The sequence below is a fragment of the Serratia sp. HMSC15F11 genome (genome assembly GCF_001808215.1).
Classification (GTDB): domain Bacteria; phylum Pseudomonadota; class Gammaproteobacteria; order Enterobacterales; family Enterobacteriaceae; genus Serratia; species Serratia nevei.
Window position 1 is genome coordinate 1 of record NZ_KV792449.1, and the last position, 43993, is coordinate 43993.

41 protein-coding genes and 6 pseudogenes are annotated in these 43993 nt (G+C 45.8%); 21 read left to right on the forward strand and 26 right to left on the reverse strand.

What is annotated here, in order from left to right:
• Window positions 1–276 precede the first annotated feature (276 nt).
• From HMPREF3138_RS10290 to HMPREF3138_RS27470, 6 genes are all read left to right on the forward strand, one after another.
• A complete protein-coding gene (locus tag HMPREF3138_RS10290) occupies window positions 277–1803 on the forward strand; it encodes a flavin-containing monooxygenase (RefSeq protein ID WP_038875127.1) in 1527 nt (508 codons plus the stop codon).
• A complete protein-coding gene (locus HMPREF3138_RS10295) occupies window positions 1800–2675 on the forward strand; it encodes an alpha/beta fold hydrolase (RefSeq protein ID WP_038875124.1) in 876 nt (291 codons plus the stop codon). Before HMPREF3138_RS10290 ends, HMPREF3138_RS10295 begins: the two co-directional genes overlap by 4 nt.
• A 236-nt stretch (window positions 2676–2911) precedes the next feature.
• Entirely contained in the window at window positions 2912–3121 is a 210-nt protein-coding gene (locus tag HMPREF3138_RS26300; RefSeq protein ID WP_134267094.1) for a hypothetical protein, read from the forward strand.
• 73 nt (window positions 3122–3194) lie between these two features.
• The gene (locus HMPREF3138_RS10300) at window positions 3195–4268 is read left to right on the forward strand and encodes a GTP pyrophosphokinase (protein ID WP_050572060.1); all 1074 of its coding nucleotides are present in this window, start codon (window positions 3195–3197) and stop codon (window positions 4266–4268) included.
• 404 nt (window positions 4269–4672) lie between these two features.
• Complete coding sequence (locus tag HMPREF3138_RS27465) at window positions 4673–4978, forward strand: response regulator (RefSeq protein ID WP_354632483.1); 306 nt, start codon at window positions 4673–4675, stop codon at window positions 4976–4978.
• A gap of 12 nt (window positions 4979–4990) precedes the next feature.
• A complete protein-coding gene (locus HMPREF3138_RS27470; RefSeq protein ID WP_168166341.1) occupies window positions 4991–5161 on the forward strand; it encodes a winged helix-turn-helix domain-containing protein in 171 nt (56 codons plus the stop codon).
• 567 nt (window positions 5162–5728) lie between these two features.
• Here HMPREF3138_RS27470 and HMPREF3138_RS10305 read toward each other — a convergent pair.
• Window positions 5729–7426, reverse strand: coding sequence for an LTA synthase family protein (locus HMPREF3138_RS10305; RefSeq protein WP_038875122.1), 1698 nt, complete (start codon window positions 7424–7426; stop codon window positions 5729–5731).
• Between the two features lie 611 nt (window positions 7427–8037).
• Here HMPREF3138_RS10305 and HMPREF3138_RS10315 point away from each other — a divergent pair.
• From HMPREF3138_RS10315 to HMPREF3138_RS10335, 5 genes are all read left to right on the forward strand, one after another.
• On the forward strand, window positions 8038–8733 hold the full coding sequence (locus HMPREF3138_RS10315; protein WP_071605337.1) for a response regulator: 696 nt from the start codon (window positions 8038–8040) through the stop codon (window positions 8731–8733).
• Window positions 8642–9793, forward strand: coding sequence for an ATP-binding protein (locus tag HMPREF3138_RS10320; RefSeq protein WP_223294869.1), 1152 nt, complete (start codon window positions 8642–8644; stop codon window positions 9791–9793). Before HMPREF3138_RS10315 ends, HMPREF3138_RS10320 begins: the two co-directional genes overlap by 92 nt.
• Before the next feature lie 308 nt (window positions 9794–10101).
• Entirely contained in the window at window positions 10102–11478 is a 1377-nt protein-coding gene (locus tag HMPREF3138_RS10325) for an aspartate aminotransferase family protein (protein ID WP_038875116.1), read from the forward strand.
• On the forward strand, window positions 11478–12542 hold the full coding sequence (locus tag HMPREF3138_RS10330) for a peptidogalycan biosysnthesis protein (RefSeq protein ID WP_038875113.1): 1065 nt from the start codon (window positions 11478–11480) through the stop codon (window positions 12540–12542). The genes HMPREF3138_RS10325 and HMPREF3138_RS10330 overlap by 1 nt, the downstream gene beginning before the upstream one ends.
• A gap of 1 nt (window position 12543) precedes the next feature.
• Window positions 12544–13434 (forward strand): arginase family protein, encoded by an 891-nt coding sequence (locus HMPREF3138_RS10335; protein WP_050572059.1) that lies wholly within the window; start codon window positions 12544–12546, stop codon window positions 13432–13434.
• A 140-nt stretch (window positions 13435–13574) separates the two neighbouring features.
• Here the strand turns inward: HMPREF3138_RS10335 and HMPREF3138_RS10340 are convergent, their stop codons facing one another.
• From HMPREF3138_RS10340 to HMPREF3138_RS10370, 8 genes are read right to left on the reverse strand one after another with little or no spacing between them, the layout of a single operon-like run.
• Window positions 13575–14000 (reverse strand): EamA family transporter, encoded by a 426-nt coding sequence (locus HMPREF3138_RS10340; RefSeq protein ID WP_047728598.1) that lies wholly within the window; start codon window positions 13998–14000, stop codon window positions 13575–13577.
• Between the two features lie 2 nt (window positions 14001–14002).
• The gene (locus tag HMPREF3138_RS10345) at window positions 14003–14362 is read right to left on the reverse strand and encodes an EamA family transporter (protein ID WP_038875109.1); all 360 of its coding nucleotides are present in this window, start codon (window positions 14360–14362) and stop codon (window positions 14003–14005) included.
• Window positions 14359–15249 (reverse strand): alpha/beta hydrolase, encoded by an 891-nt coding sequence (locus HMPREF3138_RS10350; protein ID WP_065768495.1) that lies wholly within the window; start codon window positions 15247–15249, stop codon window positions 14359–14361. Before HMPREF3138_RS10350 ends, HMPREF3138_RS10345 begins: the two co-directional genes overlap by 4 nt.
• Window positions 15246–15947, reverse strand: a complete 702-nt coding sequence (locus tag HMPREF3138_RS10355; protein ID WP_047728600.1) for an MtnX-like HAD-IB family phosphatase — start codon at window positions 15945–15947, stop codon at window positions 15246–15248. Before HMPREF3138_RS10355 ends, HMPREF3138_RS10350 begins: the two co-directional genes overlap by 4 nt.
• A 31-nt stretch (window positions 15948–15978) precedes the next feature.
• The gene (locus tag HMPREF3138_RS10360) at window positions 15979–16887 is read right to left on the reverse strand and encodes an HlyD family secretion protein (protein ID WP_048233783.1); all 909 of its coding nucleotides are present in this window, start codon (window positions 16885–16887) and stop codon (window positions 15979–15981) included.
• 10 nt (window positions 16888–16897) lie between these two features.
• Window positions 16898–17623, reverse strand: a complete 726-nt coding sequence (locus HMPREF3138_RS25420) for an ABC transporter ATP-binding protein (protein WP_055312582.1) — start codon at window positions 17621–17623, stop codon at window positions 16898–16900.
• A 17-nt stretch (window positions 17624–17640) separates the two neighbouring features.
• Window positions 17641–18777 carry an ABC transporter permease gene (locus tag HMPREF3138_RS10365; protein ID WP_038875107.1) on the reverse strand — a complete coding sequence of 379 codons (1137 nt, stop codon included), beginning with the start codon at window positions 18775–18777 and terminating at the stop codon, window positions 17641–17643.
• Window positions 18777–20192 carry a TolC family protein gene (locus HMPREF3138_RS10370; protein ID WP_038875105.1) on the reverse strand — a complete coding sequence of 472 codons (1416 nt, stop codon included), beginning with the start codon at window positions 20190–20192 and terminating at the stop codon, window positions 18777–18779. Before HMPREF3138_RS10370 ends, HMPREF3138_RS10365 begins: the two co-directional genes overlap by 1 nt.
• Before the next feature lie 1239 nt (window positions 20193–21431).
• On the opposite strand from HMPREF3138_RS10370, the gene HMPREF3138_RS26700 reads away from it, so the two are divergent.
• From HMPREF3138_RS26700 to HMPREF3138_RS10380, 3 genes and pseudogenes are all read left to right on the forward strand, one after another.
• Window positions 21432–21686 carry a hypothetical protein gene (locus HMPREF3138_RS26700; RefSeq protein ID WP_155523183.1) on the forward strand — a complete coding sequence of 85 codons (255 nt, stop codon included), beginning with the start codon at window positions 21432–21434 and terminating at the stop codon, window positions 21684–21686.
• A 489-nt stretch (window positions 21687–22175) separates the two neighbouring features.
• A pseudogene (locus HMPREF3138_RS10375) lies at window positions 22176–22708 on the forward strand (phage N-6-adenine-methyltransferase).
• A 114-nt stretch (window positions 22709–22822) separates the two neighbouring features.
• Window positions 22823–23113, forward strand: a pseudogene (locus HMPREF3138_RS10380) (tyrosine-type recombinase/integrase); the annotation flags it as partial.
• A 269-nt stretch (window positions 23114–23382) separates the two neighbouring features.
• On the opposite strand, the pseudogene HMPREF3138_RS25430 reads toward HMPREF3138_RS10380, so the two are convergent.
• The 12 genes and pseudogenes from HMPREF3138_RS25430 to HMPREF3138_RS10440 all read right to left on the reverse strand — a co-directional run.
• A pseudogene (locus HMPREF3138_RS25430) lies at window positions 23383–23484 on the reverse strand (restriction endonuclease subunit M); the annotation flags it as partial.
• Window positions 23485–23583: 99 nt separating this feature from the next.
• Entirely contained in the window at window positions 23584–23913 is a 330-nt protein-coding gene (locus HMPREF3138_RS10385; RefSeq protein WP_050597275.1) for a DUF5983 family protein, read from the reverse strand.
• The gene (locus tag HMPREF3138_RS10390; RefSeq protein WP_032729493.1) at window positions 23910–24278 is read right to left on the reverse strand and encodes a TA system toxin CbtA family protein; all 369 of its coding nucleotides are present in this window, start codon (window positions 24276–24278) and stop codon (window positions 23910–23912) included. The genes HMPREF3138_RS10385 and HMPREF3138_RS10390 overlap by 4 nt, the downstream gene beginning before the upstream one ends.
• A gap of 40 nt (window positions 24279–24318) precedes the next feature.
• The gene (locus HMPREF3138_RS25435) at window positions 24319–24675 is read right to left on the reverse strand and encodes a type IV toxin-antitoxin system YeeU family antitoxin (protein WP_032729492.1); all 357 of its coding nucleotides are present in this window, start codon (window positions 24673–24675) and stop codon (window positions 24319–24321) included.
• A gap of 28 nt (window positions 24676–24703) precedes the next feature.
• A complete protein-coding gene (gene radC / locus HMPREF3138_RS10400; RefSeq protein ID WP_032730964.1) occupies window positions 24704–25183 on the reverse strand; it encodes a RadC family protein in 480 nt (159 codons plus the stop codon).
• Window positions 25184–25210: 27 nt separating this feature from the next.
• A complete protein-coding gene (locus HMPREF3138_RS10405; protein WP_050597274.1) occupies window positions 25211–25669 on the reverse strand; it encodes an antirestriction protein in 459 nt (152 codons plus the stop codon).
• Window positions 25670–25865: 196 nt separating this feature from the next.
• A complete protein-coding gene (locus HMPREF3138_RS10410; protein ID WP_032729491.1) occupies window positions 25866–26222 on the reverse strand; it encodes a hypothetical protein in 357 nt (118 codons plus the stop codon).
• Between the two features lie 82 nt (window positions 26223–26304).
• Complete coding sequence (locus tag HMPREF3138_RS10415) at window positions 26305–26616, reverse strand: hypothetical protein (RefSeq protein WP_032729490.1); 312 nt, start codon at window positions 26614–26616, stop codon at window positions 26305–26307.
• Window positions 26617–26628: 12 nt separating this feature from the next.
• Window positions 26629–26916 (reverse strand): hypothetical protein, encoded by a 288-nt coding sequence (locus HMPREF3138_RS10420; protein WP_226881291.1) that lies wholly within the window; start codon window positions 26914–26916, stop codon window positions 26629–26631.
• A gap of 34 nt (window positions 26917–26950) precedes the next feature.
• Entirely contained in the window at window positions 26951–27454 is a 504-nt protein-coding gene (locus tag HMPREF3138_RS27110; RefSeq protein WP_226881293.1) for a hypothetical protein, read from the reverse strand.
• Window positions 27451–28179 (reverse strand): helix-turn-helix transcriptional regulator, encoded by a 729-nt coding sequence (locus tag HMPREF3138_RS10430; RefSeq protein ID WP_032729489.1) that lies wholly within the window; start codon window positions 28177–28179, stop codon window positions 27451–27453. The genes HMPREF3138_RS27110 and HMPREF3138_RS10430 overlap by 4 nt, the downstream gene beginning before the upstream one ends.
• A 449-nt stretch (window positions 28180–28628) precedes the next feature.
• Window positions 28629–29513, reverse strand: coding sequence for a GTPase family protein (locus tag HMPREF3138_RS10440; protein ID WP_032729486.1), 885 nt, complete (start codon window positions 29511–29513; stop codon window positions 28629–28631).
• 578 nt (window positions 29514–30091) lie between these two features.
• Between HMPREF3138_RS10440 and HMPREF3138_RS10445 the strand changes: the two genes are divergently transcribed.
• Window positions 30092–30721, forward strand: a complete 630-nt coding sequence (locus tag HMPREF3138_RS10445) for an inovirus Gp2 family protein (RefSeq protein ID WP_032729484.1) — start codon at window positions 30092–30094, stop codon at window positions 30719–30721.
• A 121-nt stretch (window positions 30722–30842) separates the two neighbouring features.
• Window positions 30843–31052 carry a helix-turn-helix transcriptional regulator gene (locus HMPREF3138_RS10450; RefSeq protein ID WP_032729483.1) on the forward strand — a complete coding sequence of 70 codons (210 nt, stop codon included), beginning with the start codon at window positions 30843–30845 and terminating at the stop codon, window positions 31050–31052.
• 612 nt (window positions 31053–31664) lie between these two features.
• Here the strand turns inward: HMPREF3138_RS10450 and HMPREF3138_RS10455 are convergent.
• Complete coding sequence (locus HMPREF3138_RS10455) at window positions 31665–33257, reverse strand: YfjI family protein (RefSeq protein ID WP_032729482.1); 1593 nt, start codon at window positions 33255–33257, stop codon at window positions 31665–31667.
• Window positions 33258–33368: 111 nt separating this feature from the next.
• On the opposite strand from HMPREF3138_RS10455, the pseudogene HMPREF3138_RS25440 reads away from it, so the two are divergent.
• Window positions 33369–33865: pseudogene (locus HMPREF3138_RS25440) on the forward strand (IS481 family transposase); the annotation flags it as partial.
• Between the two features lie 34 nt (window positions 33866–33899).
• Here the strand turns inward: HMPREF3138_RS25440 and HMPREF3138_RS10465 are convergent.
• The 3 genes and pseudogenes from HMPREF3138_RS10465 to HMPREF3138_RS25445 form a co-directional block, all read right to left on the reverse strand.
• Window positions 33900–35168 (reverse strand): annotated as a pseudogene (locus HMPREF3138_RS10465) (amino acid permease).
• 437 nt (window positions 35169–35605) lie between these two features.
• Complete coding sequence (locus HMPREF3138_RS10470) at window positions 35606–37276, reverse strand: LTA synthase family protein (RefSeq protein ID WP_004856877.1); 1671 nt, start codon at window positions 37274–37276, stop codon at window positions 35606–35608.
• Between the two features lie 500 nt (window positions 37277–37776).
• Window positions 37777–39792 carry an LTA synthase family protein gene (locus HMPREF3138_RS25445; RefSeq protein WP_004856879.1) on the reverse strand — a complete coding sequence of 672 codons (2016 nt, stop codon included), beginning with the start codon at window positions 39790–39792 and terminating at the stop codon, window positions 37777–37779.
• A gap of 779 nt (window positions 39793–40571) precedes the next feature.
• Between HMPREF3138_RS25445 and HMPREF3138_RS10480 the strand changes: the two genes are divergently transcribed.
• From HMPREF3138_RS10480 to HMPREF3138_RS10490, 3 genes and pseudogenes are all read left to right on the forward strand, one after another.
• Complete coding sequence (locus HMPREF3138_RS10480; RefSeq protein ID WP_004856883.1) at window positions 40572–41267, forward strand: response regulator; 696 nt, start codon at window positions 40572–40574, stop codon at window positions 41265–41267.
• Between the two features lie 342 nt (window positions 41268–41609).
• Window positions 41610–41995: pseudogene (locus HMPREF3138_RS10485) on the forward strand (IS3 family transposase); the annotation flags it as partial.
• A 216-nt stretch (window positions 41996–42211) separates the two neighbouring features.
• Window positions 42212–42436 carry a hypothetical protein gene (locus HMPREF3138_RS10490; protein ID WP_004856888.1) on the forward strand — a complete coding sequence of 75 codons (225 nt, stop codon included), beginning with the start codon at window positions 42212–42214 and terminating at the stop codon, window positions 42434–42436.
• Between the two features lie 603 nt (window positions 42437–43039).
• Here HMPREF3138_RS10490 and HMPREF3138_RS25455 read toward each other — a convergent pair.
• A complete protein-coding gene (locus tag HMPREF3138_RS25455) occupies window positions 43040–43456 on the reverse strand; it encodes a helix-turn-helix transcriptional regulator (RefSeq protein WP_050482927.1) in 417 nt (138 codons plus the stop codon).
• A 301-nt stretch (window positions 43457–43757) separates the two neighbouring features.
• On the opposite strand from HMPREF3138_RS25455, the gene HMPREF3138_RS27115 reads away from it, so the two are divergent.
• The coding region (locus HMPREF3138_RS27115) for a response regulator (RefSeq protein ID WP_246828719.1) at window positions 43758–43993 on the forward strand (236 nt) is incomplete at its 3' end.

Here is a 43993-nt window from a genome sequence, read left to right on the forward strand (position 1 = left end):
AACGGTTGTATCTAATACTGGGGGCAGGTCAATACTTCACTGCAACGCTCTGCACGCTCTCCCCATCAAGATACCGATCTGTTCTTCTCTCCATCATCCAACACTCGGTTGAAGGCAGTGCTTCAATCAGACCAATATCGGTTGTAGTGCAAATCCCCCTAAAATGGCAGCGAAGCGGTGCATTTTGCACCTTGCCCCCCCCAATTGTCAGCACTAACATGTTCACTTGATCAAGTCAAAAAATCATTTTCTACAGCACTCTATCAGGAGCTCGACATGCCCTCTCATACTGATCTTCCTCTTGAGCCACTTGACGTATTGATCATGGGAGCTGGCGTGTCTGGCATAGGTGCGGCAGCCTATCTGCGACGCGATCAGCCGCACAAAGTCATTGCGATTCTCGAATCCCGTGAACAAATGGGCGGCACCTGGGATCTGTTCCGTTATCCGGGTATTCGTTCGGACTCGGATCTGTATACCTTTGGTTTTGACTTTAAACCCTGGACGAAAGCCAAATCTCTGGCCGATGCGTCGGACATTCTCGAGTATCTGCACGAAACCATTGATGAATATGCGCTAGCTCCCTTCATTCATTATAAGCAGCAGGTGATCTCCGCGAACTGGCAAACGGACAAAGGTTTATGGGCTGTACAAGTCGAGGACGGTTATACGGCTAAGATCCGTGTGATCGAATGCCGCTGGTTGTTCAGTGCAGGCGGTTACTATCGTTACGATCAGGGGTTCAGTCCTCGTTTTGAAGGCAGTGAGCATTTCAAAGGGCAAATCATTCACCCACAACACTGGCCAGAACAGTTGGATTACACCGGCAAGCGAGTCGTCGTCATTGGCAGTGGTGCAACGGCGGTGACCTTGATTCCCGCCATGGCGGACAAAGCTGCCAGTGTAACCATGCTACAGCGCACTCCCTCCTACATCATCAATCAGCCTGCGAATGATTCCGTTGCAGCTTTTCTACGCAAGATTCTACCGGAACAAACAGCTTACTCACTGACACGCTATAAAAATGCCAAGATTACTTTGGCTTTCTGGGGATTTTGCCAACGCTTCCCTAAGCTCTCGCGAAAACTGCTTCTTTGGTTGACCCGTAAGGAATTGCCGAAAGACTACCCGGTCGATGTGCATTTTAATCCGCCCTACAACCCATGGGATCAACGTCTTTGTTCAGTTCCCGAAGGCGATTTGTTCAAAACTATCAGCGCAGGGAAAGCCGACGTCGTGACCGATCATGTCGAACGGTTCACCGAACACGGTGTATTGCTCAAATCGGGCAAGATGCTTAAGGCTGACATTATCATTACTGCCACGGGGCTTAACGTACAACTGTTTGGCGGCATCACCCTATACAAGGACGGCAAACCGGTCGTGCTGAGTGAAACCATCGCCTACAAAGGCATGATGCTCTCCGGCGTACCCAATTTTGCGTTTGCGGTGGGTTACACCAATTCATCCTGGACCTTGAAAGTTTGCCTGCTGTGCGACCATTTTTGCCGCTTGCTGGGTTTCATGGAACGCAAAGATTATAACGTTTGCGAGCCTAAAGCACCGGATGGTATCAAGACTCGCCCCTTGTTGGACTTCGGAGCCGGCTACGTGCAGCGCGTACTGGACAGCATGCCACGACAGGGACCACGCGAACCTTGGGTGATGTCGATGGATTATTTTCGCGATATCAAGTTATTGCGCCGTGGAAAAGTGGATGATAAGCATCTCTCGTTCATGACAGTAAGCCATTCCCCCTTACATGCCGACATCGAACTGCAGCAGCAAGGTAGCCACCCATGAGCACCGACCACTTCTGTGAGTTAGCGATGCAACGCAAGCTCTGCTATCGTAGCCACGGCTCAGAAGACGCTCCTGCGGTTCTTCTTATCGTCGGTTTAGGACTACAGTTGACCTATTGGCCACAAACGCTGATTGCCGGGCTGGTTGAGCGAGGTTTTCGCGTCATAACATTAGACAACCGCGATTCGGGCAAATCGTTCTTTACTGACGTGGCGCCTCCCACGATCTTGCAGCAGTTGTTCCGTAAACGGACTTCCGGTTATAACCTGGCTGATATGGCCGAAGACGTGATCGGTCTCATGAATGGCTTGAAACTAGAAATGGCGCATGTAATGGGTATGTCGATGGGGGGAATGATCGCCCAGACACTCGCTGCCCGCTATCCTGAGCGCATCAGGACGCTAACCTCCATTTTCTCGACAACCGGCTCTCTACGCGTAGGCCAGCCAGCATACAAGACTATCTTGCATCTCGTGCGCCGTCCCCCCCGGAATCAGCTGGAAAGTGTTCGGAATTATCTGGACATAATGAGGCTTATTGGTTCAACGCTCGAGTGGAACGAGAAAGCGCTGCGTGACTATGCCCTGGAAGCCTGGGACCGAGGTGGCCGTGAGGCGAGCAACGTAGGAACCGCCAGACAAGTTGGCGCCATCATTAATTCCGGTGACCGCACCGCGGAGATACGGCGAATTCGTTGCAGGTCGCTGATTATTCATGGGGAGAAAGATCTGATGGTCGCAACTAATGGTGGGTTCGCCACGGCTGCGGCGATTCGTGGCTCCAACCTGGTTCTCTTACCTGGTATGGGGCATGACTTTCCGACCTGCCTGTCGGGCACGCTGCTATCCCTGTTGGCTGGGCACATGCGCTAACACGTATTCGCTTTTTAAAAGATACTAGGATGCTTTTCTATTGCCACACCAGGGACTTCCCAAAGCAGGCTTAAAACAAAAACAAAAAAACAAAAAAACAAAAAAACAAAAAAAAGACAAAACCTTCGCTTGCACGAAACCACAAAGCCACCTATCACAGTTTTGATTTTTAAGACATTACTCCCCACCAAAATCGTGATTGAACCAGGCCCGTCCGGATGCATCATGGAACATCTATGAGCACGGCAGCGAACGTACCTTTACACCATGCTATATATATTCCTTTCATCAAAGCCAGTTCTGACAGTAGCGGCTCAGGTTCTGGACAATGCCTCCAGCGCCTGCGAGCCGATTTATTACAAGAAGAAGGCCAGATAATTGTTGATGGCGTTGTAGTCCATATCTCTTTCGCACCCTATGCACGTATCCCGTTGTGGATTGTATAACTTACGACGTAGAGTGGCATATGTACCTTTATACGAGTATAATTCGAGAATTTGAACGATTAAAGAGGTTAGTATGTTAAATGTCAGTGACAACAGTAAAAATGAAAGTATATTGCTAGAGTATAAGAAAATGGAATCGGTTTACCATAAATTTTCAGCAAAGGTTGAGGATATTTTATTACACGCAATTAAAGGCATAAAGATTATAAATGTAAACAAAAGAGTTAAGACATTAGAAAGCCTTTCGGATAAGCTCATTAAGAAACAGTCTAAATACAATGATATAAACGAAATCACAGATATCGTAGGCGTCCGAGTAATTACATTATTCTCCGATGACGTTGATGGCGTGGCGAGAATAGTTGAAAGTGAGTTTGACGTTGATATTGAAAACTCTATAGACAAACGTAAAAGTGAGTCTCCTGATAAATTTGGCTATATGTCTCTTCATTATGTAATTCAGATGAAAAAAAACAGAACCAATTTACCAGAATATAAAGAATTCGCTGGATTAAAAGCAGAAATACAAATCAGGACATCATTACAACACTCCTGGGCTGAGATGGAACATGGCCTTCAGTACAAAAATAGTGACGCGCTACCGTATAAAATTAGAAGACAACTATCAAGCTTATCCAGTTTATTAGAAACTGCTGACTCTCAGCTGGTTCTTCTCAAAGATTTTGAAAATGAACTGATCGATGAATCAACGCTATCGTTAAACAAAGAAAAACCTGAAAACGTCGCACTAAACAAAATAACGCTTCCTTTATTCTTTAAAGACAAAAACTCAATTATCTATAAAATCAGGGACGAGTTTTTGAACAATAAATCCGACAAAGAACTCAACGTCCCAGGAGTGGAAAAATTAGCAGATTTTGATCGCGAAGGAATTAGAACACTAGACTCTAACCTGTCATTTTTTGCATCATGCCTTCATGACTTTGAAATATTCAATTTCCAACAACTCTATGATTTTTGCAAAAACAGATCAGATGTCCTACTTAACCACTCGGATAAAATAAATGAGGAGATTCTACGTAAACCTAGCGCGATAAACATTAATAATTTCTTCTTTATGTTTTTGCTGGCTTGCATATATGACGAACTAATCAATGGGAATAAGATTGATGATAAATCAAACTGATCGCTAGTGGCATCTATTTACTGGCAAAGGTGAATAAAAACATTATCATCTATTTATACGCATTTATATACATAAAATAATTGTTATAGGAATATTTAATTTTTTATAGTTGCAGGCAATATGAAGAGAAATTCATAGCCATATGCTATACAGCATCAATGTCTACTACCTGCCATCAATGACCGTGACTTGAATGGCAGGAAAAGGGTAGGATATGGAAAAAAGAGAGTGCTAATCATTGAAGCTGGTATACATACGACGGAAGCCCTAGAAAAGCATCTAGAAAAAGACGACTTCGCCTTGGCCAAAGCAGGTGATGGTCCTAAAGGACTAGAGATGTTTTTTCCTGGCAATCTGACTTAATCTTACTTGATGCCCAACTGTCAGGAATCAATGGCTATGAAATACTAGCACGTATACGTAGAAAGAGTGTCGTACCTATAATAATGTTGACAGTAACAGGAGAAATACAGAATAAGAACACTTCACTAAGGCACGGTATTGATGACTATATTGCGAGGTCATATAATCTGGAAGAGGTTGTCGCACGGGTACATGCGGTACTAAGAAGAACAACTGCACCGAACATAAAATCTGTCCTCATTACTTGCGGCCAAGTACAACTTGATGAAAATGCAATTTTAGCTCAAATTTATTACGCCGATGATATTAAAACCCCTTTAAGCCTTACGCCAACAGAATTCTTGTAGCTATCAATATTAATGCGTTCACCAAGAAAATTCTACTCACAGCAGACATTGTTGAGTAAGTGCTTGCCAGAGAGTGATACTTGTGAACGTGTTGTTGACGCTCATATTTATAATTTACGGAAAAAGCCGAATTCGGCTGGGGTGCACGATGCTTTTAATTATCGTAAGAACGGCATGATATAGATATTGGAGTCAATAAAACAGAGCAACCCCGCCCCTCCCAACCCCCCCCCCTAAAATCACGGCAACTCACTTGTTATTCAGAATAATGTCATATTTTATTCTTTTTTGATTTGAACGCTAAGATCACAACTTTATATAAATATTATTACTTGTTAGATTTTTGCGATAAAACCACGCCATTCTGCCATTCATATGTATATCCCCCCTACCGAAACAACATAAATAAATCTGTTACCATCACACTAATAGTATGAAATCTACCATATAATTATATAATTCCGCCATCAACACTGTCGATTTTTCAACTGGCGCAATCGTTACAAAGAGAGCATCCCGCCACGGCTTATCTCCGCTAAGCCCGACCAGTCTCTTGGAAAATTTAGCTAGCTGAATATCAATACTTCTCAGATAAGACAGTACAGTACGAATAAGAGAAGGACGGGCATTCCGACAGGATAAATTTGGAATGTTGGCTAAATGCTTGCACCGCTCGGGGAGCAAGCATAACGCAAAAAACCCTTTAAGATAAATTTATTATTGCATTATCTCTGCACCTGTTTCAATTACTCAGTCCTGAGAAGCCACCTTAAGAATATTATAAATGTAGTGCCTATAGCTGTTAAAAAGTGATTGATCTTCGCAATCGTTCAAAGCCCCTTTGCACAAGTGTCGCATGTCGATATTAGCCTGATAGAAGGGCGACACCTTTAGTCTGGCTTGTTCAAGCAGAATCCCTCCTAAAAAGGCGATATCAGTTATCGACCCCAAGTCTGCAACAGGCTGCATATTGGCATTGTCTCGCAAACTGAACTGCGTCAAATGTGCGGCATCTGGTAGTGATGTCGAATACCCATTCTCCCAATCAATATTCGGCTGATGATCACCAAAATACATAAACATTGTGGGCTTTTGACGCTGATCGATAAACTGGAAAAATTCTGACATCGCTGCGTCGGAGGTTTGTATTTTTTCCATATAGTGGCTGAACTTAGCTGCGGAAGTTTTGTTTGTTACCACTGGCCTCAGTTGATAGTTATCTTTGTGGCTAGCGTCATAAGGCCCATGCTCATACATGGTCAACGCATAAACAAACACTGGCTTGTCAGTATGGGTATCCAGTATTTTTTTGATGTAATGCAGTATGTCGGCGGTGCTGATATGCCACAGGTTATCCTGCAAGCTACCAGGATAACCTAATTCCTGGGGTTGGATAATTTTATCGACTCCCATCATGGTATAGGCGTGGCCGGCGTTATAAGCTGACTTATTAAAGGGAGTGAGAACCACGGTATAATAACCATTAGCTTTCATCTGCTTGAAAAGACTGTCATTCACATGGTCGATAACCGAGTAAAAAACCGCATTTTTCTTGGTACCAAAATCATCGCTGCGCAACCCCGTGAGGACTGAAAACTCCGATAACCAAGTCCCCCCTCCGAAAGTTTGTACTCGCATCAGCGTATGCGCTTTCACCGCCGTCCCTTGTTCAAACATGGAAAAATGCGGCAGCAATGCCGGATCGGGAAGCTGATACAATCGAGGATCAGTGGTGGACTCCTGCAGCAGCAGTACAATATCTGGGTGCATATTATCAGATGCCTGGGATACTTTATTTAGCACAGATGTGCGGGTAGTAAAGTTCTCAGAACTGTCATCGGGAAAGGAGGGAGAGTCATAGTTCATCTGGCTGCTCGACATCACCAGATTAGACACCACGCCTGTTCCGCCCGGTAAAGTGCCGGCCCAGTCTTGTTGATAAAAGAGCACACATTGGCTCAGCACCCCACCGCTAACGGACATCATACAAAGAGCAACGACTCTCGGCGTAACCCCACGTCGACGGGGTACTGCACGCCAGCCAACGATGAGCGTAATAGCAACAATCCCTCCCAATCCGACCAAGGCCAACCCAGCTTCCGGATAATGAAACAACGTGCCGATATTTGAGAGGTCGGTCAGCATAAAGAGATCGGAGAACATCAATTTGTCTTTATAATAATGCACTTTAAGCTGATTAATAAACTGCAGCACGATAACTAGCACACTACCGGTCGATATGGCAAACAGTACCTTCGCGGAGAGTAAGTATCCTATCCCCACAACGAAAACAAATGCACTAATAGCAGTAACGAGAGGATAAATGTCATCAGGAGAATTGCCAACCAAAATAATTATGGCTGCAATAATTAGCAGAAATAGATAAGAATAAGTCTTTGGCCTAGAGATATACTGCGTTCTTATCGATGGGTGGGAGTGATGCTTCATTATGCTACTTTTCACCTATGAGAGAGGGAAATTAATTCGTTGTTAAAGAGTATTAATTAATGTGTTCTTCACGCTCAAATAGTGATAACCAGAAGCACAAATTTAGTCGACGACACTCTAACCAACATCCACCGTATAGATTTATCTGGCAAGTTTACAGTATCCACACGGGCAACATCTAGCAACCCATGCGATATAATCGCTCTGCTAAAATTCACCGCGACTAACTTGCTCCCGAACCGTACACCGTAACTCACCCGCACAATCCCAACAAGTTTTATCTCTAACTCACTCATTCCCCGGGCCTCCATTTCTGAGAGAGTAGCCAGCACGGCATCACCATTTTAGCTCTTTTTTTGAGCAACCATTATCCCATCAGACCTATTGACTCACCTACGTCATAACGCCATTATCACATACGTTCTGTTGACAGTCGCATATGAACTCCCCTTTTGGCTCGTAGAGCTGAAAATCCAAGTTTTCTAAGCGGCCATGTCGAAATATTCAGAAGACTGGATGCTTGAGCTTAGTATAAAATTCTTATAACAAGATTGTGTGGAGATAGTGTGGAGGTTTCATGTGGAAAGTAGCATTCATGCTTGGGAGATTGAATGAAAACCATTAAAATTCTTCTTGCGGAAGATGAATATGAAATTACCGAGATCCTTACTGCTTATCTTAGAAACGAAGGTTTCGAGGTCGTGCCTGCGCACAACGGACGGCAAGCCATCGCACTGTTTCAGGCCACGCTACCACAGTTCGTGATTCTGGATATCAAAATGCCGTTAATGAACGGCTGGCAGGTGCTGAATGAAATTCGCAAGACGCACGATACACCAGTCATGATGCTAACCGCATTAGATACGGATGTTGACAAAATCCATGCTCTGCGTAATGGTGCTGACGATTATATTGTCAAGCCATTTAATCCAGCAGAGGTGATTGCCAGAGTGAACATTATTTTGCGCAGGGTTTCGTTTCACCGTAACAACAAAGATCTTTCAGTTTATTCCACAAAAAACATTGAAATAAACATTGAACATCACCAAGTTACAATAAAAAACACCGGCGAAGACATCGGTGATAAGCTAACATCAACCGAGTTCAGATTATTAACACACCTTATTCGTTATCCCAAACGGGTTTTTACGCGACAAGAGTTACTAGAGAACTGCCTGCCGGAGAATGATGCTAATGAGCGCACAGTAGACAGTCATGTCAGCAAACTCAGAAAGAAATTTAGCCAAGCTGGATTATCTAATATTCCTGAAAGCATCCGTGGTTTTGGTTACCGGCTGGGGGATTGATATGGTACATCGCAGCATCAATAGTCAGCTTTTCCTCCTAACGCTAAAAGTGGTGATTTCCACATTAGTGCTCATTTCTGCCGTCTATAGCACCTACTTCATGATTTTCTACGATTGGCATTCTCCTCCGGCGTTTTCCTGGATACATGACAGCCTAATGACGATATTATCCGTTCTACTCTCTTCGGTGCTCGCCAGTTATCTATCGTTGAGTTTTGCCAAAAGACTTATTAAACCATTACAGTCAGTGGCTCACAGCGCCAGAAAAATCTCTGAAGGCCAGCTTAGCGAACGAGTGAACCACCATCACTGCCATACCATCGAAATAGTCCGGCTTATCAATGATTTTAACTCTATGGCAGGCAAGCTCGAAGCAATGTCTGATGATATGAAAAAATGGAATGCAGCTATCGCCCATGAATTACGTACCCCGGTTACAGTTATTCAGGGCCGTCTGCAAGGTCTACGGGACGGCCTATTTGCGAACGACAGTAGGCAGTTCGACATGCTGATTCGGCAAACTGAAGGACTGTCCCGTTTGATCGACGATTTACGCGTACTCAGCCTATCGGACAGCGGTCAATTATACATTTACCGTGAAACGGTACATCTGAAAGCACTGTTACACAATTGCGTAGAAACGTTTAATAGCCACCTCACCGCCAGTGGTCTTAAGCCCGTCATCGAAGCCGCGGATGTGGTGTGTTATGTCGATGAGGTACGCCTCCGCCAAATCTTTATAGCCCTGCTCAGCAACGCCTGCAAATATGCCGACCCCGGTCTGCTGCGGATGCGTTGCTCAGCAAGGCGCAGCGATATTATCATAACAGTGGAAGATGAAGGGCCCGGTATCGCAGATGAGGAATGTACTGCCATTTTCGAAGCATTTTTCCGTTCCCACACTAGCGGTAAGAAAGAAATCAACGGCAGCGGACTCGGCCTGGCGGTAGTCAACGCCATTGCTCTAGCGCACGGCGGGCAAGCCACATATCGTCACAGCGAGCTTGGTGGTACCTGTATTGAAATCTCGCTCCCTAACTGCGTCAATGCGACATTGTAGGAACGCCCTTCCTCATCTATCTTTCCACACGTCCTGCAGCAACGCCTTGTCGAGGTTCAGATCTACCTGCTTCAGGATAAAGACGAGCTGCTCTTCGGTGAATCGTGATTTTTTCATCGGCACCACCTCTGCTCAGGGAGTGTCGATCATGCCGGGATTCGGTTTCTGAATGGCGCAGGATTTTGTGTCAGGGTCAGTGCTCTTTATCAAATTTATTATCTTACATCTTTAACTCCACATAAACTCCACAGAACCCATCTATACTGTTAGCCACTAACGTTTTTTGGACCATTCGGAGTATCATTTTCATGTCCCTAGATATACAAGCGCTTCTTGCCGATGAGGAAAAATACTGTTCGCACGGTGACACCGTTCACTATGTAAACCCGCCGAAAATCTTCAAGCATTGCAACGGTAGTTATATGTTTGATGAGAATGACACTGCATATCTGGATTTGCAGATGTGGTACTCGGCAGTTAACTTTGGTTATAAAAACCCTAGATTGGAAGAAACGCTTAAAAATCAGATTGATACCTTGCCGCAAATCGCCAGCCAATACTTACACCCAACTAAAATAGAGCTGGCCAAATTCATTGCCCAAGACGCAGAACAGAAATGGGGCCATAGTGGTCGCGTGCACTTCAACGTCGGTGGCGCGCAGGCGATTGAAGATTCACTCAAAGTAGTACGTAATGCAAGCAATGGCAAAAGTTTGATGTTCGCCTTTGAAGGGGGCTATCATGGACGCACATTAGGCGCTTCTTCAATTACGTCCAGCTATCGTTATCGTCGTCGTTTCGGTCATTTCGGCGATCGAGCACAGTTTGTTCCGTTCCCTTATCCATTCCGCCGTCCTAAAGGCATGACATCAGAAGAGTATGCGGATCACATCGTGAGTGAGTTCGCCCGCAAGTTCGAAAACGAATATCACGCCATCTGGGATCCGAAAACCAATCAGTGCGAATATGCAGCATTCTATATTGAACCTATTCAGGGGACTGGTGGTTATGTCATCCCACCTGCAAACTTCTTCACAGGCCTAAAAAAAGTACTGGACACTCACGGCATCTTATTAGTGGTTGATGAAATCCAGATGGGGTTCTGGCGGACAGGTAAACTTTGGTCAGTAGAAAATTTCGGCATCAAGCCAGATGTGCTGGTTTTCGCTAAAGCATTGACTAATGGTCTGAATCCATTGTCCGGTCTGTGGGCGCGTGAAGAACTGATTAACCCAGGCGTTTTCCCACCAGGCTCAACACACTCAACCTTCGCATCTAACCCACTGGGAACTGCACTGGGTCTGGAAGTTATGAAAATGACGCATGAAGTTGATTTCGGTAAACAAGTGCGTGACAGCGGCGCTTACTTCCTTGATGGACTGCAAGAGCTGCAAAAACGGCATAAAGAAATCGGCGATGTGGATGGAATGGGTCTAGCACTGCGTGCAGAGATCTGTACCGAAGACGGCTTTACTCCAAACCGCGAACTTTTAGATAAAATGGTCGATATGGGCTTGGAAGGAAATCTGGAGTATCAAGGCCAGAAACGTGGCTTGGTCCTGGATGTTGGCGGATATTACAAGAACGTCATTACCTTTGCCCCATCATTGATGATTACCAAAGCAGAAATCGATGAAGCTCTAACCCTGTTGGATCAACTGATCAGCAGAGCTAAGAACGCTTAATGACTTGGTTGAACCAACTTGAACCCAAAGGTCTGTTACAGGCCTTTGGGGAAATGCCCCCAGACAGTTTTCGTCTTCTGGGGCATGAACAAATTTTAGCTTTTTTCATGCGCTTTCACTTGCTTACCACCATGGAAGACAAGGCAAGAGCCCGTATTCAACGTCTACCATTATATGCACGATGGGCTAAATGGTTATCGATTAACACGGCGTTTGTAGGTACAACCGTCAGCGAATATGTACCGTTTAGCGCTGATCTCCTTCCTGAGTATTTTATTGAACTCTTGCAGCAACAGATTTCCCCTTTATGTAAAATCACTATTATTAAGGATATTCCGCAAAGCTCACCATTATTATCAGAAATGGAAAATGACTATGCTGATGCAGTAATAAAAAGCGCCGTCAAGCAAGGTTATATTGTCGTAGAGGGCCAAGCTCTCGCCTATGTACCAGTGGATTTTGACTCTATTGAATCCTATCTTGCACAACTTTCCTATAGCCGACGTAAAAATCTACGTCGTAAAATAAAAAGTCGGAATGATGTTATCGTAACTGTCATTCCAACAGGAAGGTTCTATAATGAAATTGACGAGCGAGTTACCCGTGAATATTATGATCTGTACGAAGAAGTATATTCTCAGAGTGAAATACATTTTGATCACCTGACTTACGATTTCATATGTCAACTGTTGCGAGATAATAACAGCAACGGTATTGTTTTCGAATATCGTCGGCGCAGCGATAACCTCCTGATTGGCTGGAATTTGTGTTACGCGTTTAGGGGGAATCTGATCGATAAATATATTGGCTTGCGTTACCCTCATGCTCGAGAACTGAATCTCTATTTCTTAAGTTGGATAGTGAACCTAGAGTACGCGCTGCAGCATGGCTTGAAGCACTATATCGCTGGTTGGACAGATCCCGAGGTTAAAGCTAGCTTGGGAGCTAAATTTACCTTTACCCGTCATGCGGTTTATATTCGCAGTCCGCTTTTGCGCACCTTGATACGCAGGTTTTCTAATTCATTTGAAGGTGACCGCTCTAAGTTGGATGCGAGGACATGAAATGAAACTGCCGACCCTCGTACTTGATTTAGATGATTCTATCCGGCGCTTGCCCAATGAAAACCGCTTACGCCCAGCAACTCACTGGCGTGAGCAAGTCCGCTTTGGGTGTAGCATTAAGCATTTTCGCCAGTTTTGGGCTGAGACAGAAAAGACGCTTCCCCCCACAGAGCAATATGGCACTGTGTTAATAGGCAGCGGAGACTTTCATCACTTGACCCTCCCCTTGGTACAACACTGCCTTAAAAACAAAACTGGATCTATGCGCCTTATCGTATTAGATAATCATCCAGATAATATGCGATTTCCCTGGGGTATTCACTGTGGGTCTTGGGTACGCCATGCTGCCTTACTCCCACAGATCAGCCATATTCACGTGGTGGGGGTCACCTCTCAGGATATTAGCGTAAAACACGCCTGGGAAAATTATCTGGCGCCGCTTTTTCGTGGTAGGGTGACTTATTGGAGTACAGGAGTAAATGTAGGCTGGGGAAAGAACATCGGAATTGGCAAGGCATTCCAGCATTTTAACAGCAGCGAGACGCTATGTGAGGCTTTCTGTTCGATGCTGGCACAACAACCTGAGCCGACTTACCTTAGTATTGATAAAGACGTGTTTTCCCCATCCGTCGTTCGTACTAATTGGGATCAAGGGCAGATGACGATCCCCGAAGCGTTACGCATCATTAAGGCACTCAGCGGTAGTTTGGTGGGTAGCGACATTACGGGGGAAGTCTCTGAATGGCAGTACCAAACGGCTTGGAAGCGCTGGCTTAGCGCCGCCGATGGTCAGCAGCTGATATTTGGTGAAACGCTAAATGAGCTCCATAATGAGCATGCTACGCTGAACCTGCAATTGCTTGAAGCCCTTGCATTCAGCCGAAAAGTGTAATGATAAACTCATATACATGCTGGCTCACTGATAGCCACAAAGGAGGAAACAACCCTTTTCCTCCTTTATCAGTAACATGGACGAATGCTCATAAAGCAGATGTGTTTAACAAGACGTCGCTTGCTTACCCAATAAATGGGCTACATTCCTTCCGCCTTGGTTGTATAACCGTTGTTCTTGTCTTTCTTTTTTTCCGACTCAGAGGTTTCACTGATCGCGAGTAAAAGAATTCCCAGCAAGATAAGACCACAACCGACTATTTTAGCCCAACCAATATTTTCGTTAAACAGAAGGGAAGAAAGCACCAACACAGAAATGATTTCCAAGTGTGAAGCAGCAAAGGCTGGTCCTATCGGCGCACGTTTAAGCAACGTGATCCAAGTAAAGAAAGCACCAATATACCCAACTACTGCACCATAAATCCAGGGTTGACCAAAGAGTCGCCCCAACCAATTAGTTGATAATTCAAATGGCAATGCTTGGTCGCCAGCGTACTTGATACTGATTTGTGTTATAGTATCAAAAACCATTAAGACCATAAAGCCAATGAAATAGAAACGTTTCATAATTAACCCTGTAATCCAACAACGGCGACACCGAGAGACACACAAGCAATACCGAGCACTCGCATTGGAGACATAGTCTCACGGAAGATAATCCTGCCAAGCACCATAACGGCTACAATATTAATCGAGCCGAGCAAAACCCCTTCAGACAGCGGAACCAGCGACAGAAAGGCGATCCACAGCAAGAATTCGGCGACATAGCAGATTATCCCACACCAAACATAAGGCCTAAGACTCATTCGTATCCAACTCGAACGACTTTTATCTTTCAGCGAATCCACTGCAGCTGCTTTAAACGCTAACTGCCCAACACTATCAAGGATAGCATTGAGGCCCCACAAGATTAAAACAGTCATACTCATAAACACCCTCCAGAAGGTTCACTTAGCGTTCCAGGGGTAGATATTAGTTCCGCAACATTCTCGTCTGCTAAAGATCGTTCTATAGCAAAATTAATACAGAGTTCATTCACTTTACGCCGTTCACGATCGATGGTAATCATGTGATAACTGTCTTCAAGCAGTACCAATTGCACTGGTGCATGGCGGACGCCTTTGACAATATCCATCGCATTTTTTACTGAAGCAATATCATCGTGACTAGAATGCAGCACTAAACTGGGCGCTTGCACACGCGCAAGACGCTTCAACACGTAGGAGGACAGTTTCTGCATTTCCACTACAGACCAGAATGGATTGCCGGGTAATCCCGCCTCAGCACTATTACCCGCATGCATCTGCGAGACCATACGCTTGCGAAGTGCCTTATCTTTAATACCGTAAGGTGGCTTCTCGTAAAACATTTTTTGACGGCCAATACCGAGCATCCGAAGATACGGTAGAATAAATGCCAGGCGGGTATATTTTGGCATGCTCCAACCATCATGGCGAAACGTACTGGAAAGTGCCATAACCCCAGCGATCTGCTGCGGCCTCTCAGTTGCCAATGCCAATGCCAACACCGCTCCCATCGAAAGGCCACCCACGATCAGTTTCTTTACCTTTACCATGAGTTTGTCAGCCCCGGCACGCACGCTGGCCAACCATTCTTGCCAAGTCGACTCCAACAGATCGTTTAGAGTACCGCAATGTCCGGCAAGCTGAACAGCGTAGACGGTGAAGCCCGCGTTGTTCAACCCTCGGGCCAGAATGCGCATCTCATTAGGCGTTCCTGTCAGCCCATGAATCAATAGAACTCCGGTTTCAGCTCGCTCCCCTCGCCCTTCGAGCCAGTAGTCATTCATGCTCATACAGCTTTATCCCTCAAGTTCCGTGCTACGAATGAATACAGCAAATTGGTAGCATCTTTAAAGTTGTTCATTCTTAAATGAGGGATATCGTGCTGCTGGCAATAAGCGAGCAAACGTGACTTAGCCATCACTATATCCGCTTTGCCTGAGACACAAAAATCAGAACTGCCGTCACCCACGTATAGTACCTGTTGCCTGCGCTGCTTCTGTAGATTCAGCAAGTGACATTTACAATTTGCACTCCCTTTTAAGCAACTGCCACGGAACCAAGGCGTTTCCAGCCGCCATTTTCGCTCCCCCTCTTGCACTAAATGATTGGCAAAAACGGTCAAATGCCCTAAGCCATGGCGGGCCAGGATTGAGCTAATTGCATAGTCCAAACCATCACTGACGATATGAACTGCCCATCCCAAACGACTGGCTGCAGCGACAAACGCTGGAAATTGGGGATCAATTTCAATGGTATCCAGATGCGAATCAAGCTGCTCTCGAGTCATGTCCAAAAGCGCAACCTGACCACGCATACAGTCGCTGGAACCAATAATGCCGTTTTCCCACTCTTGTTCGAGGTGCTCCCAACCCGGCAAACCAAAACGCTCTAACAAAGTATCGGCGACATCATTTAAGCTGATAGTGCCATCAAAATCACACTGTACAACCCAGTCCAATTGCTGACTGGGGGGAATCACTATATTCATGAAACTCTTCTCTAAATTTTATTAAAATACATTACGGATTGTCATAAAAACTCACAACTACATTTTGCCCGACCAACGTGGATGGCTCACTATCAAATGCCAGAATGCATTCTACGACGCGCCGAGGACTCTGCTGGGCGTTTTCTTGCAATTGGCTCAGCACGAAAGTGGAACTAATGCGAATAACGTGGGCTGTGGGCAAATCCTTTCTTTCACTGTCATTATCAATTTGCACTTTGGCTTTCATACCCACTTTTACGCCTGCTAGATAGCTTTCATTCAGCTCGGCTCGGATGATGAACGGTTTGTTAGGCAAAAAGAGTATGACGGGCTGGCCGCTCGAAATAAACGCGCCTTCCTGAGCATTTAATTTCACAATAGAACCAGCAAAAGGAGCTCGCAGGTCAAGTTGCGCGCCATGTTCAACTAGTTTAGCTAAGCGTCTTTCAGCCAGATTTGCTTGAGCCTGAGCAACAGTAACGGCTGTTTTTGCCTGTTGCACAGCCTCATAAGCCTCATCGCTGAGCTGCATTTGAGCAGCTCCAGCTTGGGCAGCCATCTTCAAGCGAGTCGCTTTTTGTTTTAGCCCCGGTAGTTGTTCACCTATCCCTTGTAACTGCGCAACTGCCACAGCGATTTCACTTTCTGCTACACGTTTATCTGCGTAATATAGGCGATGATCCTGTTGCATCAGTATTTGCCCTTTCTGAACTGCCTGACCTTCAGTGACCAAGACTTTGTCGACCACGCCTTCTGATGGAAATGATAAGGCTACGATCCCCCCATCCACATCGACTTTTCCGCGAGCAATCGCCACTGGCACTACCGCTTGGGTTGGGGCAGTCGCAACAGGTTTTACCGGTTTATCATCACAACCAGACAGCATCCATAAGCTAACGATGACAGATATCCCCCCCCACTTTAATTCTTTCAAATTCATCGTTCTTGCCTCAATTCTTATGATTCGATGTCTGTGCATCTTGCTGAATAGCGCCATCTTCCATATGCAAAAGGCGATCTGCATGACTCATCAAACGCGGATCGTGACTTACACACAGCGTCGTAACGCCATATGTTCGGGCAATCCGGTGTAGAATGTTGATCACTCGCTGCCCGCTTTCCGCATCTAATGCGCTGGTTGGCTCATCTGCAAATAACAGCTTCGGTGCTTTTGCTACTGCGCGCGCAATTGCTACCCGTTGCTTCTCCCCACCGGAAAGCTGTGCCGGATACATGTGCGCCCGGTGGCTTAGCCCAACGTCCTCAAGTGCCGCCATAGCACGCTCTTCACTTGTTCGCTTGCTTACCCCTAGGTACCCCATAGGGAGTTGCACTTGCTCGATCGCTGTTAAAGAGGGGAATAGATTAAATCCTTGAAATATAAAACCAGTATGTTCAAGGCGAAACCTTTCCATTGCTGCCCTGCTAAATGTGCTGAGATCGATTCCTAGCGCAATAGCCTTACCACTATCTGGTTGTTGCAGACCAGAGAGCAAAGACAAGAGCGTGCTTTTTCCACACCCAGAAGGACCGGAAATGAGAGTTAACTCCCCAGGGTTTACCGTTAATGAAAGGTGCCTTAACACCGGTACGGTCAAACTTCCGGTCAGGAACGATTTACTGATGTCCTGAGCCTGCAAAACAGGCTGTGATGAGTGGCTGTAAAAATTAACCATGTTTCTTAACCTTTTAGTCAGCGTAACAGTAGTGAAGGATCGATATTTAACTGTTCCCTTACAGCTGACAAACTTGAAAGTAGCACCATACAAGCCACCAAGAATATACAACTCAGCATGGCAAAGGGTGTGATCTCTACCGGTACCTGATAGTGTTTGGCAATACTGAGTAACAGTGCACTTACTATAGCCGAGAAGAGAAGCCCAATGCTGCCAATCCAGCAGGATTGCTCCACCACAACCTTTGCAAGAGCGAAGCGACTTGCACCCAATGCGTTGAGCGTGGCATATTCGCGGCTGTAGCTAGTAATGACTGTTTTAAGTGACTGACTGGTAATCATGGCCCCAACCAAGCAGACCAATCCCGCCATAAATAATACGGCTACACCCGCACCTGTATCCAGCAACCAGTACAGCTGCGAACGTGAGGCAAAGTCATTGGACGACCACATTTCATATAGGCCGAAGCGTTTGTCCGGTTGTGAGAAGCGCGCTAATACACTAGAGAGCTGCCCTGGTTGCTTTAACCGCGCAAGATAATAGGTGCTACCTTCTCCTTCCTGCAGCCCAGCGATCGTTAAAGCACTTTCATGAGAGGAGAGCACATTAATACCGCCCAATCCGCGTAAACCTTTCAGTATGCCAACGATATATACAGGCTGTTTATTAATCCAAGCATGCCCCCCTACATGTGAACCCAGCGTAGCCAAATCAGCGGGATCAACGATAACAGCACCAGGCTCACGCAGCTTTTCTCGCAGTTCAACAGGAAGAAGCCGCGAAAACATCATCGCTTCAGGGCGAGTTGAAATACCAGAAAGATAAACAGACACACTACCACCGTCCGCATTCGGGGTGTACCAGTCGCCATCCACCCAGAGATAAGACTCAACCTCTGCGATCTCAGGATCCATACGCAAGTGGGTTTTAACATCCGGCCCAATCAGTCGACCATAATTAACACTTTGGGTACCGGGATATCCAATCCAAACATCAGCAGAGGAAGCGTTTATGTATATTGCCGCACTGCCAAAAATCCCAAGCACCAACGCCACCTGAACAATCAATAAAATACCGGAAAAACCAACAGAGAGTCCCACAGGGACAAAACGTCGCCATTCGTGAATCAGTGATTTCCGCGCGAGTGAAATCATTACCGGCCCTCTGCGTGTGTAGTAAATGACTCGGAGACTGCTGACAACGGCGCACCGCCCAACGCTTTGAATAAGGTGACGAAAGCAGAAGCATGCTTAAACTCTGCCTCAACTAATTCAGACTCTACTTGCAACATCGTGCTCTTCCCACTTAAACCATCATATTCACTGGATAACCCCAGTTGGTTTAGTTTCTGTTGCATAATGCGTAAATGATTTTGTTGCTCAAAAGCAGTATGCAGAGCTTGAAGGCATTGATTTTGGTAGTTCAGCGAAGATAGCGCATCCTCAGTCTCACCAACACCATCTTGCACCGCTTTGCGATATCCCAGCAGTGCTGCCTGAAGCTCGTGTTCTTTGGCATGTTTATTCGCTAAACGCATCCCCCAATCCCACAATGGAATATCAATGATAGGACCAAGGGCAGGGATACTATTACTGCCACTGCGGCGATAATTTTCTGTCTGGTTATATGCATATAATAATGAACCGCTTAACGTCAGACGAGGATAAAGCGCAGCTTGAGCCAGCCCCACATCAGCGGCAGATTGCAATACATCAGCTTCTGCTTGTCTAATATCAGGGCGCGTACGCAGCAAATCGGCGGGTATCTCTTTAATACGAATATCCGGAGTTAAATTTATTTTATCATGTAATAGTTGCACCGTCTGTGTCAGTGTCTTGTTCGTCAGTAGCGCCAGTGCCCGGGATGATTGCTCTCTAACTTGCTGTAATTCAATGATGTTGGCCTGTAAACGTGCCATACGCAAAGAAGAACTGATCTGTTCTTCCGCATCACCAATGTGAGCGGTTTTACGGATCGCCGCTAATGTATGTAAACGTTTCTCAACAGCCTCCTGAGAGGACAGTAGAGACAACTGTCGGCCAGCATATATAAAACGTAAATAATTTTGCACTACGTTTGCAACGACAGAAATACGCACCCCTTGCTCCCGGGCTTGAGCCGATAGAACAACGGCTTCCCCAGCCTGTTGCCGGTTGGCTGACTCGCCATAGAGGCTGAGCTCCCATACCATATCAATACTGCCGTGGAGGTAATTATCCCGGGCAGCGGCATCTTGCACAGGTTGAACTCCCGCTCGGAGATGAGGTAAATAGCTACTGGCGGTAGCACCATTCAGAGCTTGCGCTGTTTTCAACCACTGTTCGGCTTGGGCAATATTCAGGTTATTAGCAAGCGCATTTTCTACAAGTTCGTCTAACACCGGGTCATTAAAAGTTTGCCACCAGGAGCGTAAATCTACGAGATGCCCCCATGCAGGCATAGCCACGTCCCACTTATCAGGCACTTTTTGTGTTAAATCAGGTCTATTGGAGCCAACACAGCCACTCAATAATATCAATGCCGGAATTGCTATCGCTCCCTTTCTAAAATAGCCACCAAAAAAAATCATATAGTGTTTTCCACGATAACATTTATCCTTACTCTATCTTAGCTAAGATAGGTTGCTTTTATGTTGAGATTATGTGGAGGTTGGATGGAGTCAAGTGTCCCCACACAAATTTACGCTCCAGCCTAGTAGCGAAAACCGTATGATGTGTGCTCGTGAGAAGTCTGTCTTTCCTGCCCCCACGCTTGTCATCCCACTATTTTCGGTATCCTTCTAGGTGCAATCGTCTTTGAGCCATCTACACCAATGCTCCAGAATGTGTGAAGCGGGAGATAAGAGTTATCAGGCATATTGGTGTACAGCCTGCGAAACGCCTTAGCGTAATGCGCACCTTCTAACGGTTGTTGGAAAGCTTCTGCCGGGTATGATCAGATACTCATGTTTTATGTCATCACCAAGGGGATTCTCTTTGGCGAGCTACTTGGTTTTCTGGCGTTTATTGCGGGTGACGCCTTGCTTAGCTTCCAACCCTTTGAAATAGCCTGCCAGGCGCTCTGGAAACTATCTAGCGGGTCGATTGCGTCTGTGGGTTCTTAGCAGACTGCGGTAAATACCCGCCCGACAACGATAGCGAGCAAGCGATGATGATAAAGCAGATCTTGTCTATCGCTCTACACAGGAGATTACTCTTCACCATATCATTGATTAACTTCAATTACTGATAATTTTTGCTCATATTTCTCACTCCGCATCACATAACTCACAATCAGAGTTAACGAGCCAAACAGCATGATTACCCAGTATGCAGCGGCCACCATAGTTACCATAGCTTAATCTGCAATCTCCCCGTACCCAACACGGTCAGAAAGGCTAATGAGATAATCGAGACAATTACGCCGTTACGGCATTTATTCATCGCTTTCTCTCTTCTTCGAGTCGGTGTATCGCCAGTAGTTGGTTATTCTCCTTGCGAACATAAACAGCACGTTTAATTTGCTTGCTATTGGTTTTGTGGATTGATGCTCTGTTTTTTTCATGAATGACAGCACGATAATCCACAATAAAAATACGCGACAATTGTTAGATTTATCTCGCTGCACTAAAAAAGTAATCATCATCTTTCGCCCCTACCCCGGGGCTTTTTTTTTATTTTCCCACCGATGCGCTCCACTGGTTCAACGTAGCAACCTGGCCAGCGCAGATTGATAAAGCTGTTCGGAGCGCCAACGCATGGCTTCCGATAGCGGATTTTTTTACGCCTAAACGTCGAGGTAGCATGAGCTTTAGAGGAAAGGTTTGGTTTTGGATGTTGGTTTCATGCGCCATCTTCTGGTATGGCGTAGTTATTGGACTGATGGAGGTTATGTGATATGTGGATTTAAAGGAACGCCGTGGCCGTGGGAGCATTATGGCCCGCATGGATGTCAGCACTCAATCGGCGGTTATATTGAGTCCGGTGATGGGGAGATATATGACGTTTCAGGGTTTGATGTTGGCAGTGAAATGGCTTTTAAAAATGCAAAAATATGGCCAGTAGGTCCATCCGTCACCGACTGATGAAGCTAGAAAAAGCCGTTGAGAAAGTCCGCCGCTCTGGCATTCACTCCGCATGCTGGGCGCCAATCACCAAATAATCCACCGAAAATATGAAACCACGAATTCCGCAACGAATCAGCGTCAAAGCTGAGGGGGTTCATGCGCCTACAGGGAGGGCAAAACGAAACCCAACCGGACTACCAACACAAGCATTTAACGTTGCCAGTGGCCCGCTGCTGGCGATTGCTGTCAAAAGACAACGGCAACTCATGGGAGATTATGTCCCACGAGCGCTACAATAACCCAATCAGGATTTAAACATGACCAGTCATCATGCATACCGCAATATCGCCAGAATTGCGGCTGAATGTGAACAACGTGGATGGTATGAAAGGCCGCTGAAATTTGGGAAAAATCCCTCAAACTCGCGCGAGCAGTCGACACTCCGTGGATTAAAACCCGTATAGAGTTTTGCGTCAACGCAGCCGCGCGCTGCTGGTGAGGTGAGAATTGAGTACTGTTTTTGCCAGCAACACGCCACCAGAACACAAAGACCGATGGCAAATTTTCAACGCACTGGACGTTGAGTTTGGCTTCTTACTGGATGCAACAGCAGACGATGGTAACGCGCTATGCGCTCACTACCAGACAGAGCAGGATAACGCGCTGTCTATCGACTTGGTGAGCTACGGCTCTATCTGGTGCAATCCGCCATACAGCACATCACCCCGTGGATGCTTAAGGCTGCGGAGCAATGCCGCGTGCAGAATCAGTCGATCGTGATGTTGTTGCCGGCGGACACGTCAACGGGTTGGTTTTCATTGGCGCTGCAGTCAGTCGATGAAGTCCGCCCTATCACCGATGGCCGCCTGGCGTTTATTAATTCCACGACGGGAAAGCCGGGGAAGAACGGCAACAGTACAAGTAGCCTGCTATTCATCTGGCGACAATTTATCAAGCCGCGGTGCCAGTTCTCAACCATATCCAGGGACGAGCTCCTGAGCATAGGAAAGAGCATAATCATGGAGGCAAGCATTGCATGATATGGACTCAGCAAAGAAAAACCCTCTCCGCAGTACATCCAGAGAGCTTTTAAGAGATTTCGACTCCCCTTCCAACGATTTAACCCTCCGTCAGTTACTCGATAAACACGCAGTAAAATGCGGGTTGATGATAACTCAGCTTGGAACACCGGGAAACGGAGGACGGAAATAACTGATTTCCGCTTTCACGATCTGCGGCATACGTGGGCGAGTTGGTTGGTTCAGGCAGATGTGCCGCTTTCGTCACTCCAGGAAATGGGCGGCAGGGAGAGCATCGAAATGGTACAGCGCTATGCTCACCTATCCCCAACCCATCTAACCGAACATGCGAGAAAAATTGACGAAGTCTTGGCGGGCAATGTCACTAATCTGGCACTTTTGGAAAATCTTGCAGTGGGAGAATGAGCGTAACTCATTGATACTTAATGGCCCCTGTAGGATTCGAATACAGACCACATTTCCATTGTTATTACACCATTTTTCTCTATTCGAAAAACACCGGGGCCCCCGATTAGGCCCCCAAACGCATTTCGCTGAAAACATCAGTGATTTCGAGCCCGTTGATTGTAACGATGAACTACAACGCAGCCAACATCCCCGGATTTTACTTGGCAAAGATGCCACTCATCTTTCCTATAAGTCTCAAGTGATTGGATGTCAGAGGTGCAGTTCTCAATCTGCGCCAGCGAGGCGTTGCGCCCGGTGACGATACGTTCAATGCTGGTCGAGCAAATCACCTCTGTGTGGTCGGTTAATACTTCTGGTTCAGTCTGCATATTTCCTACCCCATAATGAAAACACCCGCCGGTTTAAGGGCGGGTGTTATGTTGTGGTACCTGTCATTGTGCTCGGGTCAGAGGGCATGCCGGGGACGTTCACCAGTCAAAGGTCTCAATCCCCGGCAGAATATCGCCTGCAGCGTCGAGGTTAAGGAGAGCGATGGGGTGATGGTTCATCAGCGTGACAACCAACCGGCGGCAGGCTTTTGACACCCCTAACCGTTTAAGATGAAGTACCGGATGTCGCCAGGCATGGAGCCTAATCAAATACCCCGTTCCGGTAAAATGGAGCCACTCACCATGGCCATACTCCTCCTGCTGATGTGAAGCGTGATACAGCAGAGAGTTATCTCCGTCGGTGATGTGGGCGGTACTGCACTGGATACCCGTGAGCAGTGCGCCGGTGGGGAGTGTGTCACTGCTCATGGTTGCTTGCTTCCCTGAATGGCACGTGTGACCTCCCGGTAGCCGGCTCGCGTCATCAGGCCACAGGCCCGGCGGGCGCGCAGGATGTCGATGACGGTCACAAGGGGCGATTGCGCCTGTCCGGTGAAGCCCCGGCGGTCAATGCGCACCAGCTCAAACTTTTCCACCATGGCATTCAGCACATCCGCGAGGGACATACCGTTATCGATGTGTGCCTGTATCACGGCATCGTCGCTGAACGCGGTATCGTTGAGCGTCAGGCCGTAGTGCTGCGCCAGCAGGTAGGTGAGCAAGGATTGCCAGACAGTTATGGGAGACGGGCATGTTTGGGCCGCCCTTGACGGTGGTGCGGGTACTGTTCGCATAAGGCGTATCTCTTTGTTGGATAATAAGAACGGTGTGAGACTAAAAATGCGGGGCGTTATACCTGGGCGTTTCAGATGTCGGATAAATCGAAATGTAGACGTAGCCGTATGAGCCGAGGCTGTCTGCTTCGCAGGTCAGGCCATGGCAATACAGTGTGACACAGTGCTGATGACGCGGATTGAGCTCACCGGAAAGCAGCATCAATTCCAAATGCTTGATGAACTGCGGAAAAGCATTCTCCAAATCATGGCGCTGTGCGTCGCTGAAAATTCCGCTGATGTCTGCCCGGTCGGCCAGAAAATGCAGTCGTTCCCTCTCCTGTACCAGACGGGCGCCAAACTGCGGCGTGACGTTGCGTTTCAGCCCCCAGGCGGGAACATTATGGGGTGATGGCATGTAGTGCCTCCTGATTGCGTCGGATAAATCATAAGAGCCCGTGTTCGGCGAATGAGTACACGGTCATGCCGCCGACAATGCAGTGGTCCAGCACCCGGACGTCAATCAGCGCCAGTGCGTCCTGTATCCGCTGGGTAATGAGTCGATCGGCCTCGCTGGGGGCGGCATGCCCGGAGGGATGGCAGTGCGCCACGATGACCGCGGCAGCGTTATGCTTCAGTGCGCCCTTCACGATTTCACGCGGATGCACCTGCGTGCTGGCGATGCTGCCGCTAAACAGGGACTCATGCGCCAGCAAGCGATGCTGGTTGTCGAGATAGAGCACCATAAAGACTTCTCGCTCCAGCCGGGCCATTTGCAGGCGCAGCCAGTCGCGCACCATGAACGGGGCGGTGAAGGCTTCACCCGGTTTGCGTAAATGCTGCTCCAGCAATGCCAGCGCTCGTTGAATGGTGCGTTGAGAGGGTAAGGGCAGACCGGCGGTTGCCGGGGATAAGGTGATATTCATCATGATGGGGTGCCGTTGTCTGAAGGGTTAGTCGATGATGCGCATAATGGGGTTGCTTTCGGGATGGCTGAGGGCGTAATCCCGCAGGCGATAGTAGTGTTCGGTCATGGCGTCGCATTCGGTGCGGCAGGCGTGGTGGCTGTAAGTGATGAGGCAAGCGATGATGCCGGCAGCCTCATGTCCCACCGTTGCGCTATTGCCATTGAGGGCGTTAAAGAGCACGTACTCGCCTTCAGTGGACGGGATAATAAAAGCCCCCCCGTTACTGAGGGTGTAAAATTCCCAATAATCTCCGTGGTAGTCCTTACACAGGAGGTTGAGCCAGGAAAATATCGGTGACTCGAGGTGAAGCCATTGCGGAATGTCACCAAAGTGCTGTAGCCAAAATGACAGGCGATCTTCGTCATTAACGAGACTCGCTGTCAGTGTTGAGTGGTTGCTTATCGGACGTGTTGATGGTGTGTTGTTGGCAATATTCTCTTTCACAGGAATTATCCTTACGTTGGTGAAGTTGACCCACCTGATAGAACGGTGGGCGAATGACATGAAGCCGTTATTTATTATTCAACGGTATAAAAGCAAACAGGCCCTGCACCCGAAGGGGCAGAGCCTGCTGATGTGCCATGTTGCTGGTGGGATAAACCAAGCCGTAAATACCGCGACACAGCAACGGTTTTTCGGGTTATTGCCAGTTAAAGGTAAAGTCGCCTTTGCTGGTTTGTACCGTCAGCTCAAGCGGGCGACACTTATTGAAGCCATTGTTACTGGGGGTGGTAAAAGAGAGAGTCTGGCCGTATCCCAGACGCTTGTTTACATTTTTCCCCCGACCCGCCATGGAAATCAGGCAGTTGCCGCGATTTAGCGTAATTGACTGAATGGTAATGTCGTTCTCCAGACTGGTCAGCGTCAGCTGCCAGACGGGATAATTGGGGTTATTGATGAGGTAAGTGGCCTGAGACTTTACAGACAACGGGGTTGTGCCGGCGAGCGCAGAAAAGCTGCCGATGAGCAGTACGGCGGTCAGTACATGTTTAAACATGAGGGGGCTTTCCTTTCTGAAAGATATTTAAGGTATTTGCCATTCTTGTATGGTATGAAGGTGGGTTTCTTCGCGGAAGGCACTACATCAGCTGTTTGCCAACCATCATCAGGCCGGCCAGCCAGCCGATACACTGAGGGCCCGCCAGCCAGAACAGTCGGGCTTTTAAAAGGCCGCCCATTCCACCGGTGGTATAGACGCTGTCCGGCATCAGCCACTGGCGCAGGAAGGCGCCGATGGTCATACCGGCTCCGGGGCCGAGCGTCATCCAGAACAGATACCCCATTCCCTGCCCGAAACTGCGAATTTCGCCCGTATTCCCGAATACGTTAAACAGGACAACCACAAGCGCGATACCGAAGGCAATTGCGAAATATTTAATAATTAGCGCCATTCTGTTCAATCCTTATTTTCTGCACTGCTGAGCGGCGCTCAGCATGTTGTCCATAAAACGCGGGGGTACATAGCCGACCTGCTGATTCATTTTCTCCAGTTCCCCGTGGGTATATTTCGTTTTCAGCTCATCCCAGATACAGCCGCAGACCGCAGTGGTTCCGCCACCGGACTTGCAGCCCCGGATAAACTCTCGTTCGTTCTTGTCACCACAACCGCTCACGGCCAGAGTAGACAATAGCGTGAAGACAAAAAATACGCCCCGGGGAGCCATCGCTAGATTTAATTTCTTTTTTATCATCGTGTTAGGTTCCGTATGTTAAGGCAGCCTCTGTTCAGAGTCTGTCAGACTCCACCACACCTTCTTCCGCAAGTGCATGGCTGATGTTGTTCACCACCGTATCCGGGGCGAGCCGGATTTCCGCCAGATGCTTACCCGCCTCAGGTGTTCCCTGGTAAACGTCCAGGGACGCAAACGGTTTGCCTTCATCGTTTGTCCCGGCAGATACCTGGTATGAGGTGTCGCCGTTCCGGACAGTGAATTCCTGCAGACTGATAACCTGATTGCTCTGGTATGCGTACGTGGCGGCGTGTGTCGGTACGGTAATGTCCATTTCCTTATGCTCTGCGCCGGTCTTCCCGAATGAGTACGATACCGACGGGGTGATGATGCAAATCTCGACCTCTTTTTTGTGGTTAGCGGTCTGCGCATAAAAGACGGGCTTTCCGCAGCGTTGGTGGTGTGCCTGTATAAGTGCGTCGGGCGTACCGGCCTTTGCTGCCGACAGCGTTGCCAGCATCATTCCGGTGCTCAGCAGCAGGGCTGTACCGTGTTTCATGTTTTAACTCCTCTTGGAATGGTGTGAGGTTCGGGAGGTAGTTCCCGGAAGGTATGAATGACGTTGCTGATAAAGTGAAAATGCGGAAGGGCGTTGATGAAGTCCTCCATGGCGATAAGTGCGTTAGTCTCGTTGCGATGTCTGAAATGCTGCTCTGAAAGCGAGACGGAGATAATCTCGTCAAGCGAGAAGACGTGAATGGCTCCCTGCCGGCTGGCCACCAGATACCAGTTTGCCTGTGAGAAAATCAGCCGGTAGGGCTCAAGGTGGTCGTGACGAATACCCTTAACCAGGAGGCTGATCATCCGGTGGTGGTAAATCCCTTCAGCAAGCCGCTGAAAGCAGTCCGGGAGGATCCCCGCTGGCTGCTGTACATGACCTATCAGACACGGCGATGTGCCGTTTTCATCCATCAGCAGCTGTATTAACTGACGGCTCTGTGAGGGAATGAGGCGGGCTATTCCGGTGTTGCGGGCAAACGCCAGTGCACCAGGAGTATGATCGCGCATTGGGCTAGTTCGTAACCGCCAGCAGCCGTTATTGCCAGTGAGATCCAGATGCAGCAAACGCTGAGAGAAATCCCGGCGCAGGGTGCGTTCAGATACGCCAAATTCACCGGACAGCGCTTTCAGTGAAAGGGATTCACCGGCAAGAAGCCGGCTGATAATCACCGACAGCCTGAGTGCCAGTCTGTCGTGTCGATGCGCAGGATCCGTGGCACGCATATGCCCTCCGTGAATGAAAAATACTTAGATAACTCATGCGGTTATTATGCAGGACGGGGTGGACAGGGTATGACCAGCGATGAGAGGGATCGCTAGAAAAGATGAAATATTTTTCTGTCTGTAACCGACTGAATTTACGTAGATAATCACGCATTTTTCAGCAAAGGGACTGCAGATGGTCATATCCTGTCAAGAATCAGGTCAGCAGTAGGCGTTGCCAGGGCGGAAGGAGGATGCAGTATGGCGTTGTATAAATCGCTCACTCAGTAAACGCAGTAAGAGGTGAAACAGAACGATGAGAGCCCAGCGGATGCTGTGGATCTCTTTCTCCGGCCAGCCTGCGCGCCGCCAGTAATCCAGGATCCGGGTTACTATCTGTCTTCGGATATAGCGCAGCAGCATGCGTAACTGGGGCCATGTCAGCTTCCTGAGTATCATTTTCTACCTCCTCAAAAAAGTAAGTGCCACAGTGCAGAAGCGGCATTCACAATGCCGTCGCGGATTGTTCCCAGCACTTCCCGGATCGGTTTTGGCAGCGGAATGGCGTCTACTATCCGGCTGAACAGCTCACCCAGTAGATCGCCAAAATCCTGCCGGGCGGTACTCTCTGCCTCCGCAGATCGGTGCTCTTCTCTGACCTGACGAAACACGCCGCTGCTGGCCTCCGGGGGCAGGGCAAATATCATGGTTTCGACCAGACGGGCCAGGTTGTAGCCGGTTTTGGCTGACACCGCATGCACCGGATAAGGACAGGAGAACTGCCGTGAGATAGCTGCGCTTCGGGCGGTCAGCGTCAGCAGCTGGCCGGTGGAGGGCTGACGTGCTGCCCTGTCCCATTCCAGTGAGGGTTCCGCCTTGTCGGCCTGGTTAATAACGAAGATAATGCTGCCCGGTGAGACACCGCATTTGAGTAGGAACCGGTGAAACGCTTCATCGGTCGCGCAGGCCCGGTCATCCGCTTTCATCACCCAGAGAATAAGATCCAGCGTCGGTAACTGCTCTTTATACAGCTGCCGGTATTCACGGTCATAGTCCAGAGATTCACCTGCACCGGGTAAATCGACCAGCGTCATGCGGCGCCCGCCGATATCAAGCGAGAAGCGAAGCGGTTCACGGGTACAGCCCTGGACATCGCTGACCGGACTAAGGGGCTGCTGAAAGAGCGCATTGCAGAGCGAACTTTTGCCACTCCCTGTTTTACCCATGATGCCGATGACTGGCTCGTAATGAATGTGCTGGCGGATGCGGTTCAGTATTGTGCGGGAGAGTGTTTCGGGCAGGAGAGACAGCTGTTTCTTCAGGGCATCAAGACCCTGTTCAGTTTTATCGGACACATTAACCTCCGGGAGTGAAATAATAAAACGGTAGCATTTCTGCTGCCGTTCTCACCAGGGTAATATAGGTCTGAAACTTTTTTGAATGTAATTTTTTAGGGGGGCGAACTGTTCCTGTTGAAAGGACAGTTTGGGGTATGACAGAACAGGTGCAACAGACCCGTTATTATGCAGGCTATTATATGTGAAAAGAGTGCTAACTTGAGAGTAAAAACAAGCGGTTATCTGATGTGAAAACACGACTTTTAAGTGTTTTCTTCTTTTATTGTATTTTCCAATAAGTATATGTTAGCACTTGTCGGGTTGGTAATATAATAATATAGATACTCTTGTTAGTGTTTGTGTTTGTGTAGTTATATTAATAAGCGTATCAGATAGATTAATGGTTATATATGTAAAGTCAGGTAATAAACTAACCTAATGAATGCAATCAATCTAAGTTATCATATCTAGCGTCATATAAATAATACATATTCATATTCTCCCACTTCCTGATATTAATCTGCATGACAGAAAGTAATTTATTACTGCCTGTGTATATCTATTGAACAAACTCACTAACACAAGGTCATTTCATAATGAGCATTAATACTTACAGCTACGGTAAACTGAACCATAACTATGTTAAGCGTATTCAGGATACTATCACTAAAGCCCTGAATGATTATCCCCGTGTAATGGTCCTGAGGGTAGACCTTCGTTTGCCGGAGATTGAGACAGGTTCGTATAACTCAGATTCAGGAATAGTCACCCGTTTCATTGTTTCCCTTAAAGCTCAGATTGAGGCTGACCTACTGAAAAAACAACATACAGGGAAGCGGGTTCACCCTTGTCGTGTTCGTCATATCTGGGCAAGGGAGTTTAATGAGTGCGGTAAAAAACATTATCACGTGGCCTTACTCTTTAATCGTGAAGCCTATGCTTATCCAGGAAGCTATACCAGTGCAGACGGAGAATACACTCACAATCTGGCCATGATGATTATGGAGGCCTGGGTACGGGCACTGGGGCTGAATACAGTGGTTAATCATCAGCAATATTATCCCCTGGTAGAGTTTCCTGCCAATTGCTACTACCACCTGAGTAAAAACCACAGTGACTATACGGCTCAGTTATCCAATGTCACTGACAGGCTTAACTATCTGGCCAAGGACTACAGCAAAGATAATTCAGACAGCCAACGTAATTTTGGCTGTAGTCAGTACTGATGAGGTCATAAGTATTTTTCTACTGGCGAGAGGAATGTTATGTCGGAGTACCAGGTGAGCGATAAATCAATCATTCCTGGCACTCCTGTCTTTCATTTCCTTAAGACAGAGAGAAATCGTCATGACAGATACAACCCGCAGCCTGCTCAGTGATAAAATGGTCGATATGGCATTCATTACGGAATTTACCGGGTGCAGCGATAAATGGTTTTACAAGTTGATTCAGGAAGGTTTATTCCCAAAGCCGATTAAGCTGGGGCGTAGTTCGCGCTGGCTTAAAAGTGAGGTTGAGGAATGGGTTCAGAAACTTATTTCCGAGTCCCGTGCATAATGCATCCTGATGTGCGAGTCGTATACCCCCCCCCATAAACTCTCCTGTGGATCTTAAATATTTATGTAACCTTGTTTGTTATCTGGGTTGTTTGAATATTACAGATAGGCATGCGCTAATTATTCTTGTGTATTTATAATGAGAGCCTGTGCGAATGTTTTATGTTCACCTTGCAGGTCTCTCGTTTACAGTTTTTAGAATAAACTAAACTGAGTTTCGAGAATAAACGACGAAGCATGTTAACTCAGCGGTGATAGTGAGTTAAATAATCACCGGTCCAATACTGTAGATAAAAAGCACTTAACTAATCAGTGGTTCCCCATGATTCCTTGTAACAATTTAATAGCAATCTTGCGTGGTATAAGAGCCACTGAAGCCAACATTGATGTAATGCGTCGAGGTTTACCATTGTATAAATTATGTGTTTTAAGTGTACGTGGCTTTTCTAATAATGCAGCTAAAGCTGCTAAAAAAAATTTTTAGCAACTTTAGCGGGGTATGGTGAAAGAATTCATCTCTTTCCTTGGCTGACTTCCGGCCATCAGCAGAATCCCATCGGACGGATGAACTCCACATACGACACCAGTGTTTCTTGGAACATTTCGATAACAATCATTGCCATTGCAGTCTGTTGGGATCGTAACCACTCAGTGGTGGAGTGGCATTATTTCTGTAGTCTACTGTGTTAAATTTATTGAAAAATGGATTGAGGGGATAAATATAACCATGTGCATCTAATTGTGCTGCCGCGATATAAATCGCACGTTGTGGTGGGTAGCATATTGTGACAACCAGACCGAGCTGAATGAGTTGGTTGAGTGCAGGTGTTAAACGTTCAATTCTTCTGAGTCTGGCGGGACCATGCGTCTCCAGTTCATTCTTTGAGAACGGCTGCCAGGGATTAATTCTTACACCAGTCACTTGCCCTGTTTGAAAATTAGTGACTTTCATTACACCTGTCGGATTAGCAAAGCGATTTTTTATCCAGTCGAACAACTGGTATACATCTTGCTGAAGTTGATACTGTGTACTTAGTTTATAAAAATACTTAGCTGCCTGATTAAGGTGCCACTCAGTAATCGTAAATGCGTTCTTTAAATATTGTTCTGATATATCACTTTCAGAATAGCAATCAAAAATTGCGGCCATGCGTATTGCCTGACTGCTTGCTTTAGACACGAATTCAGGGATGTGCTCCCAGCACTGATTTTTGGCTATATTCAATTGATACTGACTTATTTTTTCTTCAAATAATTTTTTCGCACCCTCAGTTAATGTTAGTGTCCTTTTAGATTTGCTGGTATCGTAAAAATGTTCCTTTTGCTCTTCCAGGAATTTATTTAAATGAATGAATAGATTGTCCAGTGCTTGCCTTGAGTTATCTTGGTTCAGGTTTATTCTTCTCTGACCTATAGTGCTTACTGTTTCTGTAAATAAAAAACGGGCAAGGAATCCGCTAGATACAGCTTTTTTTCCATGGCGTTCCAGATACTCCTCAAATACTTCAGGCTGAACCATAAGAAGAAATGTCAGATATGCGTTAAGACGGATAGTGCCTTCTTTTTTACGTGAGACCGAAAGAGGTTCGTTTTTCCATATTTTATTGAGCAATCCGAGGTTGTTTTTTAACTGGCCGGTAAAAAAAGTCATGGCTTCATCTGCAAATACGCCAGCATACGGATATTCACTCAGTCCCTGAATGATACCTTCTGGCGTTGCATCTTCATAAAACATTTCAAACGCTCTGGGTTTTTTCGGTTCAGCAGCCTGATGCTCGCGCAGAAGAAGTTCTTCAACCTCACCTTCCCCACCATTCTTTACTGCTTTCTGATAATTACGATTTAGTGCTTTTTCTTTTAATGACCAGATAGCATGGTCTTTTTTGTAGACATCAAGTAAATCTTCATATTCCTCATGCATCTCAGAAGCAAATTCATCGAAGGGAGTCATAAGCAATTCACGGAGGGGGCTTTTCCCCTCACCGGATTTTGCGAGCGTCAGAAAATAAAGAGAGCAGGGTTCTGGCTTTTTATTTCCGAAGGGAGAGGCCACTTCAACAAGAGGCTGCAAAGCCAGTGATAATGCCGCCAGCACCGTACTGCCAATCATTTCTATGGGGATAAGGGTGTCTTCATGTAGCGTCGTAATGACATTACGTAAAACTGAAGGAAATACATCTGTCGGATAGTTGTTAAGGTTACTCATTGTAATTACTCAATTTACGATATCAGGAACATACATATCAGGATAAAGCAAAGTGGCAATAAAAAGCGAGCGAGGAAGGTTCCCGGAGCCCTGTCATCACCCCGTAGCCTGGTGAGCATCCCGGCCCATGGGCAACACAGGACCAGTAATGAGCTGCGTAAAAAAGGCGTGTTTATCTCCGACAGCGGGGTTCGCTCCATCTGGCAACGGCACGACCTGGAGAACTTCAGTAAACGGTTGAAGGCGCTTGAGGAAAAGGTTGCCTGAGAAAGCATCGTGCTTACCGGCGCTCAAATCGCAGCTCTGGAGAAGAAGGCGCACGATGACGAACTCAGCGGCGAATGCGAGACGGCACATCCGGTGTATCTGGGCTCGCAGGACACCTTCTACGTGGGCAATCTGAAAGGTGTTGATCATTCTACCAGCAGACGTTCGTGGATACGTATTCGAGAGTGGCACACTGCAAGCTGTATACGAGTAAAACACCGATCACTGTCGCCGACCAGCTCAATGATCGTGTACTGCCGTTCTACGAGGTTCAGGGACTGCCGATGCTGATAATACTGACCGACAGGTGTACGGAGTACCGTGGTAAAGTGGAGCAGCATGTAGTGACACCGGGTTATGCCGGTGTCACCGAATTTAAAACATACCGTAAAGCAGTGCGGAAACTGTCAATAAACCGCACCCCAGCACTATCACTGCGGTTGGGCCGCGCAGCGGTTTGAGCACCGGGCGGATTAACACTAGCCAGGTAGGAATAACAAACAGGAATATGGCAATTAATGGCCCGCAGACGGTTTCAATCATATTGATCACGTCCGGGTTTAAGAACACCACAATGGAAGTGACGATAAACATCACCACCGTTGTCAGTAGCTTCACGCTTTGGAGTTAACTATTGCGCTTAAGGTTGAACAGATCACTGGCGAGCACGTTAAAAGTTTCTGCCACCGGCATCGAGATCCCCAAAAACGACTTCGTCATGCCCAGAATAGCAATCAGCGGCGCCAGATACAGCATGGCACTCATTCCGCCCTGCTCACCAATCACCGACAGTACGTTTAAATTTTGAGCCTTCGCGATCTCAAAAGTTGAACGAGGGGTACTTAAAATACAACTCAACACGAAGAAAATAATACTGATGAAAATCAGCCAATAAGCTCGACGGATAACGCGAACTGATTGTGTCTCACCACCGTGCCCCGGCTCGCGATACCAGGATGCAAGTGCAGGAATTAGCGGGGCAGAACAGAGTGAGAAAGCGATGAGCGGCAGGGTCAGCCACAGAGATTTCAGTGAGCTTGCGATGTCAGTGGTATGCGTCTGTCGCCACGCGTAGGTGATATTATGGATATCCCAGGCCGGAATTTGTGACGTTGCGACGACAATAATAGCAATCGCAAAAGGCAACGCCAACGCGCTCATAGTACTTACCACTTTGTCGCGACCTTTGCTCAATACAGGGTGCAAAATCACCAGTACAACCAGCGTCAGGGGAGCACGACTAATGCCGTTGATGTGCAGACGCTCGTTGAAAAAGTGACTCAGCGCATTTACCAATGAAACAGCATAGACCAGAGTCACCGGATAATGGGCCACGCAGAAAAACAGTTTCATCGCCTGACGGCCTTTGGAACCGAAGAAAGAGCCGAACAGGGGTAAGGTTTGATCAGTCTGGTCTTGGCCCTGCTTGTCGCGCATAAAAACGCGGCAGATAAGCACGTGCGGAACAAGCGAAAGCGGGAAAGCAAGAAGGAGTAGCGAAATAAACACCATCGGCCCATGGGTACCAATCTCAACCGGTAGAAATAGCGTTCCGGCACCGACGGTTGCGCCATAAACACCCATCATCCAGATGGTATCATTTTTTGTCCATTGCGGGCGTGTTATAGCAGTTTCTTTATTCATATTACTCACAGTGTTTCGGTATGACGATGACGTAAATAGTTATAACTGTAGGGTGTTCCAGACAGAACAAATAGAGTGTTTCTTATAGTTATCTCGACGTGAACGCTCCATACTACGGGTGGCAAGAGGCCAGCAGCAAGCGGTTTTTGGATGTGTCCTTGGCACGCCGCCCCTGTCCGCTGCCCCTGAAACAAGCGCCTATTACGGCTTTACCGAACGGTGCTGATGAAAACAGGCTTGATGATTAGGAGATCGAATCGACCATTTTTGATAGCCATAACCATGAATCGTAGCATGATACACTCTCAGATAACGGGGAGTGGCGAGTTATTACGCGTAAAAATGCCTGCACTGCTGTTTTTTTAATCCAAAACCCGTTTAGCGCCCTGGATTATTTATTTCTATCCAAGGACGCTATAACTCAGCTACTAACGCCCTCAGTTCCGAGAGGCAGCATGTAACCTGTTATAAATATAGTGTCTATAGCTATTAAGAAGCGGTTTATCCCCACAATCGTTCAAAGCTCCTTTACACAGATGACGCATGTCGATATTGGCCTGGTAGAATGGTGATACCTTCAAGTTAGCTTGTTCCAGCAGTATCCCTCCCAGAAAAGCTATATCAGTCACCGATCCCAGGTCTGATACTGTTCGCATATTGGTGTTATCTCTCAGGCTAAACTGCGTAAGATGAGAGGCATCTGTTAGCGATGTCGTATAGCCGTTAGCCCAATCTATGCTCGGCTGATGGTCACCAAAATACATAAACATTGTTGGCTTTTGGCGCTGGTCGACAAACTGGAAAAATTCTGACATCGCTACGTCAGAATTTTTTATTTTTTCCATATAGTGACTGAATTTAGATGCAGAATCTTTGTTTTTTACCACCGAGGATAGTTGATAGTCATCCCTATGATCAGAAGCGTAAGGACCATGCTCATACATGGTAAGTGCATAGACAAAAATAGGCTTATCAGTATGAATATCTAAGATTTTTTTGATGTAATGCAGTATGTCTGCTGTGGTGATATGCCACAAATTATCTTGCAGACTACCGGGATAACCCAGCTCCTGTGGCTGGATAATCTTATCGACCCCCATCATAGTATAGGCGTGGCCGGCATTATAGGCTGACTTATTGAATGGAGTGAGTACCACGGTATAATAACCATTGGCTTTCATCTGTTTGAAAAGGCTATCATTCACATGGTCGATAACCGAGTAAAATACCGCATTTTTCCTAGCACCAAAATCATCACTGCGCAGTCCCGTGAGAACTGCAAACTCCGATAGCCAGGTCCCTCCTCCAAATGTTTGCACCCTCAAGAGTGTTTGTGCTTTCACAGCATTTCCTTGTTCAAACATGGATAAATGCGGTAGCAACGCTGGAGTCGGCACTTGATACAATCGCGGATCAGTGGTTGACTCTTGCAACAGCAGCACAATGTCGGGATATAGACTTGAAGCGGCTTTAGTTTCTCTGTGGAGGACGGCCGCGCGAGTGATGAAATCCCCTTCTCTATCATCAGAAAAGTACGGCGGATCATAGTCCGTCTGGCTACTCGACATAACCAAATTAGACACAACGCCAGTTCCTCCCGGCAGTCGACCTACCCAGTCGTTTTGATAACGCATAACACACTGGCTTACCAACCAACCGCTGGCTACCAAGATGGAAATAGCAATCAATTGTGGTGTAAATCCATGCCGGCGCGGTACCGCACGCCATCCAACAATGAGAGTGAAGATGACAAAAGCACCCAGCCCGACTAGGGCCAGTCCAGCGGCCGGGTAATGAAGCAGCGTATCCGCATTGGATAGGTCTGCCAACATGTAGAAGTCAGGGAACATCAATTTATCTTTATAATAATGCACCTTGAGTTGATTAATAAACTGCAGCACGATAACCAGTAGGCTGCCAGCTGACACGGAAAACATCGCTTTCGCAGAAATCAAATAAACCAGCCCACAAAAAAAAATAAAAGCGCCACTGGCAGTAACCAGGGGATAAATATCACCCGATGCATTACCCACCAAAATAATTAAAGCCGCAGTAATTAACAGAGTCAGATAAGAGTAAGACTTTGGCGCAGAACTAAACTGCGTCATTATCGATGGGTAAACTTGATATTTCACGATGCTAACGGTCTCCTGTAGAAACGCCCTTTACGGGCGACCTATAAATTTCTTGTAAAAAACAGTCGCCTCGGCAATATAAAAAGGTTTTATAGCTAGAAAGTAAAACCCACTGCTAACAATAAAGATCACACGCAGCATCTCTTTATCGCGAGGCCTGCTCCATTACTGGGGGGGAACTTGAATTTTTTAACCTTAAGATGCAACTCCATTAGAAAAACGGAAAAATATTAAAGCGTCATTTAGCGGTAATCTTGAAGACCAAAAAACATATAGCAACCAGTAAAAAATTTATCAAACGCACAGATAAAAGCCCCCTTCCATACCGTAACACCTCATCTTTGGCTAGTAACTAATACCTAGAGCATGAGCGATGCAATACGTCAAAAGGCACACTCCTCCATCCGCCATAGCGTATTTTAAATTGTTAATAACAACCAGTTTCGCAATATGCAAAAATCAAAAAAACATCCCTACTTACCGCCGTGAACCTGACGATTTAATTGCCACCACAAAAGTCCTGTAAATGCCTCCCAGCGATGGCATTCTTTCCCTTTGATTAAATCCATGCGCTCAGGGCTAGCAAGAAGCAGTCCAGATTTATTTTTCCAAGGCCGAAACTCAGGCTTTCCGGTAAAAATGCAGGCACCTTCATTTGTAATCGTGATTTCAGGATTATATCCATTACACCAAGTACCATCCAAATGCTGAGCCAACAAGTTGCACCCCGTGCGATAATATAATGTATCCGAAAGACTAAGTTGATATAGCGTCGGTAGAATATCTTTATGGCTTCCAACCCTATTACCATCGAAATAGCTGCTATGTTGGTAGTTCAGAGGAACGTAAATATAAAATGGCACAGCATGGCCAAGTGCTAACTCTTGAGGCTCTGGATAACCTATCCCCCGTATATTATGATCACCAGTGACTGCAACAATAGTATGCGAACCTAACGTCTCAGACTTAACCCAGCTAATAAACCGCCCTAATTGATCATTAGAATAGTATAAGGTGCTCATAACCTCATTCAACTCCTCATCAGCTGCTAATTTTCTTAATCTTAGTTTTTCTTGAACAGTTAGATCAATATGCTTTTTTTCGTGACCTTTAGGCGTTTTGTAAGGAGGATGATGTGTTGTTGACATCGACATGATAAACACATGCTCTCCTTTTTTTTCCGCCTCTTTCAAACGCTCGGTCATATAACGAAACATATATTCATCCGGGACGCCCCAGGTTCCGATTTCCGCCTCAGGGTAGCGTTTTTTTAGACCATTCTGCTCTATAAATTCGCTGACACCTAAATGAGGAAGAAACTGATTGAGATTATGCCAGGCACCATTTCCTGAAGTTACAAAAATAATTTTATAGCCATTTGCTAAGAAGGGTTTAAACATATTACTGGCAAAATTGACATTTTGAGCGCTAGTCTGTCCGATACTGCTCATCGGGCTACGAATAAAAAGCCGACTCAAAGTATCAATCGTACCATCACCTTCAGAAATGAAACGGTCGAAACGCCAATCAGCCAACCAGTGCTTTCTTAAGGCCCCCAGTAAATCTCTTTCTTGATTGTCGAAACTCGCCAGGTGGTACCCCATACTTTCCATTACAGACAGTACAACATTTGGCGGATTTTTTTTCACATATGGATTTGCATCAGTCTGAGTCATAAAAGACCGAAGGCCAGGTGCCGAACTTCCCCCCAAAAACTGACTTAATAACTTGCTACCTTCTTCATCCGTAGCTGCTGAAAAATTACCGCTTTCAGCATAAGCATTGAAAGCCCAGTTAAGAGCAATCACTCCATTAGGAGTGAGCATATTTAGCATTTTTACTTCTGAAACTTGAGCATCACTCTGCCGCAAAGGAAAAGTTCCGACAGAACCGCGCATGCCGACAACACAAGCAAGAATGACAAGTAATGTATTAATAATAGATACCGACAGCCTGAGCGTGCCTCCTTTCTTATGACTCAGATAATACTGCCAGCGCCAGTAAATTTTTAACACAATAGAAAAAAACAATATAAGAAAAAGTAAAACCCATATAACCGGGTATTCTTTCCAAACCGTTTTTAATACAGCAGTGGTATCATCATCAACTAACCCGAACACAAAAACATCAATAAAACGCCCATAAGTTACATAATAAAAAACATTTCCAACTGTAATTGCTGTGACTATCAAGCTTAACACGGCAGCCATCCAGGGCCAAAAATGTTGCCATATAATAAAACCACGCCTATCCACTGAAAAACTGGCGGCGACTAATAAGAAAGGCACAAAAATCAAACAGGCAACGCGGACATCGAACAGGCCTCCAATCCAGAACATCCGTATGACATCATGAGAAAAATCCGTCAATAGCCCTGGTGTTTTATTAGTGTAAAATAAATAAGCACGCCCCAACATCTGGATAAGAAAAACAAATAGCCAAGGTAGTAGCAATGCTAGGAATGCTTGCCTAAATCTGCTAAACCACATAGAACCCTCTAATGAAAAAATCTAACAAAAAATAATGCATCAAGTTTTTATCCTCAACCAGCAATCATCTCATCAATGGAGTAAATATTATTATTTGAATAAAGCGAATCTAATCCCCTCTCTCAAGGAAAGTTTGCAGATAAATATATTTCAGCAGCTAATACAATACGGAACTAGATACTAGTATGCCATATGATATAGTCACACTTAATCGCTAATTATAACTCGTTGTCACTGAATTTAGCTCCAGAACACATATCTTTTTAACGCTGAGTGCAACTCGCACAATCAGGAAAACTTGTTCAGTCAATGAATTTGCTGGCGGATTAACTCTGCGATCCGAAGCCCCTCTGTTTCCAACATTCATCCCTACAGTGTATCGTCACCACTGTTTATCCTTTAGAAAACACCATGCTGCATCAGGCTCTCGGCCCCCCCCCTATTTGTTCACAATTTTTCCACACTCTTACTGTGCTTCGCTCATGTCACGTAACATTCATCTTGCTATTAGCTAACAAGACCATTTTTTATCCACCACATTGTTTATCTCCAACCACCAATGCCTCACTCATCCCCGCTGTCTCCGAACCTGAGTCACATTTCAAGTAACTGGACTTTTCATAAATGAAACTAGTTTTCATTTTTACTAAGCCATTGCGATAAAATTTAATTGCTTATGATACTGAAGTTAATTATAAAACGTTTATACTGACTTCATGTGGAGATGATGTGTAGACTGTGTGTAGAAACATGGTATTCATACATAATGTGGAGATTAAATGAAAACCATTAAAGTACTTCTTGCAGAGGATGAGAAAGACATTCGTGAGATCCTTACTGCCTATCTCAATAATGAGGGCTTCGAAGTCGTGACTGCATGCAACGGTCAGCAAGCGGTCGCGCTGTTTCGGGCTTCAGCACCACAGTTAGTGATTCTGGATATCAAAATGCCGCTAATGGATGGCTGGCAGGTACTTAATGAAATTCGCAAGACACACGACACCCCCATCATGATGCTAACAGCACTAGATACAGATGTTGACAAAATTCATGCACTCCGCAACGGTGCTGATGACTATATTGTCAAACCATTTAATCCAGCAGAGGTGAGCGCCAGGGTGAATGTTATCTTGCGTAGAATACAGTTTCACAGCGCCGACAAAAACACCTCAGTTTACTCAACCAAGAATATTTACATTAACATCGAAAATCATCAGGTTAAAATAAAAATCTCCGGTGAAGATATCGGCGACAAATTAACATCAACCGAATTCAAGATATTGACACATCTTATTCGCTACCCCAAGCGGGTTTTTACCCGACAAGAATTGCTTGAGCACTGTTTGCCGGAAAATGACGCCAATGAGCGTACCGTAGATAGCCATATCAGCAAGCTCAGAAAGAAATTTTGGCAAGCGGGTCTGCTAAATGTCCCTGAAAGTATTCGTGGCTTTGGTTATCGGCTGGGAGACTGATATGGCACATCGCAGCATCAATCAGCTGTTTTTCTTCCTGATGCAGAAGTGTATTAGACGTCAACTCCCGCGGGCCGTTGGATACGGCCCGCGGGAGCCGGTCTAAAAAGGAGAGTCAATGTTGATGAAAAAATAGGTATAAATCCAGTTGAGTCGAACATATTCAAAACAAGGCGATACGCAAAATTCTAAACCGCTTCACGTTTTGAGACTACTAAACTTAAATTTTTAATTATTATTACATCGTATCTTTTGGTTCAGCTCATCCCCACCCTAACTCTTTAATTTCTCAGGGCTATTTAGATAGTTTTGTTGAAAATAATGATTTTTGCCCTTTTTTCGATGGCTACGCAGGAAGCTCTTAATCAGAGTTGGCCACGATACGCTGATGTGCGATAGACACTTTCGGACCTTCAGCGTAGTAGATGACTTTAATTGCGAAGCACTGGTAATTGAAATTGACCAGAGTATCGGCGCACAACAAGTGATTAGCATGCTGGGCAGAGTTGAGGAAAATCGCGGATATCTGGTGAAGATCCTGATCGTTAACAGTCCGATTCTAAACCCACTGCCACTGGCACAATGGACTGAAGATCATGGGGTTATTCTGGAGTTTATCAAGTCTGTAAAGTTGACATGGAATATTTCTATCGAATGTTTTACAGGGATATCGGGCAGAAACTTTGGATTTTTATCAGTTCAGAACTTTGAATGAAGCACAGAAAATCATAGGGTGCTGAACGAAGGAATCCATCAGAGAAAGGGCCCATTAATGTCTAAATAGCCTGATGCTGCCGAGTCCCAACAGATGGCTGAAAAAATGGAAACCTAAAAATTAAGTGGAACTAAAATGGAGGGGGGGTATAATAGAGCATGGTAGGAAAAGATTCTGTCTTTATCTTGCATCATGTAATTTCATTGGTGTTACTGATGGAAGTGGTTTAATGATTTTTGTGTTGAACTTGTTTTCACTGAGTATAAAGCAAAGAGATCTTGCAATGGCTTTTAAAAACAAAATACGAGTAGTTAAACAAGCCCCTAAAATTAAAGCGGGTAATCTTTTAATGCAAATCACCAAGATTCTAATTTTCATAGCTCTTGTCGCTTTGGTCGGCGCACAAATATACTCTGACTTTGATTTTAGTATGTTGTTTGCCCCTATGATGTAATTAAATTATTTTTGTGTTTCTATGTGAAAAATGTTTATTGCAACTTCCGGGCTTGCCAATGTTGTGCTGCTAATCGGATTAGCCAATTTTTATTCATCAAGCTTTCTTATATTATTTATAAATAGATCCCTTATCTAACCCAGTATATTTATTCAACTTCTTGTTGCCTTGATGGAATTATTCCGATCAAAGTTAATACGCAAGATTTGATGATCAATACTAGATTGAGATGACCGGGAAAAGTGATATTAACAAACCAAAAGAAAAAGAAGATCACCAGAGAAATCGGCCAAGCAAGTGAAAATAACCGTGTGTCACAGAGTCGTTGGGCACAAAATAGCAGTTTTAATATGATCAGCAAGAAACCGCAAGGGAGATAAAGGAGAACCCTGAAGTATGAAATAAGCATATCAAAGAACGAAGAATTGTTGATAACGGAAATCGTAACTGACTGCAAGAATAAATGATCGTTTTTATAGAGAACTAAAAAATTTATCCATGTAAAGCTAAAAGCTACCGTTGCTGACATCCAAATTGAGTATTCTTTTCGGGATAAAGGATTAGTAATCATCTATTTTTACCATTGAAATTAAAAGTCATAATTTACGAGATTGATTTATCACTAGATTTGAACTTAACAAGCAATTTTTCAGCTGACATCCAAAGCTCGTCACGAGGTGTGTTCGCTTTACGAAATGTGGTAGGAGAAACACCATAATGGTTCTTAAATACTCTACAGAAAGATTGTTGCTCAGGATAACCATACTCAACTGCAATATCTAAGACTTTTCTGTCGGTAGATAAGAGTACTTTAGCAGCCTCTGTCATTTTCCTCGATCGGATGTAAGACTTCATCGACATACCTGTCAAAGAGCAAAACCTACGCTGAACATACCATCTAGAGTATCCTGTTTTATCAATTAAGTTAATGATACTTATAGGTTGTTTAATATACCTCTCCAAAAGAATTATGATACTAGTAATGAACATTCTAGATTGTTCCATTTTGCTCACTTTCATTACATTTTTCCTGAACCCTTTTCCTTGCCATTGAAATCCCAATTATCGCTTAAGTCTGTCAAGATGGTGTCAATTTTTGTTTTTTTTCTTGATGATTAATTGCGTTTTATGCCAACTAATTGAATTTAAATGAAAATAAACTTAACATTAGGCCTATCTATCGAGAAAGTCTACTGAATTCCATTTTTGGCCATTGAGCATAAACTTCATCCGATTTTTGTTTATTATCTTATTAAAAAAATGCTAAAATTCATTATATTGTTCTTTACATTGACAGAGAAATTGAATAACAGGTTAATATATGGAAGGAAAAAGAGTTTTAATCATTGAGGACGATATGCGGGCTGCAGAGGTCCTGGAAGCTTATCTAAAAAGAGAGTGTTTTACTGTTGCTAAAGTGGGTGATGGTGTTAAAGGCCTCGAGATGGTTTTTTCCTGGCAACCTGATTTGATCTTATTGGATGTCATGCTGCCAGGGATAAACGGCCATGAAATACTGGCTCGAGTGCGTAGAAAGAGCGATGTGCCGGTCATCAT

Coding starts and splice junctions, on each gene's coding strand:
- HMPREF3138_RS10450 (WP_032729483.1), top strand. CDS start 30,843: ATGACAGATACAACCCGCAGCCTGCTCAGTGATAAAATGGTCGATATG.
- HMPREF3138_RS27110 (WP_226881293.1), bottom strand. CDS start 27,454: ATGAAACACGGTACAGCCCTGCTGCTGAGCACCGGAATGATGCTGGCA.
- HMPREF3138_RS10490 (WP_004856888.1), top strand. CDS start 42,212: ATGATTTTTGTGTTGAACTTGTTTTCACTGAGTATAAAGCAAAGAGAT.
- HMPREF3138_RS10420 (WP_226881291.1), bottom strand. CDS start 26,916: ATGATAAAAAAGAAATTAAATCTAGCGATGGCTCCCCGGGGCGTATTT.
- HMPREF3138_RS10325 (WP_038875116.1), top strand. CDS start 10,102: ATGTCCCTAGATATACAAGCGCTTCTTGCCGATGAGGAAAAATACTGT.
- HMPREF3138_RS10455 (WP_032729482.1), bottom strand. CDS start 33,257: ATGAGTAACCTTAACAACTATCCGACAGATGTATTTCCTTCAGTTTTA.
- HMPREF3138_RS25420 (WP_055312582.1), bottom strand. CDS start 17,623: ATGGTTAATTTTTACAGCCACTCATCACAGCCTGTTTTGCAGGCTCAG.
- HMPREF3138_RS10360 (WP_048233783.1), bottom strand. CDS start 16,887: ATGAATTTGAAAGAATTAAAGTGGGGGGGGATATCTGTCATCGTTAGC.
- HMPREF3138_RS10390 (WP_032729493.1), bottom strand. CDS start 24,278: ATGCGAACAGTACCCGCACCACCGTCAAGGGCGGCCCAAACATGCCCG.
- HMPREF3138_RS10385 (WP_050597275.1), bottom strand. CDS start 23,913: ATGAGCAGTGACACACTCCCCACCGGCGCACTGCTCACGGGTATCCAG.
- HMPREF3138_RS10480 (WP_004856883.1), top strand. CDS start 40,572: ATGAAAACCATTAAAGTACTTCTTGCAGAGGATGAGAAAGACATTCGT.
- HMPREF3138_RS10290 (WP_038875127.1), top strand. CDS start 277: ATGCCCTCTCATACTGATCTTCCTCTTGAGCCACTTGACGTATTGATC.
- HMPREF3138_RS10365 (WP_038875107.1), bottom strand. CDS start 18,777: ATGATTTCACTCGCGCGGAAATCACTGATTCACGAATGGCGACGTTTT.
- HMPREF3138_RS10355 (WP_047728600.1), bottom strand. CDS start 15,947: ATGAATATAGTGATTCCCCCCAGTCAGCAATTGGACTGGGTTGTACAG.
- HMPREF3138_RS25435 (WP_032729492.1), bottom strand. CDS start 24,675: ATGCCATCACCCCATAATGTTCCCGCCTGGGGGCTGAAACGCAACGTC.
- HMPREF3138_RS10340 (WP_047728598.1), bottom strand. CDS start 14,000: ATGAAACGTTTCTATTTCATTGGCTTTATGGTCTTAATGGTTTTTGAT.
- HMPREF3138_RS10470 (WP_004856877.1), bottom strand. CDS start 37,276: ATGACGCAGTTTAGTTCTGCGCCAAAGTCTTACTCTTATCTGACTCTG.
- HMPREF3138_RS25455 (WP_050482927.1), bottom strand. CDS start 43,456: ATGAAAGTGAGCAAAATGGAACAATCTAGAATGTTCATTACTAGTATC.
- HMPREF3138_RS10335 (WP_050572059.1), top strand. CDS start 12,544: ATGAAACTGCCGACCCTCGTACTTGATTTAGATGATTCTATCCGGCGC.
- radC (WP_032730964.1), bottom strand. CDS start 25,183: ATGAATATCACCTTATCCCCGGCAACCGCCGGTCTGCCCTTACCCTCT.
- HMPREF3138_RS10305 (WP_038875122.1), bottom strand. CDS start 7,426: ATGAAGCATCACTCCCACCCATCGATAAGAACGCAGTATATCTCTAGG.
- HMPREF3138_RS10430 (WP_032729489.1), bottom strand. CDS start 28,179: ATGCGTGCCACGGATCCTGCGCATCGACACGACAGACTGGCACTCAGG.
- HMPREF3138_RS10370 (WP_038875105.1), bottom strand. CDS start 20,192: ATGATTTTTTTTGGTGGCTATTTTAGAAAGGGAGCGATAGCAATTCCG.
- HMPREF3138_RS27470 (WP_168166341.1), top strand. CDS start 4,991: ATGCGTTCACCAAGAAAATTCTACTCACAGCAGACATTGTTGAGTAAG.
- HMPREF3138_RS25445 (WP_004856879.1), bottom strand. CDS start 39,792: ATGTGGTTTAGCAGATTTAGGCAAGCATTCCTAGCATTGCTACTACCT.
- HMPREF3138_RS10410 (WP_032729491.1), bottom strand. CDS start 26,222: ATGTTTAAACATGTACTGACCGCCGTACTGCTCATCGGCAGCTTTTCT.
- HMPREF3138_RS10330 (WP_038875113.1), top strand. CDS start 11,478: ATGACTTGGTTGAACCAACTTGAACCCAAAGGTCTGTTACAGGCCTTT.
- HMPREF3138_RS10315 (WP_071605337.1), top strand. CDS start 8,038: ATGAAAACCATTAAAATTCTTCTTGCGGAAGATGAATATGAAATTACC.
- HMPREF3138_RS10345 (WP_038875109.1), bottom strand. CDS start 14,362: ATGAGTATGACTGTTTTAATCTTGTGGGGCCTCAATGCTATCCTTGAT.
- HMPREF3138_RS10350 (WP_065768495.1), bottom strand. CDS start 15,249: ATGAGCATGAATGACTACTGGCTCGAAGGGCGAGGGGAGCGAGCTGAA.
- HMPREF3138_RS10295 (WP_038875124.1), top strand. CDS start 1,800: ATGAGCACCGACCACTTCTGTGAGTTAGCGATGCAACGCAAGCTCTGC.
- HMPREF3138_RS10320 (WP_223294869.1), top strand. CDS start 8,642: ATGTCAGCAAACTCAGAAAGAAATTTAGCCAAGCTGGATTATCTAATA.
- HMPREF3138_RS10300 (WP_050572060.1), top strand. CDS start 3,195: ATGTTAAATGTCAGTGACAACAGTAAAAATGAAAGTATATTGCTAGAG.
- HMPREF3138_RS10445 (WP_032729484.1), top strand. CDS start 30,092: ATGAGCATTAATACTTACAGCTACGGTAAACTGAACCATAACTATGTT.
- HMPREF3138_RS10415 (WP_032729490.1), bottom strand. CDS start 26,616: ATGGCGCTAATTATTAAATATTTCGCAATTGCCTTCGGTATCGCGCTT.
- HMPREF3138_RS26300 (WP_134267094.1), top strand. CDS start 2,912: ATGAGCACGGCAGCGAACGTACCTTTACACCATGCTATATATATTCCT.